Origin of the sequence: Helicobacter cinaedi PAGU611, from assembly GCF_000284635.1 — a bacterium.
GTDB lineage: Bacteria > Campylobacterota > Campylobacteria > Campylobacterales > Helicobacteraceae > Helicobacter_C > Helicobacter_C cinaedi.
Window position 1 is genome coordinate 922,743 of record NC_017761.1, and the last position, 57,671, is coordinate 980,413.

The following is a 57,671-nucleotide window of genomic DNA, read 5'->3' on the forward strand; positions in this document are numbered from 1 at the left end:
GGATAAAATTTATCCATTTGGTAATAAAGGCGAGGCGATAGTCTGCATAAATGGGGATTTTGAAAATGTGGCAATACAGGTTTTAGGCGTAGGTGCGACACATCAATTTTCTGCTCTTACTAGCAATGGCATCGTAGATTTGGAACATATTTCAAAAGGGCATTGCTTCCCACTCTACTACTATGAGCGAGTAGAATCCAGCACAGAAAATGGACAGATGACTATGGACTATGACAAGGCAGAATCTAGTGCATTTTGTCATTTTGAGCAAAGCGAAAAATCTCACGCCCAATCCAGCGACAAGACTCGCAATGACAATAAAACCGCCTACTATCGCAGAAAAGACGCCATAAGAGATGAAGCCCTAGCATTTTTCCAAAATGCCTATAACGACAGCAGTATTACCAAAGAAGCGATGTTTTATTATATTTATGCAATCTTAAATCACAAAGATTACATCGCTAAATACAAAGACAATCTCTCCAAAATGCTCCCTAGAATCCCGCTTATGCAGGATTTCTGGGGTTTTGTGGCAAGCGGCAGGGCATTAGCAGAGCTACATATCAACTATGAGAGCCATAATAAGCTAGATTCAGGGGCTTTTTCGTGTTTGGCAAAGGACTTGCACGAGTTTAAGACAAGTGCTAAAGGCTTGTTTGAAAAGGACTTTAGGCAAAAGGCTAGAGAAGATATAGAGCATTTAAATGAAGGGGACTTTAGGATAGAGACGATAAAGTTTCACGCCAAAGGCGTGAAAGATAGTATTTTGCTTAATGACACAATCGCCATAGTTGATATCCCGCACAAGGCTTATGCGTATAAAGTCAATGGCAAAAGTGCTATAGAGTGGATACTAGATAGGTATAAAATCAGCACTGATAAAGCAAGTGGCATAGTCAATGACCCAAATTTATATGAAAGCACAAGCGGAGCATTGAAGGGGCTAAAGGGCGGGCGATATGTGCTAGAGCTACTTCTAAGCGTAATCCAAATGAGTGTGCAGACAATAGAAGTTGTAGAATCTATGCCGGAGTATAAGCTACTCTTTCACAATGAATAATGAAAAATCTAAAGATATAAAAAAATTATGGTGATCACGACTGGACTTGAACCAGCGACCACTACCATGTCAAGGTAGTGCTCTACCAACTGAGCTACGCGATCTTAGAAAATGCTGTAAGCAAACGAAGTTAAAAGCACGGATTGTATCTCAAAATTATTTAAAATTTATTAAAGATTCTGCAAAGTGGCTTAAATTTGACTTATTTTAATGCTTTTTTCATCTATTTTAGCGTAAAATCCGCGTTTTTTTATCACAATAGAATCAAATGAAAATAATAAGATGAAAGGAATCTAATGTCTCTTCTCACAAATGCAGTGGTGTTATCTGTGCTTGTTATGGCGGTGTTGTGCGTTTTGCGATTAAATGTTTTGCTATCTATTATTATAGCCGCACTTGTGGCTGGGTGGCTATCTCCCTTGCCTTTAGAATCTTTATCTTCTGGGGCAGATTCACAAACTTCGCTTTGGCAATATTTCCTGCTTAAAACTACTGCAACGGGTGAGATTTTCACTAAAGGTATGGCAAGTAATCTCAATATCGCATTAAGCTATATCTTGCTAGGTGGCATTGCGGTGGCGATTTCTCGCACACATTTAATGACTTTTTTGTTATCTGCCATTGCAAATGTGATAAGTAATAGAAAATTTATTTTTATCCTTAGCATTGCCCTTATTGCGTGTTTTTCGCAGAATCTTGTGCCTATTCATATCGCTTTTATCCCCATTCTTATCCCTCCGCTTCTAAGCCTTATGAATCGCTTAAAAATTGATAGACGCGCTGTCGCTTGTGCGCTTACTTTTGGGTTACAAGCCCCTTATGTAACGCTTGGTGTGGGCTTTGGGCTGATTTTTCACACGACTATTAGTGAGCAGATGAAGGCAAATGGTATGCCTGTGAGTTTGAGTGAAATTAGCTCTGTGATGTGGATTGGTGGGGCGGCTATGCTGCTTGGGCTGCTTTTTGCGGTGTTTGTGCTGTATGCAAAGCCGCGTGAATACGCACAAAAAGAGGAATGCTCTATGGGCGATGCGAGTATGGGTTGGCGTGAATATGCGACACTTTTTGGCATTATCATGCTTTTTGTCGTGCAGCTTGTTACGCATTCTCTCGCTATTGGGGCGTTTGCTGGGCTTATGTGTATGATTGTGCTACGAGGGGTTAGATGGAGTGAGATAGATTCTGTTATGGAGGGTGGGCTAAAAATGATGGCGTTTATTGCCTTTGTTATGCTTGTGGCGGCTGGATATGGGGAGGTGCTGCGTGCAAGTGGAGAGGTGCAGAATCTCGTGCAAGTGGTGGCAAACTTCACACATCAAGTCGGCGATGGTGCTATGAATACTATCGCTTCAAATGGACTAGATTCTAATGCGACTATGGCTTCAAATCCTGCGACTTTAGATTCTAATGGAGCGTCTTTATGGGCGAAATTTATAGGGGCGAGTTTAATGCTGCTTGTGGGACTTTTAATCACCATAGGCATTGGTACGAGCTTTGGGACGATACCCATTATTGCGGCAATTTATGTGCCTTTTGGAATCTCGCTTGGCTTTAGTGTCCTTGCGATAATTTTGCTTATTGGCATAGCTGGGGCGTTGGGCGATGCAGGAAGTCCTGCGAGTGATAGCACTTTGGGTCCTACTTCTGGACTCAATATGGACGGACAGCATAATCACATTTATGATACTTGTATCCCTACATTTTTTGTGTATAATATCCCGCTTTTAGTCGCCGGCACTCTTGGAGCGATGATGTTTTAGGGATTAAATCCTAAACAAATTTAGAATAAAGGAGTAAAAAATGCAAATAAAAGAATCTGTCATTATAAATGGCATTACATATTTTGCCCCCCCCCCCCTATAAATCTACGCTAAAAAGCCAAACTTCTCAATTTACACAGCAAACTTTAGAATCTAATGCGAACTTTCACTTCCCAAGTGAAGGTATGGATATGCTATATCTAGCTGAAAATAAGCATTTTTGGCATATTGCAAGGCGAGAGTTTATCTATCAAGAGATAAGCCGTATTTTAGTCTCTTTATATCCGCAAGATAATGGCAAAAGCATAAAGATTCTAGATGTAGGGGCTGGGACAGGAAGTGTTACAAGGCATTTTTTATCGCAAGGTTTTAATAATATCGCATTAGGTGAAATCCACCCGCAAGGCTTAGAATACGCTAAAACCTATGGTATAAAAGACTTGTATTGTATGGATTTACTTGATGTGCCTTTTGCAAATGAGTTTGACTGCATTTTTGCCTTTGATGTGTTAGAACACATTGATGATGATTTAGTAGCGTTAAAAAATATGAAAAGTATGCTAAAAAATAATACAAAAAGCCTTTTAGCTTTAAGTGTCCCAGCACATAAATGGCTGTGGAATGCCCACGATGTGAGCGTGCATCATAAGCGGCGATATACTAAAAAAGGAGCTTGTCGATCTTATGCAGCAAAGTGGCTTTGACATTATATGTGCGAAGTATTTTTTCATTTCTATTACGCCATTGCTTTGGGTTAGGGCATTGCTGCATTCTGCACCATATCCAACGCAAGATTCTCATATTGCAAAAGCACACATAGCTACACAAAATAATACATTAGATTCTCATACAGAATCTGTGGCAGAATCTCACAAAGAAGAACTACGCGATACGCCACCGCCCGCACTTATCAATAAAGCATTGCTAGGAATCTGTCGGCTAGAAAATAAGATTCAGCACTATCTCCCACAGAATCTTAATGCCCCATTTGGTGGCTCACTGCTTGTAGTAGGCACAAGCAACAAGTAAGTAATTAGCTATTAATTCAAAAAACCCTGCTAGAATCCGCACTCGTTCGTAAAAATCTAAATTAAAGGGGGTAGTGTTTGAAAAAGTATGTTGTTGGTGTTGTGGGTGCGAGTGGAGCGGTTGGCGAGGAGATATTCCGCGTTTTAGAAGAGAGAAAATTTCCAGTGAGTAAAATCGTGCCTTTGGCAAGTGAAAGAAGTGTGGGTAAGGAAGTGGAGTTTATGTCACAAAGCCACAAGATTTTGCAAACTACACACGATGTTTTTGCTAAAGAGGGCGTGGAGATAGCCTTTTTTTCCGCTGGTGGTTCTGTGAGTGCAGAGTATGCACCAAGTGCGGCAAAAGCTGGTGCGGTGGTGATTGATAACACAAGTCATTTTCGTATGGATAGGGATATTCCCCTTGTTGTCCCTGAAGTCAATCCCCAAGACATAGCACAATGGAAGCAAAAAGGCATTATTGCCAATCCAAACTGCTCTACGATTCAAATGGTGCAGGTGCTATCCCCCTTGCATAAGGCATTTACTATCAAACGCGTTGATGTCAGCACCTATCAAGCGGCAAGTGGAGCTGGTAAGCGTGGAATGGAAGAGCTTGTAATGCAAATGCAGGCATTTTTTGCCTTTAAACTTGATGAAGTAGAATCTGCTGTATTCCCTCACCGCTTAGCGTTAAATGTGATTCCACATATTGATAATTTTATGCCAAATGACTATACAAAAGAAGAGATGAAAATGATCAATGAGACAAATAAAATTATGCACTCAAATTTTGCCATAAGTGCGACTTGTGTGCGTGTGCCTGTTTTACGTAGTCATAGTGAATCTATTAGTATTCATTTTGAAAATCCTGTGAGTGCTAAGGAGGCAAAGGAGATTCTATCTCGCGCATCTGGTGTTGTGCTATGTGATGAGCCAAAAGAGAAGCTATATCCTATGCCGATTCTTGCCACAGAGACAGATGAAACTTATGTGGGGCGTGTGCGTGAAGATAATTTTGATAAGCATATTTTACACTTGTGGTGCGTGGCAGATCAAATTCGCGTAGGGGCAGCGACAAATGCGGTAAGAATCGCACAAAAATGGATTGAAATGCAAGAAGCGTAGAGTTTTTAGCATTTTGGGGTAAATTTTAGAATCTATGAAATAGATTCTAAATGTCAAAAGAGAATCTAACTAAAGGAATGGAGAACAAAAAATGATTTTTATTGATGCGTGTTTTAGGAAAAAAACGCCCTATACGCCTATTTGGCTTATGAGACAGGCGGGGCGGTATCTTAGCGAGTATAGAGCTACTAGGGCTAAGGCTGGTGGGTTTTTGGACTTATGTAAGAATGTGAATCTTGCCACGGAGGTAACCTTGCAGCCTGTGGAGATTCTAGATGTTGATGCGGCGATACTTTTTAGTGATATTTTGGTTGTGCCGCTGGAAATGGGTTTGCCATTAGAGTTTTTGAGTGGTGAGGGTCCGCATTTTAACCGCACAATTACCACACTAGAAGATGTAAAGGCTTTGGGCTGTGCTAAAGACAAGCTTGGCTATGTGTATGATGCGGTAAGCTCTATCCGCTCTAAACTCCCTAAGGATAAGGCACTCATTGGTTTTTGTGGTTCGCCTTGGACATTGGCGACTTATATGATAGAGGGGCAGGGGAGCAAAACTTATGCTAAGAGCAAAGCAATGTTGTATAAGCAACCGCAGGTTTTGAAAGCCCTGCTGGAGCGTTTGAGTGATGAACTCAAGGCATATTTGGAGGGGCAGATTCAAGCCGGGGCTAATGCGGTGCAGATTTTTGACAGCTGGGCTGGTGCGTTGGAGCAGGAGGCATATTTGGAGTTTAGCTGGGGGTATATGAAAGATATTGCAAAGTATATTAAGGGCAAATATCCACATATTCCGGTTATGCTTTTCCCTAAGGGGATTGGTGCGTATTTGGATAAGATTGATGGAGAGTTTGATGTCTTTGGCGTGGATTGGGGGACGCCGATGAATATGGCAAAAGAAAAGCTAGGCAAAAAGTATGTTTTGCAGGGGAACTTAGAGCCATCGCGTTTGTATGATGTAGATTCTATGAGAAGGGGCGTGAAAGAGATTTTGGAGATTATGGGAAAAGATGGCGGACATATTTTTAATCTAGGACACGGAATGCTACCAGATTTACCACGGGAAAACGCCATAGAGCTAGTAAAAATGGTGCGTGAAGCTACAAGGCGGTAGTGAAGCTAGAATCTTTGCGGGGTTTAGTTTTGTGAAAAGATAAGTTGCGAAAGAGTAGTTTGTAGTGCTGTGAAAAGCAAGATTATATAAACAAGATTCTACAAAAACTAGAAACTTGTTTGGCTTTTTTTAAGATTCCTGCTGTGTTTGTGGTAGGGCAGTGGCTTTAAGCTTTTTGATTCTTGCTCCGTCCATTTCAAGCACTTCAAATTCAAAATGTTCATCGCAAATCTTATCTTTTATTATCGGTAGTCTTCCAAGTAGCCCAAAGACATAGCCACCGATTGTAATATGGTCATTTGTGTTGCTGAAAGTGATATGAAGCATTTCTTCAATACTTTCTAAGTCCAACTTGCCATCAAACTCATAAGTTTTTTCATCAATTTGCCGCATATCCTCTATTTTCAAATCGTGCTCATCAGAAATATCTCCGATAATCTCTTCAATAATATCTTCCATTGTCAAGAGCCCAGATGTCCCACCATACTCATCAACCACAAGAGCGGTGTGAATCTGCTGACGATTCATCGTGGTAAGAATCTCTGAAATATGAGCGGTTTCAGGCACGATAATCATATTTCTTACAAGCTTTGAGAGATTAGTCTCCCCATTTTTAATGGTATTTTCAAATAAATCGCGGATATGAATCATACCTAAAATATTATCTTTAGAATCCTGATAATAAGGGTAGCGTGTGTGATTAGTCTTTAATACAATAGCGATATTATTTTCATAGCTTTCTTGTGCATCAAGGCATATCATATCTTTGCGGGGCGTCATAATCTCTTTAGCCAAAGTGTCTGAAAAATCCACAGCATTTTTGATAATCTCACCCTCTATTGAATCTATATAGCCTTCTTTCAAACTTTCGCCCACAATGATTTTGAGCTCTTCATCAGAATGTGCCAACTCTCCTTCTCTAGCAGGTTGAATCCCCATAAGCTTAAGGAAAAACGCAGCCAAAATATCAAATAGTCTAATAAGTGGGGAAAAAACAATCCAAAATGTGTAAAGGGGCTTAGCGATGAGTAGCACGACAGATTCAGTCTTAGCAATAGCTATGGACTTAGGCACAAGCTCCCCTAGCACAACATGCAAAAGCGTAACAAATATGAATGCAATAACTGAAGCAATGGAATGCACTAAAATGGGCGAAGATTCTACAAAAAAGTAAAATGGGATTGAAATAAGCTTAACAAATGCATTTTCACTAATCCAACCCAAAGCAAGGGAGGCAAAGGTTATCCCAAGCTGTGTAGCACTAAGATAACTATCAAGCGAATTGGTAATTTTAAGAGCAAGAGAAGCATTTTTAACTTCATTTTTGGCTAATTCTTCAAGCTTAGATTTTCGTATTTTAACAATCGCAAACTCCGAAACCACAAAAAAGGCATTGAGAAAAACTAAAAACAATGCCAACAAAAGCATCAAAACCGACGAATACGGATCCAAAGATTCTCCTTAAATAAGAAAAGATAGACTTGAATTGTAGTCAATCTAATCTTTTAAAACTTTTAAAGTGCTAAATATCAAAACCAGCACTGATAATAATAAAATAAGTAAGCCCACCAAGCAATGCTGACACAGGAACAGTGATAAGCCAAGAAGCAATGATTTTATTTATTGCACTGCGTTTAACAAGCTCTTGTTTATAGGCTTTTTTGAGTGATTTTCGCTCTTTTCTATCAAGCTTTGGCGTATCTTTAAGTTTATTATTGTTTTTAAGAGATTCAAGCATAACCCCTTTTTTCTTTATACTTGCTTTATTGAATCTATCTAGAAATGCTTCAACTTCTTGCGCATCTTTGCCTTTATGTGCTTCAATGATTGTTTGTTGCATTTCATAATAGCGTTTTTTCAAATATTCCCTTAAGAATCCAACACCAAAAATAGCCCCTAAAGCAATATGTGTTGAGCTTACTGGCAAACCAAGCTGTGAGGCTAAAAGCACAGTGAGAGCTGCACTCATTGCAATGCAAAATGCCCTCATCTTATCAAGCTCTGTTATCTCGCTGCCAACGGTGCGAATAAGTCTAGGACCATACAAGGCAAGTCCCAGTGAAATGCCCAGTCCACCGATAACCATAATCCACAAAGGCACACCTGCCTTGCTAACAGACAAAGATTCTCCAAGGTTGTTTAATGTCTCATTAATCGCTGCGAGTGGTCCAATGGCGTTAGCCACATCATTTGCCCCATGAGCAAAGCTCAAAAGTGCTGCTGCAAAAACAAGGGGAATAGTAAAAAGGGAGTTTATATCCTCTTTTGTATTAAGCAGAGTCTCCGCTTTTTTGGCAATTATTGGACGCACAAGTAGATATACGACAATGGCAATAAACAGGCTAATCCCAATAGATACGCTAAAATCAAGCTTGGGTAAAACTTTTTTAAGTCCTTTTAAAATTAAATATAGACTAAAAGCCCAAGTCATCACAAAAATAAGGATTGGCACTATCTTTTTCGCCGCTTGCCGCTTATCTTCCTTGTAGGTAATACTTTTTTTGATAATAAGCAAAAAGATAACCGCAATAACTCCACCAAGCACAGGCGAGATGATCCAGCTTGAAGCAATACGCAAAAGTTCTGCCCAATTCACCACGCTAAAGCCACCGGCAACAATCCCTGCTCCCAAGATTCCACCTACAAGTGAATGTGTCGTAGAAACAGGTGCACCAATAGCCGTTGCCAAATGTAACCAAACCGCACCAGAAGCAAGGGCGGCAAGCATTAAAGCCACGAAAACACGAGGTTCTGCAAGATGGGTAGAATCTATAATGCCAGACTTGATTGTCTCTACCACTTCACCACCGGCGATTATTGCACCCATTGCTTCACAAATAGCTGCGATGAGAATCGCTCCAACAAGCGTAATAGCTTGAGAGCCAACAGCGGGTCCAACATTATTAGCTACATCATTTGCACCGATATTCATCGCCATATAGCCACCAATAATAGTTGCAAAAACAAGCAGTAGTGTGTTATGCCCAGTGTGAGCCATAATCGCTACTAGAGAAATGACAAGAAAAAAGATAAGCACAATAAAGAGCTTGACACCATCTTTTTGATTAAAGCTTTGTGCTTTTTCAATTTGTTTAATGTCCTTAAACTCCATAAATCCCCCTCCCTTTATTTGATTTGATTAGGTAGCCATAGTGAAATATCTGGAATATAGGTTATGAGTAATAGCCCAACAAGCATTACACCAAGCCAAGGCAACACAGAAATCATTACATCTTTAAGACTTAGCCCGGTAAGCGAACTCGCCACAAAGAGGTTAAGCCCCACAGGTGGAGTAAGCATACCTAGCTCCATATTTACCACCATCACAATACCAAAATGTATAGGATCAATGCCAAGGGCTAGGGCGATGGGTAAAAGCAAAGGTGTCATAATCATAATAACAGAGCTAGGCTCCATAAACTGCCCCATAATAAATAGCACGACATTCACAAGGATAAGGAACATCCACCAACTCATCTCTTGTGCTACAAGAAATTCTGCGATTAAATGTGGGATTCTCTCATTTGTTAAAAAATGTGCAAAAACAACAGCAAAACCAATAATGAAAAATATCATTGCCGTTGTAATCGCCGCGTCTAAAAATACAGCATATAAGTCTTTAAATTTAATATCTCTATACACAAAAACAGAAATGATAAAGGCATATACAGCACTAATACCCGCAGCTTCAGTGGCAGTAAAGATTCCACCATAGATTCCACCGATGATGACAAAAATAATCAGCAGTGCCCAAAATGCGTCTTTAAATTTTTTGAATCTTACTTTAAAAGTTTCAGGCTTTGTAGCTTTGAATCCTAGCCGCCTTGCCCCCACATAGGCATAAATCATCATCATAAGTCCAATCATCAAGCCCGGCACAACTCCTGCCATAAAAAGCTTTTCAATGGATACTTCAGCTGTTACTCCATAAACAATCATCACAACAGAAGGTGGGATAAGAATCCCAAGACTTCCTGCAGAGGTGATCGCCCCAACGGCGTAGCTTTTTGGGTATCCAGCATTTTTAATAGCTAAAAACATCACAGAGCCAACAGCCACCACCGTTGCAGGAGAGCTGCCGCTTACAGCAGCAAAAATAATACAAGCCAAAATCGCACTGGTAGGCAAACCACCGGGAAAATGTCCAACAAGCGATTTGGCAAACTCCACAATGCGCGTTGCCGAGCTACCCTTACTCATAAGAGATCCCGCTAAGATAAACATAGGAATTGCCATAAGTGCAGGTTTTAAGCCATTAAACATAATTTCAGCCGAGCCTATGACATTGTAGGGAGTAAAGAAGAAAAGTGCGCTTATGGCACTCACACCCAAAGCAATGGATATAGGCACACCTAAAAGAAGTAATCCAAACAAAACAAGTAATAAATATGCAACGCTCATTAATGCCTCATTATTAGTCTTTAATCTTTTATTACAGAATCGTGAATCATCTCAACTTCCACATTTTTCACAACCTTATTTGCTTCGGTCCAAGATACTTCATAGATTTTTTCAACAGAGCGGTATGTTGCACCAAAAAATGCCAAAGGCAAACAGAGCAGAAAAATCCATAAAGGCACATTGTGCAATGCTTCACTCATATAGCCAAGCAAGTAGTTATCATAACACACCATTGCTCCAGCATACGCCATAAAGGCGAGAAAAAATGAGTTAAGCGTATGTATGCCTATAACACAAGCTTTGGCGATTTTAGGCGGAAAACGCTCTAAAAGCATAGTTGCGCTGATATGCACACCCTTTCTAAAGCCATAAGCCGCACCAAAAAAAGCCGACCATAAAAAGCAATATCTAGCCATTTCTTCTGCCCAAGTGAGTGAAAGATGAAAATAATCTGGGAAAAGTCCGCTAAGGTAGCGACAAAATACATTTATAGCGGTGATAATAACCCCCGCAAGGAGTCCTACCACAGCTACATTTTTGTTGATAGAAGCGATAAAGATATCCAAAAGAGCAAAAACTCTATTGACTTTTGGGCTACGGTGAACCCAAATAAAAGGTTTAGCAATCCAAGAAAGCATTTAATCCCCTCGATTCTAGATTATTGCACTTGAATGATTTTTTCAATCAAATCCTGACTAACAATATCGTAGAATTTTGGGTAAATTGCCTGCATAGTTTCCTTCCACACTGAAACTTGCTCTGGAGCAAGTGTGATAACCTCTGTTTTTGATGTATCATCTTTTTTAAGTTTTTCAAGCAGAACTTTTTCTTCTTTTTCACTTTCTTTACGCTCAAACTCTGTGGCTTCGTGGAGAGCTTGTTTGAAAATCTCTTTTAAATCATCTGAAAGCTGTTTCCAAAAGCCATCACTTACCACAACAAGATAGCCTAAATATCCGTGATTTGAAAGTGTGATTGATCTTTGCACTTCATAGAATTTAGAGTTGTAGAGATTAGAGAGTGGATTTTCAGCCGCATCAACAACACCTGTAGAAAGGGCTGAATACACTTCTCCAAATGGCAATACTTGAGGGATCGCTCCAATGGCTTTTGTTTGCTCTTCAAGCACTTTTGAGCTCATAATTCTCATTTTTTGTCCTTTTGCATCTTCTGGGAGAACAATAGGCTTTTTATTTGTGCTGAATTGTTTGAATCCTGCGTCCCAATAATCAAGAGCAACAATACCTTTTTGAGATACGACATCTTTTAGAATCTGTCCCACTTCACTATCCATTACCTTGTGTAAATGCTCCGTATCGCGGAATAGAAACGGCACATCCCATACATTAAATTCTTTCGCAATAGGTGTGAATTTTGAAAAGCTCGGTGCCGCCATTTGCACATTATTGCGTGTTAGCTCTTGAAAAACTTTATCATCATCAACAAGCTGTGCACTTGGGAAAACTTCCACTTTGATTTTTCCATTACTTAACTCATCAACGCGTTTAGCAAAAAAATCAGCAGCCTGCCCTTTTGGCGTATTAGCACTAACAACATGAGCAAATTTCACTTTATACACTTCTTGTGTCTTATCTTCACCACAACCTAAAAATCCTAAGCTTACAGCACAAGCCAAAGCCATAATTGAGATTTTCTTTAACTTCATTTTCACTCCTTTTGTAAAATCCGTGTTCTATTCTATATAAGGATTGAATACAAAATGAAGTCCATTGCGGATATTTTATGGTAAAAAAAGCTTCTTTGTGTAGTTTATAAACATTTTTAGATTCTGTGTTGGGCTGTGAGTGGAAACAATATACATTTGAAAAAATACGCTAGAATACGGCGGTTTTTAAGTATATTAAAAATTTTATGGATATAAAAAAGGAGCAGATATGTTTCCCTTTAGTGATGAAGAGTTGCAAACTCCCGTTGAGCTAGTGATTGATAAGGTGCGTCCTACGCTTACGCTTGATGGTGGGGATATTACCTTGCTTGGTATTAGAGATGCGAAGGTGTATGTGCGTTTAGAAGGGGCTTGTAAGGGTTGTCCTAGCTCGGCAAACACGCTGAAATATGCTATTGAAAATCGTTTAAAAGAAGAGATTCACCCAGATATTGCCATCGTGCATATCCCACACGGAGAATCTTTTTAAGACTTTTTGAGTATGGATAGACTATGGAAGTTATAAAACTCACAGACACACGCACAAGGCAAGTTATCAATAGAAATAATAAAAAGGCATTTGAGCTTTTTACTGCTAAGCAATACAAAAAGGCATTTGAGCTTTTTACGCATAATCTCACACTTGAGCCAAACAATACCGAATCTACAATCGGTATTTTGCTTGCTGATATGGCAGAAGACTTCGAAGAGCAAGCGGTTGGCTTATATGAATATTATCAGATTCTGCTCTCCCAAGAAATCAGCAAGGCAAAGGCAAGAGAGCAGATTCTAAAAACGATTAAAAGTTTTGATAAAAGCACAAATAGTATTTTTTCTATGCTAAAGCACCTTGAAAGTCTCCGCGCAGATAGCTTGAATGGAATCTTATATGAAGATTTTAAGCAAATTGCCAAAGAAAAGAAAAATTTTAAAGAAGCCTTTGAAGATTTGATGTTTAGCTCAAAGATTATTTTTACAAGCAAGAATGAATTTTATGAATTTTTAAATGAACTCATAGACAATGACTATCAAGATATATCAATGGAGTATATTGACTCGCTTAAGAAAAATATCATTTATGATGGTGAGATTGAAAAAATTTTACAAAAGGTGGCAAATGATAATAAAAAAAAACATAAACTATAAGAGCAAGACTTTTAAGATTCTTACAGATGATACGCGTGTGGCTTTAGAAAATGGGGTGGTAAAAGAAGAAGCTTTGCTTGTGCGAAGTAAGCAAAATATGGCATTTATCCCAAGTGATTTTCCACAAGAAAATCTTATAGAATCTTGTGATTTAGGCAAGGTGCTTTTAGATTCTATTCCCGGGGAAAATCCACGCATTGTAGGCATTACCGGCACAAATGGCAAAACCACCACCGCAGCGATTATCTACTCTCTTTTGCTTGATTTGGGCTATAAGGTTGCCCTGCTTGGCACAAGGGGCTTTTTTATTAATGAAAGCACAATCAAGCCAAAAGGGCTTACAACACCTAGTGTGCTTGAGCTGTATGAGAATCTTAGTTTTGCTAAGGCTAAGGGCTGTGATTATTTCATAATGGAGGTAAGCTCACACGCCATTATCCAAGAGCGGATAGCGGGATTAAACTTTGAGCTAAAGATTCTAACAAACATTACAAGCGATCATTTGGATTATCATAAGAGTGTGGAAGAGTATCGGCGAGTGAAAAATAGCTTTTTTGAAGAAAGGGGGCTAAAGCTTATCAATGCTGATGAGAAATACGCACAATGCCAAGATCAATATGGGGACATAGGGGTGTTTTATTATGGTGTGGAGAAAAAGGGGCATTTGAGCGTTGGAGCTTACGCGTTAGAATCTGGCATTGATGCACATATTGCGTGGCGAGACAATAAAGAATGTAGCCAAGAATCCTGTGCGCTGCAAACCTATCTCTATGGCAAACATAATCTATACAATGCCCTTGCTGGTATTGCTGCGGTTAAGATTCTTACAAACAAGCCCCTTTGCGAGATAGCACAAGCAATGGAAAATTTTGGCGGAGTGAGTGGGCGTATGGAAGTGGTGCATCATAAACCGCTTGTGATTGTGGATTTTGCACATACGCACGATGGTATGAAGCAGATTTTTGAAAGTTTTAGACATCAAAAAATTGCTGTTGTGTTTGGGGCTGGGGGCGATAGGGATAGGAGTAAGCGTCCTAAAATGGGTGCTTGTGCGTTTGAATACGCTGATAAACTCTACATCACAAGTGATAATCCAAGAAGTGAAGATCCTAGTGAAATTTTACAGGACATAGCAAGTGGGCTGCCAAAAGAGTGTGGGCGAAAACTTGTCGTTATGGAAGTGGATAGAAAAAAGGCGATTATTCAGGCTTTAAATGAGTTGCAAGAAAATGAAGTGCTGTTGATTTTGGGCAAGGGCGATGAGGACTGTCAAATCATAGGCAACAATAAGATTTATTTTGATGATAGGGAAGTGGTAAGGGAGTATTATAAGAGCTAGGGCTTAGATTCTAGCCTTATTTTAAAAAGCTAGAATCTTGCAATAATAGAATCTAGCAAAACCACACCGACTTTGTAGCTATTCCTTGTATGTAAGAATATTGCCATTAAAGTCTTGTAGTCTCGCACTGATATTTTCAAGGTAGAAAACCGCAAAATCTGGGTGATTTGGGTTATTTTCAAAAGCGGTGGCTATACGCCCATACTTTGCCATAAAAGCTTCTTTGACATCAAGGTGATTTGCCACCCTTGCTTCCCCACGCACACGCAAAGCCAAAATATCTGCCGTGCTGATACAGATTTCAACACCACTAAATTGCATAATATGCTTAAGGAGATTCTTGTTGTGCGTTGTGCCAAAATACAACTTGCCATTATGCACGATATTTGAACGCATAGGACGCACTCGTGGATTCCCACAAGTGCCTTTTGTGCCAAGATAAAACACCCCTAAATCTAGAATCTTGCCAATCTCTGCTAATGTGAGATGTTCCACCATACCCTACTTAACACTTTCAAGCGCTTTTTGATAGTCCGGCTCATTTGTGATTTCTTCGCATACTTCTCCATAGACGACTTTGCCCTGTGGATCTACCACAATCACCGCACGAGTGAGTAACCCTGCAAGTGGGGAAGATTCTAAAATCAACCCATACGCCCTGCCAAAGTCTTTTGCCTTAAAATCGCTAAGCACTATTACATTCTCAATGCCTTCAGTGCTGCAAAATCGTCCTTGAGCAAAAGGTAAATCCAAAGATACCACATACACTTTTGCGTTTGTCAGTTTTGCTGCTTCTTCGTTGAATTTACGCGTTTGTGTCGCACATACGCCTGTATCAAGGCTTGGCACGATATTGATGATTTGGTAGCTTCCACTTGCACCACCTACTTCTACTTGTGATAAATCTTTAGCTACAAGAGCTACTTTTGGGGCGTTATCGCCAACTTTAATTGTATTGCTACTTAGTTTTGCTGGAGTGTCTTTAAATTTTACTTCCATCATTCTATCCTTTTACATTAGATTATGTATCTTTTGATACAATAGTGGGATTTTAGCCAAAGGGAGTTAATTGATTACAAATGATTACAAAGTGTTATTTGCTTGATACTTCTATTATCCTAGATGATACGCAAAATATCATCTTTTTGTGGCAAAACGCCCAAAATCAGCTGTTTATTTGTGATGTTGTTATTGAAGAGCTTGATAAGAAAAAAGATTTACAAAATGAGACGGGGTATTTTGCACGCGAGTTTTTCCGCTGTATTAATAGCGATAATTTAAGTAAGGGCGGCAGTAAGGGGGATAAAATCGCTACTATCGCAAAAGAAAATAATGACTTTATCCAAGAGATTCTATTTAAATTTGAAAATTACAGCATTCCTTTATTTCTTATCTACCGCCCACGCTACAAGCTCCCACCGCAAGAGCATAGCTATAATGATTCTAAACTGATTGAAATCGCAAAGGATTACAATCTTACCTTGCTTACTAATGACATTTCACTCAAAGTCCGCACTCAAGCCCAAGGGATTCCCGCACAATCGCTTTTTAGAGATAGAGTCGAAAATCCAAGCGATATTGATTTTTGGCATTCCTTTGAAGTGCATAAAGACAAGGCTTTGACGGATTTAGCTAAAGATGAGAATTTTTCTAAACTCAAGCAGTGGAGTTTAATCCAAATTGATGAAATGGATAATACTGATAGTGCGTTGTATAAAACAGGCAAAAAAATCTTTGGCTTAAAGGTTGGCAGGGAGTTTGTAGAGCTGAATCTTGATGAGATTCTAAAAGCTCATCAGCCCTATATCACGCCCATTAACTTAGAGCAAAAAATGCTCTATGCCCTGCTTACCCACCCACAGAATAATCTCACCATTGCCACAGGCTCAACAGGCAGTGGCAAAACGCTCATCGCCCTGCAGGCTGGAATTACACTTGTGAAAAATGGTGTGGTTGATGGCATTGTGTATATGCGTAATACGATTACGGCTAATGACAAAGAAGCCGAGCTAGGCTACCGTAAGGGCGATGAAAGCCAAAAGCTAGGCTATTTTATGTATCCGCTTTATAGTGCGATAAATTTTACTATTGATAAGCTCCAAGAGAGTTCTCTGGCTAAACGCATTGAATATCGCGGCGAAGTCAATGGCATACAAAAACAAGCTGCGACAGAATATTTTATCCAAAAGCATAATATTGAGATTGTGGATATTGCCCACGCAAGGGGCATTAGCATAGGGAATAAATTTGTGATTTTTGATGAAGTGCAAAATGCTTCAAATGCGACTATAAAGCTCATAGGCACACGCATAGGGCAGGGAAGTAAGATTGTGTTTTTGGGCGATTGGGCACAGATTGACCATCCGTATTTGAGTAAGTTTAGAAACGGGGCGTTGAGTCTTTTAGGCAAGGCGTTGAAAGATGACTTTATTGCTGGGATTCAGCTACAACAGACGATTCGCAGTGATGTGGCAAGCTGGTTTGGGGAAAATTTCTAAATGAAGTGTGGTGTAAGATTCAAACAAGCCCAATACGCATTTATCGCATTTGCCTTGTGTCTATCTTTTTATCCATTATATGCCGCTAGACCGATGATAACCGATGATGTGCGCGTGGTGGATAGGCATTCCTGTCAGCTTGAGACTTGGGGTGTGTATGATGGCGAAATAGGTGAGTATTGGGCGATACCGGGCTGTAACTTGCTTTTTGATATTGAGATGAGTATGGGCGGTATGTTTAGTAACACTCCATATAAGCAAGATGATACAAACGCTCTTTTTGGTGCAAGGCAGTTTATTATAGGGGCAAAAAAGATTTTTAATGATTTGGAAAAAGATGGATATAGTTATGGACTTGTTATAGGCAATGCCTATAACTTTAAGCGTTCTAAATATCGTAACGATCATTATCTCTATGTGCCTGTTAGTGCAGCATTTTTTGATAATACTTTACTTTTGCATTCAAACTTTGGCTATAAACTAGAGCGAGAATCACACGATAGTCATATTTATAATGTCGGCTTGGGCTTAGAGCAGCAGCTCACCCAAAGGGTGTGGATTTTGGGGGAGAGCTTTTATGAGCGGTTTGATAATGCAAAATTTCAGCTAGGGCTTAGAATCTGGCTTGTGCAGGATAAGATTCAGCTTGATGGCACTTATGGGAATGCCTTTAGGGGTAAGGAAGGCTGGGTATCTGTGGGGCTACGATTCCTTGGACCTGTAATGTTTTAGTTTTTAAGGAGTGAAATGCGAAAAATCATTGTGTATATATGGATAGGTGCAGTATTTTTATTTGTAGGTTGTGCGTCTTTAAACGCACAAAAGCCTCTTGCATATAGTGTGCAGGTGGGGAGTTTTAGCAATGTTGAAAATGCAGGAAGGCTGGTAGATTCGCTTAATAAAAAGGGGCTTGATGCGTTTTTGTTTAAAGAAAAAGGTATGTATAAGGTGCGATTTGGAAACTATGAAAGCCTTGAGATTGCTAAAAGTAAAGCTCAAAGGTATCAAAAACAAGGGCTAATTGGCGTTTTTTTTATCTTATCGCCGCAGAAATATGCTATTAATAAGCAGAATGTTCCTAAACAAAAAAAGTCCAAAGACATACGCGATGATTTGGTAGAATCTGCCCACGATTATCTTGGTGTGCCTTATAAATGGGGTGGCACTTCGGAATCTGGCTTTGATTGTAGTGGTTTGACGCGTGCAGTCTATCGTCTCAATGGAATCTCTTTGCCTCGCACTTCATTTGATCAATACGATGATGGCACTGCGATTAATAAGAGTAAGCTTCAAAAGGGTGATTTGGTGTTTTTTATCACAAACAAAGGTAGGAGAATTAATCACGTGGGAATCTATATCGGTAATAATGAGTTTATCCACGCACCAAGTAAGGGCAAGGTCGTCAGCAAGGCAAGACTAGATTCTAACTACTGGAGCAAGGCATACAAGGGATCTAGAAGCTATTTGGAAAACTAGATATTTTGTAGATTTGTTTTTTGTGTGGTTAGAATTGTTTTCAAAGTTTTTTTGAGTAAGCTAATGAAACTTGTTATTTTTTATTTACGGCTTCGTGGGAGAATTAAGCTTTCTTAATCTTTAGGAGGTGTGTTATGATGAATGATGATGAGATTATGAGTGCGGTAGTTGATTACTCTGTATCCACGGGAATGGATACATTAGATTTGATGAGTAATATTAATGATAGTTATAGTTCATTTGAGGATTTGAGCGTTGATCTTGATATGACAAAGGGGCAGATGGACTATGAGAATGATTTTTTTAACAATAATAATTAAAGGCTTTTAACTTTCTGTGTGCCTTATAAGCTTGAGCTTTAGTTTTGCTCGGCATAAGCCGAGCGGACTTTAATACTCGTTACAACCAAGAAGTGGTTGTGGTGAGCTTCTTAGATTCTTGCTCTTTTTTCTTCTTAATTTTGTTTTACCTATTTTTTGAAACTTGATTTCGTTGATATTAGAGGTTTGATTAGGAGAAATTCTCTACTTTTTTATACAAAGCAGAGAATGGAGTAAAAATTAGCCTTTGAGCCTTTTTTCTATTTCTACAACCTTTTGCCAAGTGGCGATAACTGAATCTGGATTGAGTGAAACAGAGCTTATACCCTCTTTAACAAGGAATTCTGTAACCTCTGGATAATCACTTGGAGCTTGTCCGCAGATTCCACAATATTTATTATGTCGCTTACAGGCTTCAATGGCTTTTTTAAACATCGCAAACATAGCTGGATTTCTTTCATCAAAAATATGACTTACAAGCTGTCCGTCCCTATCCACGCCAAGTGTAAGTTGCGTTAAGTCATTTGAACCAATAGAAAATCCATCAAACATACTTAAAAACTCATCTGCCAAAATCACATTCACAGGTAATTCGCACATTACATAAATCTCTAGCCCATTTTTACCGGATTCTAGCCCATTGCGACGCATAATCTCAAGCACTTTTTTACCCTCTTCTGGTGTGCGTAAAAATGGAATCATCACTTTCATATTGGTTAGCCCCATTTCATCACGCACCATAGCCAAAGCTTGACATTCCCATTCAAACGCCGCACGATACTGCTCGGAATAATACCGACTAGCACCGCGATAACCAAGCATTGGGTTTTCTTCGTGTGGCTCATAAGGTGTGCCACCAAGCATACCGCGATATTCATTTGATTTAAAATCACTCGTGCGGACAATCACAGGATTAGGATAAAAGGCGGAGCATATCATACCAATGCCTTCAGCGATTTTCTTTGTGAAAAAGTCCTTTGGATTCTCATATCCACTCATTATCTTTTCAATCTCTGCCTTTTCCTTTAAGCCCTTTGTATTGCCATTTTGTATATCAAGCAGGGCTAGGGGGTGAGCTTTAATTTGATTTAGTACAATAAGCTCCATACGCGCTAAGCCCACGCCGTGATTTGGAATCTGTGAAAATCCAAAGGCTTTTTCTGGGTTGCCTACATTCATATAAATCTTTGTCTTTGGGTCGCCAAGATTATTTAGCTCAATACTTTCAATCTCGTATTCGCAAATGCCATCATAGATGTAGCCCTCTTCGCCCTCGGCACAAGAGACCGTTATCTCCATACCGCTATATAGCCTATCTGTCGCCCCAATCGCCCCAACAATCGCAGGCACACCAATTTCCCGTGCCACAATCGCGGCGTGGCAAGTCCTACCTCCGCGATTTGTGATAACCGCTGCTGCCTTTTTCATCGCTGGTTCCCAATCGGGATCGGTATTATCCGTTACTAGAATCTCACCTTCTTTAAAACTATCCATATGCTCTATGTCGTTGATAATCCGCACCTTACCCGTGCCGATTTTCCCACCGATAGCTTTTCCTGTGAGAATCACTTCTTTTTTAGCACTAGGATTCACAAATTTAAATTTTTCTAGCTTTTGTCCATCGCTTTTTTTGCTCTTTTGACTTTGCACCGTTTCTGGTCGTGCTTGAACGATGAAAATCTCCCCGCTCTCGCCATCTTTAGCCCATTCCATATCCATAGGGCGATATTCTCCAGCCTCTTTTGTGTAATGCTCCTCAATTTTTATAGCATATCTCGCAAGGGTTAAAATATCTGAATCTGTGATAGAAAAGTTTTTCATTTCGCGTTGAGTGGTTTTAATATTTTTTGTAGGATGTTCGCTACCGCGTGGGGCATAGACCATTTTTTGATGTTTATGTCCTAGCTGTCGCTTGATAATAGGGCGTTTGCCCTCTTTGAGTGTGGGTTTAAAGACATAAAATTCATCAGGATTCACGGTTCCGCCTACGACATTTTCGCCTAATCCCCAAGATGAAGTGATAAACACCGCGTCCTTAAAGCCTGTCTCTGTATCAATGCTAAACATAACCCCAGCACTGCCTTTATCGGCACGCACCATTTTTTGCACACCCACAGACAAAGCCACTTTAAAATGATCAAACCCACGAGATGCACGATAGCTCACCGCTCTGTCAGTAAAAAGCGAAGCAAGGCAAGACTTGATATAGTGAATAAGCTCGGTTTTTCCTTTGACATTCAGGTAAGTATCCTGCTGTCCGGCAAAACTCGCATCAGGCAAATCTTCCGCAGTAGCCGAGCTTCTTACCGCTACATCGGCTTCTTTCATACCGTATTCAGCACTTAAAATCTCATAGGCTTTAAAAATCTCTTCACGCAAATCCGCAGGAAAAGGTGTGCCAAAAATCAACTCTCTTATCTTCTTAGAACGCGTCTTTAAAACATCAATTTCAGTTACATCAACGCCATCAAGCAAGTCAATGATCTTTTGGCGTATGCCACCAGAATCTAGCAAATACCAATACGCATCGCTTGTAATGGCAAAGCCATTTGGCACTTTTATGCCTTCACTCACAAGCTCTTGAAACATCTCACCAATACTTGCATTTTTACCGCCAACGATAGGCACATCTCTGTTGTTAAGTTCCTTAAAAAACTTAATATACTTCATTTCCAGCTTCTCCTACTTATTCTTATGCTTTGTGTTACAAGTCGCACATTGTATTGAATGAAAGTTTATCGCAAACTTAAAAAATCCAACTTTTAGCTTAATCTTGCGTTAAAAAGAAAAAAAAGTTAATTTATGCTAAAATCCCAGATTTTTGAAGTTTAGCTTCAAGTGCTGACTTCAAGCTTAGATTCTACATTTATGAGGTAAAAATGGTAAATATTACACATCTTTTAGGCGAGATTGACAATCTTAGTGAGAGTTTAAAAGCCCATAAGCTTTCATCGCAGGACTATGAGGAGATTCTTAAGATTTTAAAACGCCCTCCAAATCTTATAGAGTTAGGGATTTTTTCAGCGATGTGGAGTGAGCATTGTAGCTATAAATCAAGCAAAAAATATCTTAAAGGTTTCCCTATCAAAGCCCCTTGGGTCGTGCAAGGACCGGGTGAGAATGCAGGGGTAATTGATATTGGTAATAATCTTTGTGCAGTGTTTAAAATAGAATCTCACAATCACCCAAGCTTTATTGAACCTCACGCTGGGGCAGCAACGGGTGTTGGCGGCATTATGCGAGATATTTTCACAATGGGTGCGCGTCCGGTGGCAAGTCTCAACTCTATCCGTTTTGGCGATGTGGCAGATTCTAGCAGCCTTGGCAAAAAGCACCGCTATCTTTTGCGTGGCGTTGTAGAGGGCATAGGGAGCTATGGAAATTGTATGGGGGTGCCGACAATTGGCGGAGAGATGAGCTTTGAATCTTGCTATAACGGCAATATCTTGGTTAATGCCTTTTGCTTGGGGCTAGTGAAAAAGAACGAGATTTTTTATGGAAAGGCTCAAGGTATGGGGAATCCTGTGATTTATGTGGGGAGTAAAACAGGGCGAGATGGCTTGGGTGGAGCTGTTATGAGCAGTGATAGCTTTAGCTCAAATTCAAAGGCTATGCGTTCAGCAGTGCAAGTGGGTGATCCATTTGCTGAAAAGCTTTTACTAGAGGCGTGTTTGGAGCTTTTTAAGCAGGATTTAATCATTGGGATTCAGGATATGGGAGCAGCGGGGCTTACAAGCTCTAGCTTTGAGATGGCGGGGCGAAGCGGGAGTGGTATGATACTGCACCTAGATAAAGTGCCTATGCGTGAAGGCGGTATGAATCCGTATGAGCTAATGCTTAGTGAATCGCAAGAGCGAATGCTGATTTGTGCGAAAAAGGGCTGTGAAGATCAGGTGCTAGAGATTTTTAGCAAATGGGAAGTTGATGCGGCAATTATTGGGGAGGTTACAAAAAGTGGCAATATGGAGCTATTTTGGTATGGGGAGAAATGTGCGGAGATTCCTATCTTAGAGCTTAGTGAAAATGCCCCTATGCTGGATATGCCTACTCGTGCAATTCCACCACAAAGCCATAAAGCAGACCGCCTTGAGACAGATTTAAGCACACAAGAGATTTTTACGACATTACTAGGAAGCGTTGAAATTGCTAATAAAAAATGGGTGTATGAGCAGTATGATAGCAGTGTGCAGGGCAATACCATAACCCCTGCTGGAAGCGGCGATGCGAGTATGATACGCATAAAAGGCACAAATACGGCTCTTAGTATGAGCGTGGATTGCAATATGCGGTATTGTCAGCTTGATCCACAAAATGGAGCAAAAATCGCCGTGGCAACTTCTGGGCGAAACTCTGTTGTCAATGGTGCAAAGCCTTTAGCTATAAGTGATTGTCTCAACTTCGGTTCTCCGCAGAATCCTGAAGTGATGTGGGCATTTAGCGAAGTGTGCGAGGGCATTAAACAAGCGTGTGAGATTCTAAACACACCTGTGGTAAGTGGCAATGTCTCTTTACACAATCAAAGCGATGGTGTGGATATTTACCCCACACCCTCCATTGTTAGTGTAGCTTTGCTTGGCGATATACAAAAGGCTATCCCTTCACAATTCCAAACGCAAGGCAATAGCATTGTCCTGCTTGGCGAGATTAAGCCTGAATTTGGCGGGAGTTTAGCTCAAAAGATTCTAGAAAAACGCATTTATGGGCAGATACCTGCTATTGATTTGCAAAAGGAATTAAACTTGTGGAATCTGCTTTTAGAATCTGCAGAAAGCTCCCTTATTAGCTCGGCTAAGGACATAGGCGAGGGGGGCTTGGCAATCACTCTAGCTAAAATGGTGTTAGGTAATGGTGTCAATAAGCCCATAGGCTGTAATATCCATACAAATCTCCCCTCTCAGCTACTTTTCTCGCAATCGCAAAGCTGTGTCGTGGCGGAAATCACAGCGGAAAATTTACAAAGCTTTATGCAATTAGCTAAAAAGCATAAAGTCCCTGTGTGTGAAATCGGCTGTGTGGGTGGGGAGATATTCTGTGTTGATGAGATTAATATGAATCTTACTGAAATGGCGGAAGTGTATTTTGAAAGTTTTGAAAAGCTTATCAATCAAGATTTGTAAATCTAAGATTCTGTAATGCTACTTATAGCCTTGCAAAAAGCCTGTGCTTGTGTGTATATATGTCTATGTGTGTTGTGCTTAGACATATATGCGTTAGGCAATGCAGTGGTCAATCAGCCTCCAAACCCCTTTAGTCTACCCAAAGATGGCAGTTATTATTTAAAGCAATATGCCCCTATGCTACGCTCCTATGTGGAGCAGGTTAAAAAACAATCGCTAGAGCAAGATTATCCTTATTATGATAGGCGTCCTGTGATTGAATATAGCGTGTATCGCGGCTTTACAGATATTCAAAGGCTTCAATGGCGTGGTGGGATTGTGCTGATAGGGGCGTATATGGCGGAGTTTATTAAGTATAGCCATTTGGGCGGTGTGGGCATTGGCGCTAGGCTTACGCCAAATGATGAAAGCTTCTACCTTAGCTTTGATGGGCGGTATTTAAGCGATTTAGAATCTTTTGGGCTAGGGCAGGAAATATTTGCGTATTGTGTTTTGCCCCGCTTTGATAAGTGCATAATGCTGGGCATTGGGGAAGAGTGGTAAAGGTTAGGTGGAGTAATAAGCAAAGTGTTAAAATCCATTTGTCATATTGAAGGACTTAGTCCTAAAATATCTCTAACAAAATTTTCTTTCTTTTTTTATCTTTAAGGGGAGGGGCTTAAATTTGCAAGCGTGGGTTCGTAGCTTCGCTACTGCACGCGAAGTCGGTTCGCAGATATACCGCTTACTCCCCCTTAAAAATCGTTCGCAGTCGTGCCGCTCACCCCCTACAACGCTTTACAAGGTCTGCACTTCGTGCGATTTATTTTCAACACGCTTTAAGGTTGTGCCTTAAGCGTAAGTTAGACTGATCGTTTTGATATTATGAATTTTTGCGTTGGCAGATTGTATAACCCAAATGTAGTCTTTGTGATTGTGTTTTATCGCTTTTTGTCATTTACAATACTGTTGCAAAGCTTTTGCGTTGTGGGTAATAGAATCTAAGCGGTTTTGCAGAGTAGATTCTGTATAAGTGGAGTTTGTGCGTGTGGATTCTAAGGTGCTAGAATCTTGTGAGTTATTAGCCCATAGAGAGCTTATTACTGCGTTCATATCGGCATTTTTTAGCAGATGAATATTTTGAGTGCTAATGCCACCGATGGCACAGATGGGAATCTTGAGTGTTTGTTTAGCTTGGATTAGAAGTTCAAGCGGAACGGCAGCGGCATTTGGCTTTGTAGGAGAGGGAAAAAATGCACCAAAAGCTACATAATCCGCCCCTAAAGATTCTAAAACCTTTGCCCTTTGTAAATCCCCGTAGCTTGAAGCACCCAAAATCCCGCTAAATCGCTCTCTCACACGGGAAAATTCCCCATCATCTCTGCCGATATGTAGTGCTGGGGCATTAAGCCTAAGAGCAAGGTCTAGCCTGTCATTAAGGACAAAAAGGGCGTTATATCGCTCACACAGCTTTAAAAGCTCCTTTGCAATGGGGCAAAGCCACTCATCGCTATGGCTTTTGTCGCGGAGCTGGAAGATTCTTACTCCAGCTTTGAGAGCAGATTCTACACATTGAGATAAAATCTCATAGGGAGTTAGAATCTCATCACTTATAGCATAAATGCCTTGTAGCCTTGTATTTACACTCATCTTAATCCTGCTTATCTCACATTAATTCTATTGTGGCAATGCGAGATTCTATCTCTAGGCTTTTATGCAAGGTTTGGATTATCTTTTGAAAATGTGTGAAGTCTATCTCTTCGCCTTTGTGGGATTTAAGATGTTTGTCTAAGACTTGATAACCGCCGATTTTATACTCCCACACGCTAGATTCTACTTTGTCAAAATATAAGCTTTTGTTGATAAAAAGCCTTTTAGATTCTGAGTTGTAGCTGGGCTTTTCTATAATGAGATTTTTATCATTTTTGTCATTATAGAGTGGCTCGCCGATAGATTCTAACTCATTCATTCTATATCCTTTGTGTCAAATAAAGTGGGAAAACATAGCTCCCACTGCCTACTAAATGCAAATCAATAATAGAATCTGTGATGAAAATATTATCAATTTGAGATAATTTACTCCCCCTATCGCATACTAAACCGATATTTTTCATAAAGATTCCTTGTGAAGATAGAGTGGGAATAGATAATTGCCCTCTGTCCCCCTGTTTGAAATGTAACACATTTCCATTATTGTATGTGCCACAAATGAGTGATGAAAGCTTTGTGAACCTCTTGTCTGTCTGCAAGTTACTAGCCCTATATTGCAAGTCATTCTCATCATTTTCTGCTCTCTCTCTCTCTCTCTCTCTCTCTCTCTCTCTCATTAAATGCGTATCAAGTAGCTCTAAGCCTAAATCGCTTAAAGCTAAAAACTTCTCTTTAGATTCTGCAAATGGAATCTTTGGGAAATCAATTTTCAAAAAGTCTAAATACTTCTCTCTATAATCCTTATGAAATAGCACTGCATAAATATAGCCTAGAATCTGCTCGGGGCTAAAATGCTCTTTATACTTAGAATCTATAAATGCTCTAAATTCTTGCGTGAAGTTTTCTACCCACATATCATTAGAATCTTGTAGAAAATGTTGAAACACATCATAGACAGGATACGCCATAAAAGCACGAGATTTGTTGATATAATAAGTCCAACGTATATCAAAAGGACGATAATGGCAGAGTTTTATAAACTCATCTAAATTATCTTTATTTTCTCTAATTGCTTCTATGGCAGATTCTAGTTTCCAGTCTCTAGAATCTTCCCCTATATCATAGATTTTATATAGCTCATCTTTTGGTTTAGTGATAAAATCGTGTAGCATTGATTTTAAACTTTCTTTAGAATTGTGAAACACTATCTTATCTCTTTTGGAGCAAATCCCCACACCAGAAACCTTAAAAATATCCTTTACACTCCAGCCTTTATCATATTCTATTCTTAATGACTCATTTTGTGGGATAAAGAGATAAAAGGGGTTTTGTGGGGTTAGAATCTGCCATTGTATAGAATCTAAAGTATTGCTATATAAAAATTCATATTTATCCTTGCGTTTGCCATAGAGATCATAGTGGTAGATTGTCGCTAGATTGCTAGAATCTTTTGTGGTTTTTATAAAAATATTGATAGAAACGCCTTGCATAATGTCAAACACATTGTCATCTTTATCGCCGCTTGGTGTGGTCTCTTTCTTACGCGTATTGCCGTGCAGGTCTAAAATATAGATTTTATCAAATGTCCTTAGCAAGTGATAACGCATACCGCGAAATGTTGGGTTGTCTAAAAAGGCATTGTTAGAGATAAAGGCAAAGATTCCACCCCCTTGCTTTTCAATTTTAGATTCAGCAAAGCGGATAAATTTGACATAGTCATCTAGCAGCCATTTTGGGTTTTTCTCATTTTGGAGTTTGTGTCTATCAAGTATGCTTTTAAAGGTTTTTACATTGTCTTTGCTTTTGTTTGAAAAGTAGCGTGATAGGCTCTCTATCTCGGCTTTTGTAAGCTCGGCTAGTTTTGGCTCTAGCCCATAGGTGATACGCACTTCATCTTCATATAAGCCCTTGTTTGCACTAGCTCCGCTATATGGGGGATTGCCCGTGATGATTAAAATATCTTTGCCTTTAATCTCTTGGGCTTTTTCAAACTCCTTTGTAAGCTCTGCCATACCTACAAAGAGATTGCTGTGCTTATTGATTTCATCTTCTTTGCTGCTCACATAGAGTGTGTTTGTCAGCGTGATATTTAGGCTTTCATTGTCATTTAGCTGGGCTTCAAACTCTTCTTTAAAAGCTTGAGAGATTTTAAGATGTGTTATGGTGTAGGGTGCGATTAAAAACTCAAATCCATAGAATCTTTGTATCAAGGCTTTTGGGTTGTATTTCACGCTGTTTTTATTGCTAGATTCTAGGGCTTTTCTAAAAGCTTCTAGTAAAAATGTCCATGTGCCTGTGGCAAAGTCTAAAAGCGTGATATTATCATCAGTGATGGCGGATTGTAGCCCTTGCTTATTAAAGTCTTTTTGCAGGGTTAAATCAATAGAATCTATGATGAATTTCACCACTGGAGCAGGGGTGTAATACACGCCTCGCACTTCTCTTAAGCTCTCATCATATTCTTTGAGAAAGTCTTCATATAAATGTAAATATGGGTCTTTGTAGATATGCTCTCCTAGCAAGTCTTTTTGCGAGAGTTTGTTGAGATCGTGGATAATGGCGGCGATGTCTATGTGATTGATAATAGCGATGATTTCTTCTAAAAGCCATTTGATAGAATCTAGCTCTTTTAGCTCTCGTAGGAATTTGCTCATCGCTTGGATAAGTGAGAAAGATTTGGGGATAAAGTTGTAGGCATTATCTAGGGTGATGTTTTCACTTGTGTTGTTGTTTAGCCTTGCTAAAAACAGGCTATAAGTCAGCGTCTGTGCGAAGCTATCGGCAAAAGTGATGAAGTCTAAATCTTTATATAACGATTCTTTAAAGGCGTTAAAAAGCCCTTGTATGTGAGCGTTGCTCTGCTTTTCTATCATTTCATCTTTTAGGATTCTAGTCCTTTGAGCTAGGGCGTTTGCAAACTCTTTAGCTGTATTTATGGGGCTTGGACTTTGAGAGAAAAAGAGTGTGAAAAGCTCGGTTAGCTCTTTTGCTTTAGAATCTAGGCTAAAAAGCTTGGGGTTTTTCACTAGGGCTTGGAGCTGTGAAAGCTCACAGATTCTGCACTCTTGCTTTATGCTTATTTTGCCCTTTTCATCTTGGCGTAAAAGGCAAAATCTAAGATAATCTGTCAAAATGATATTTGAGCTTAGGCGGAAGTATTTTTGAATCTGCTTGTCTTGTGTGATTTCATCTAAAGGGGCATTTATGCGCTTGTTTTCAATATAGCCAAGTGTAAGAGAATCTTTTGTGATTAAAAAGTCTGGTGCACCCCTGCCTTCTTTATCATTATTTGGCTCGTGCTTGATATGGATAGTTTTAGACTCTCCTTTTAATGCGTTTAGTAAATTTTCTAATGGCGTGCGGTAGGTGTGCTCTTTATCCTGTGTAGAAATATCCTGCAAGGCTTCAAGGTAATTTTGTAAAAACTGCATTTTCACTCCTTAATGTAAAGCTCCCAAATGGGTGGCTCAAAAATATCTGGGGCGTTTTTCAGCACTTCAAAGGGCGTAAAACGCTCCTTATACCCCATACAATAATGATTTTTAATCCAATATCCAGGGTAAAAATATTTCAGTCCAAACTCCCGCCCTATGCTGATTTGCTTTAAAATATTAAGTGTGCCTAGGCTGTAATGTGAAAAATTATGATCATAGTAAAAATACACTGCTGTAATGCTTTGCCCCAACGCATCAACAAGCCCAACGCCAATAAGCTGAGAATCTATAAAGTATAAAAACTCATAGCCAAAATCTTGATGTCCATCTACAAACATATCCATATAAGATTCTGGCGTTGTGGGCGTGTAATCCCAACCTTTTTTATCTCGCATAGTTTGATGATAGCGGTTGTAAAGCTCTATGTGGGCTTGTGAGATAGTGGGCTTTTGTATCTGTATATCTATGTTTTGAGCTTTTTTTAGCACTCGCTTATGATTCTTGCTAAATTTAAAATCATCAATCAAAGTGCGGATTGAGATACAATCATTGCAGCCCTGACACATTGGCACAAAAAAGTAATTCCCAAAGCGTCTAAAGCCCCGCTCCAAAAGCCCGTGGTAGAAGCTAGGTTTTACATTTTGAATATGAAAATATCTAAAAATGCTTTTTTTAGAATCTATGTAGCTACAAGTTTTTTCTTCGGAGTAAAATTCTACTAATCTCATTCATATACCTTTAACGCACCCACCTCATTTTTTAAACCGCTCTTATTTAATATGCTCGTAATTTTTCTTATGCGTGGTTACTTTCATAAGGTAGCGTCTGCCCTCACTAGAAGGGAGCTTTGATTGAATCGTGTCATAGACTTTTTTTGGAGACATAGCATTTATGCGATTGAAAGCTTCATTCTTATCATTTGCAAATGTTCTTAGCACACTTCCAGCCCCAGCGTTATAAGCAGTAATCACGCAGTATTCTTGGCTTTGCTTATCTTTTATTGACGCTAAATAGCGGTTAAAAAGAATGCTAAGATAGGCTACGCCATATTCAATATTTGTTTCAGGGTTAAAAAGCATTTCTTTTGTTGGCATACCTTTTTTGCCATTTATGAGTTCATACGCATCAGCCCCCGCTGTGCTTGGCACAACCTGCATAAGCCCATAGGCAGGCACACTACTTACCGCATAGGGATTGAAGTTAGATTCTGTTTGGATAATGCCTAACACAAGGGCGGGAGAGATATTGTATTTATGAGCATATTTCAATACAAGATCTTCGTATTTATGCTCGCTCTTACTTTGATAATCTCCCACCATTTGCAAATCCACATAGCTCACAAGCTTACCCTTGCTATCCTTGCGGGTTTTTAGCTCATTTTCCACAAGATATTTAGCATATCGCTCTGCACGCCATTGTGTCAAAATATCTTGCCCATCGTGGTCTTTAATCAGCCCTGCTAGAAAAGGTTTGCCATCAAATTTAAAATCATCAGCAGAATACAAATCCACTTTGCTTGGATCTTGGGGCAAAAGAAGTGTATTTGTAATGGCTTGTTCTAGGGACTTTGTGGGGTTTGAAGTATCAATGGTTTCAATGCGTATTGCACCGCTATGGAAGTTGATAGTTGCTTTGGATTTATAGTTATTTGAGTATTTGACATAAGATTCTGCACTTGGCAAACTCACATCTTCCTTGCTCCATTGCTTGGCAACATTGCCGCTTAGGTCATTTGCGACTTTTGCGTATTGTCGCTTGGCTTCCTTAATATCTCGCATAAGGGCTTTGCTGTCTGTGGCGTAGATTCTAAACTGATTTCCTGCGATTTGTCGCATTGCGTAGTTTGGATCATCGGCTATGGCGATTTTTACGGCATTTTCTGGCGTGAGTGCAGAGCAGCCAAAAAAGCCTAAAGTTAGAGCAAGGGTTATGCTAAGTTGTGCGTATTGTTTCATATTGTCATATCTCAATTTGGATTTAGTGTGTCAAAATCAAAACGCCCATTGTAGCGTAAAAAGTTAAGCTTTGCCCTACAAGCTTTATCTCAATAAATAGAAATATGCTATACTCGCAAGATTTTAAATCTTAGAGAAAAAGGCGTGAAAGGAAAAAGCGTGGAAATTGTATTTGGTCCTATAAACTCTCGGCGTTTTGGGCGATCACTTGGCGTGGATTTATCCCCGAGTAAGAAGCAATGTAATTTTGACTGCGTGTATTGTGAGTTGCAATGGGCAAAGACTATGGAGCGTATGGAAGAGATTGTGAGCGTGGATTCTATCTTACAAGCCATTCAATCTGCCCTAAAAACGCAGAAATGCGATGTTTTGACATTAACGGCAAATGGTGAGCCAACGCTGTATCCGCATTTGTATGAATTAATTAGCAAACTTAAAGAGATAGTGCCAGATTCTATAAAGTTGCTTATCCTTACAAATGGCTCACTTTTATGGAAGAAAGAAGTGCAAGATTCACTTATGCTTGTGGATATTGTGAAGTTTTCCTGCGATAGTTTGGAATCTAGGGCTTTTAAGAGAGTGGATCGCCCACATAGGAGTTTGAATCTTAGCCAAATTAAGCAGGGCATAAGCGAGTTCTGCCAAAGGTTTAATGGGGAGATTGTGAGCGAAGTGCTGTTTGTGAAAGGCATAAATGACACAATGGAACAGGCTAAGGAAATTGCTGAATTTTTATCAACGCTTAAAGGTTTAAAACGCGTGGATATAGGGAGTATTGATCGCCCGCCGGCTTATAAAGTGGAGGCAGTGAGTGATGAAAAGCTAGAAGAACTCGCTTCGTGTTTTTATGCTTATCCACATCTTACTATTTCACTTCCAAAACGCACACAGACTAAAGAGAGTGGGAATCTAGCCTTGCAAACTTATGACACAGATGGGCTAATAGGGCTTATCAAAAGGCGTCCATTAAGCACATTAGACGCACAAAAAATGCTAGATTCAAAAACTTTAGCACTCTTATATCAACTTTGCCAAAAAAATATTGTAAAGCAATGCAGTGTGGGAGAAAATATATTTTATAAAATTGTGGAATAAAAGTTAAAAGATTTTGATTATAATGCCTTGCTTTTTGTTATGGATTCTGTAATCTTTATGGAATTTGCTTGGCAAGGGCAAACAACACAATAAAACTAAGGAGAGACTATGTTTGAATTACGCAAATTGCCTTATGGCACAAACGAATTTGGTAGCTTTTTAAGCGAACAGACTTTTGAATATCACTATGGCAAACATCATCAAACTTATGTGAATAATCTCAACAACCTTATCAAAGGCACAGAGTTTGAAAATGCGGAGCTTGGCGATATTATCTTAAAATCAAGTGGCGGTGTGTTTAATAATGCGGCTCAAGTGTATAATCACGACTTTTATTGGGACTGCATAAGCCCTAAGGCAAGTGAGCTAAGTGCGGCGCTAAGTGCGGCGATTAATGCGGAGTTTGACTCACTTGATGGATTGAAAGAAAAATTCCTTGCTTCAAGCACAACACTTTTTGGCTCTGGCTGGAATTGGCTTGTGTATAACACACAAAATAAAAAGCTTGAAATCGTGCAAACAAGCAACGCTGCAACTCCTGCGACAGATTTTAAAGTGCCACTTTTGGTTGTTGATGTGTGGGAACACGCTTATTACATTGACCATAGAAATGCGCGACCTGCGTATTTGGAAGCGTTTTGGAAGCATATTAATTGGGCTTTTGTCTCTGTGTCTTACAAATGGGCGTTGGAAAGAGGTATTGAATCTTTTAAATTTTACGCAAATGAGCTTCACCCTGTTAAATAAGGACAGGAATGACACTCACGCTTGTGAGTGTCGCTATGATATTTTCTCATTTTATAAAACTCATCATAAAACTAGGGGCATAAGATGACACAATATCATATTCAGCAATTTATCATTCAAGCTTTGCAAGAGGATTTAGGTAGGGGCGATCTCTACGCCTTAATCGCACAAGATAGGGAAGCAAAGGCTTATGTTTTAGCTAAAGAAGAGGGTGTGTTTTCCGGCTTTGTGTATTTGGAGGCATTGGCAAAGCATTTTGATATAAAGATTTTAGAATCTCATAAAGATGGGGAGTGTTTCAAAAAAGGCACAAAGCTTTGTGTATTAAGTGGAAGTCATATTGCACTTTTGCAAATGGAGCGGGTGCTACTGAATATCCTAGCTCATAGCAGTGGAATCGCCACGCTCACCTATGCTTATAGCTCAAAAATTAGCAATCTACCCATAAAGTTGCTAGATACACGCAAGACTCGCCCATTATTGCGGGAGTTGGAAAAATATTCTGTTGTGAATGGCGGAGGGAGTAACCATCGCTTTGGGCTAGATTCTATGCTGATGCTAAAGGATACGCATTTAGCTCATATTACTGATTTACGGGGGATAATTAGCACTACTAGAGATAGAGTGCCATTTATGTGTCCCATTGAAGTGGAATGCGAAAGCTTAGAATCTGCGATTAACGCAATGGGGGCTGGAGCTGATGTTGTGATGTGTGATAATATGTCAATAGATGAGATTGAAAAAGTTGTGGCGTATCGCAACGAGTATGCCAAGCATACTAAGCTTGAAGCAAGTGGGAATATAAACCTTGAAAATATCGTAGAATACGCACAAAGTGGCGTTGATGCTATCAGTGTAGGCTCACTTATCCATCAAGCAAAATGGCTTGATTTGAGCCTTAAAATCCACCCTTGTTAGATTCTAGGCACAAAATGGCTTGTAAAGTGGCGTTTGACAAAGAAGCATTTTTTATCCGCTTATTAGAGCAAAGTGGCGTTACAAAGGGCATTGGTGATGATTGTGTGATTTTGGGCAATGTGAAAAATGCCTACCCACGCACACACAAAGCACAGATTCAGGCAGGGATTCAAAAAACGCAATTTTGTAAATCACAAACTCCACAGCCGCAGATTCAACATAAATCGCACAATGCTTTAAAATCCCCGCATATTCTACTAAAGGGCAAAGCTCCTTTGGTCATTGGTATGGATAGCTTTTGTGAGGGAGTGCATTTTTTGCAGGAGTGGTTTTCCCCCTATACTCTTGCGTATAAGGCATTTTTGGTTAATTACTCTGACATTGTGGCGATGAATGCCACTGCTGCTTATGCTATGTTAAGTATTGCCTTGCCACGAAAATGGGGAAAAAGCGAGATAAGAGAATGCGTGCAGGGGATAAGTGATTTTTGCAAAAAGTTCAATATTTTTCTTATCGGTGGTGATACGATTAGCTCTCAAACTTTAGCGTTTCATATTACATTGTTTGGTTTTGCCAACAAACACACGCTCTTTCGCGATAGAATCCCGCTAGATTCTGTGTTATACGCCACTTGCGATAGGTATCCTAGCAAAACTATCACTCAAGGACTAAAAGTGCTAAAAAATCTTTTAATAAACGATAAGCAAAGGCTCACAAAGATAAATCTCAAAGCAAAAGGACGATTTTTAAAGCCGGAGATTAGAGCGGAGTTTGTGCAAAGCTGTGAAAGATTCTTAAAAGGAGGCTTAGACATATCTGATGGAATCTTGCAAGAGATAAAGCGGCTTTGTGTGCTTAATCAATGCGGATTTAAAAGTGCTGTGCCGCTTTTTGCTCCTAAATCAAGGGTGTTACTGCAAAGTGGGGAGGCGTATGAAATGCTTTTAGCCATAAACCCCAAGGATAGCTTAAGATTCAAGCGACAGGCAGCACGACATAGGATTAAGCTTCTTAAGCTAGGAAGTTTAAGAAAAAAACGCACGATTTTACCTAAAAACACACTTTGGCATTGAATTTGATATGACGACAAAGGAGAATAAATGACTATTATTTTAGCCACAGGTAATCATAATAAAATCCGTGAGTTTAGGGCGATTTTGCAAGAGCAGATTGAGGGCTTGTCTCAAACTCCGCAAGATTCTATAAATGTCTATGCGTATAGCGATTTTATTATGCCCTTTGAGATTGAAGAAAATGGCACGAGTTTCAAAGAGAACGCCACGATTAAGCTAAAGGCGGTTTATAATGCGTTTTGTAATAAAATGCGAGATGATAAAACTAAAGATTCTATGCGACATCTACTCCAAACGCCCCTTGTTTTTATCGCTGAAGATAGTGGGCTATGTGTGCCTATGCTGGATAATGAGCCGGGTATTTATAGTGCGAGATATTATGAGTTTTTACAAGCACAAGGGCAGATTCAAAAGAGTGCGGTGAAGTTGAGTAATAGTGCTGATGAAGTCAATCTTGTGTGTTTATGTGAAAGGCTTTCAGCGTTAGCGAATAAGAAGCAGATAAAAATCCCTGCGTTTTTTACCGCTTATATTGCTTTGCTTATCGTGCCAATATCCGCCACGCTAGATTCTAAGCTAGATTCTATGTTGCTACCATTTGAGCGTTTGGTAGTGGAGTATAGTGAAGGAGTTTTGCACGGAGAAGTGATTGATAAGCCAAGGGGCAAAGAGGGCTTTGGCTATGATCCTATTTTTATTCCCGCTCAATCTAATCCGCAAAAGCAAACATTAGCAGAGTTTTCACCAAGTGCTAAAAATGCCATATCTCATCGCAAGAAAGCCTTTTCTCAATGTATTAAAAAGCTTCTTTCTCTGTAAAATTTGTGTATTTTTAAGGTAAAAACAAATCTTTTGCAGATACAATCCCAAGCTTTAAAATCTCAAAATAAAAAAGGACTTCGTATGCTAAAAACAACGACTTGGCAGCTTGCACAACAAACCCATACACAGGTGAATCTCAAGTGAGCAAAACTGCTATTGGTGCGCTTGGCACAGCGGCAGTTGGTGCAGGTATTGGTGCATTAGTGAATAAAAAAATAGGGCTAAAGGTGCAGCTATTGGTGCTGGTGTAGGTGCATTGGCTGGTGGTGCTGTAGGTGGATATATGGATTATCAGGATAAACAACTTCGCAAAGAGCTTCAAGGCACAGGCGTGAGTGTTTCAAGGGAAGGCGATGGGATTATCCTTAATATGCCCGGTGATATTACCTTTAAAAGTGGAAGTGATGATTTGAGTTCTGATTTTTATAGGGTGCTAAACTCTGTGGCAAAAGTGCTAAATAAAAAAGTGCTAAATAAATATGATAAAACAATCGTAACCGTTGTTGGATTCACAGACAATACAGGTTCCGATAAAACAAACCTTGCCCTTTCTAAAAAACGCGCAGAAAGTGTTGCGGCTTATCTTCAAAATCAAAAGGTTAAGACTGAACGCTTTGTGGTTGATGGGCTAGGTGAGAGTGAGCCAATCGCTTCAAATAAAACAGCTGAAGGCAGAGCGAAAAATCGCCGCGTTGAAATCTCTCTTACTGCGATTCAAAATAAAAGTATTCCTAGCTTTCTAAGCTAGGATTCTGCAATGATGAAGCGTATTCTTTCTCTCTCTTTTTTTATCTTAAGTCTTATTTGTATTGTGTCTGTTGGATATTCTCCGCAATATTGTATTTTACTCTATCCTGCGTTTTGTATGCTTTTTATCGCACTTTTTATACAAACCTATGAAGTGCTAAAGGTAAAAAAACAAGCCACGATTAAGGCATATTACAAGCAAGATTCTTGGCTTTCAAGGTATTTTGGACGCTTTTTGTTTATAAAGATTATAAGTGGAATCTTTGCGTGTATGGGAAGTGTGTCATTATTTTTTATGCTACTTTTTCCTAGTGGCAGTGATATTTTTATCTTTTGTGTGTTAGTGCCTTGCTCCATATATACCTTTAAGGTAGCAAAAGTCATTTGCAGGGCGAATATTAGCCTAGATTTTGCCTCTATTTTAGCGAAAAAATATACTGCGTTATTTTGTGCTGTGTGTGCTTGTGTGGGGGAATTTATACTAGAAGGCTTTGCTTTGCAACAGATACATATCACTAGCTTTCAAGGGCATTATGAAATGCTTTTAGAATCTTTTCATATCGCACAAATGCCTTGTCAATGGTGGCAGGAGCTTTTTGGTTTTATTGTGCTAAAAAAGGCTATTGTGGATATGCTCTATTTCAGCAATGATTCTTTACGCATTATTTTGAATGTGCTTTTTGCCTTTGGCTATTTTAGCTCTTTTGCGAGTTTTTCTTTACTTGTTTTGAGTGGTTATTCCACCAAATTAGAATCTAAAAACAACCCAGAATCTCACCAAGATTCTAAGATTCAGCCCCTTTACAAAAGCAGGGCTTTTAAGCAGTTTTTTGCCGTTATATTTTTCTTAATTTTTGTTTGCCTTGCTTTTTATGTGAGTTCTTTGCTCCAGCCCCTTGCTAAGTCAAGTAAGTTTGCAGCGGAGATTCTAGCACCGGAGATTCTAGCCACACAATTTTTAGCTCAAAATCAGCAGTATATTGAAGTGAGTATTCAAGGGGTGCAGAGCTTTGTCAATACCAAAGATATAGCGGATTTACAGCACAAGATTAAATCTACGCTTAAAGATTTTGAAACAAATCTTAATCACTCTACACAAGCAAGTTTGGAAGAATATCTTGCTAAAAAGGAGATTATTATTGATGAGTATTCTAAGTGGTATTTTAGCGTCTATGGGGAATATACGCGACTTTTTTATGCGGCTATTGGCAGGGGGGAGGACATCGCACAAGAACAGTTTGTTTTTCTGCTTAAAGCCTATACGCCAAATGATTTACAAGAGCGTTTAAATCGTGTGTATGATGCAGAGTTTGATAAGCTTAAAAAGCGTTTAGAGCAGGACTTTAGCTTTTTTACAATAAACAAAAAGCCTAACAATGCCTTTATCTCGCATTCCTTATCTTTTGATGATTTTACGCAAAATCTTAATGTGCTAAATCCTAGGGCAACTGATGGTGTAGCCGCACTTTTGGGGGCAAGTGTGGTTGGAGCGATGATTATAAAAACTTCTAGCAAAGCTATGGCAAAAACGGGAGCAAAACTTGTGGGAAAAAGTGTAGCTAAAAAGGGACTAAGTGGTGCGGCTGGGGCAGGGGGGTCGCTTGTGTGCGGACCTTTTGCCCCATTATGTGCGATTGGATTTTTTGTCGCCGCTGATGTAGGTATTAATAGTGTTGATGAAGCACTCAATCAAGAAGCATTTAAAAATCAAATGCGTGAAGGCTTTACGCAGTGGGAAATTCAGCTAAAAAACAGCCTTGTTAGCTATAATTCCCAACTTTCAAAGCAAATTTATGAGAATCTTAGGCTAGATTCACAATCACATCAACAAAAGGAGCAGTAATTGTCAAATCTTAAACAAGAAAAATCTATGAGTAGTGTGGTGTTTGCAGGAAGTTCACTACTTTTTGCGTGTATTGTGGTTTTGGCAAATTACACCGTGCAGTATCCTATACTCAATACTCCGCTCACTTATGGAGCATTGACTTATCCCATTAGCTTTTTGCTTATGGATATTTTGAGCGAAAAATATAATAAGGCAGAAGTGCTAAAAACACTTTGGGCAGGGCTACTTCTCGCCTTTATCCCATCACTTTTAGCAAGTGAGCCACGCATTGCTATTGCAAGTGTGTGTGCATTTTTTGTCTCACAGAATCTTGATGTGCATATTTTCTTTTATCTTAAAAATCGCTTTCCTAAGCTGTGGTGGCTACGCAATAACGCAAGCACGATGGCTTCACAGTTCATAGATACGATGATATTTTTTCATATCGCTTTTTTGTTTGTGTATCCGTGGGAGCAAGTTATTGCTATGTTGTTGGCTGATTTTTCTATTAAGGTGTTTTTGGCATTGTGCGATACGCCATTGTTTTATGTCTTTGCCATTAAAAATAAGCCTAAAATCACAAAAATGAGGTGAGTATGAATCTGTCTAATACATTCTCTCGGCTTTTTGGTCGTTTTGCGAATTATGAGTTTTTCTCTCCTTTTCAAAAGTTCATTAACACCACTTATGTAAAGATTTTTAAGATTGATTTAAGTGAGTTTGCCCCTGCTTCAAGCTACCCCTCACTTAATGCCCTTTTTACCCGCTCTTTAGTCGCTAAACGCCCTGTGAATGCTAATCCTATTGTGCTTATCTCCCCTTGCGATTCTCTTATCACACAGCTAGGCAAAAGCAGTGATAAAAATGCTTTGCAGATTAAGGGAATGGAATATTCCATTGAAGAGCTTTTGGGTCAAAAGCTTGATAGAGAGCTATATTATATTAATTTTTATCTTTCCCCAAAAGATTATCATCGCTATCACGCACCTTGTGATTTGGAGATTTATGAAGTGCGGTATTTTGGTGGGGAGCTACTGCCTGTGAATCTCCCATCACTTCGCAAGAATCAAAGCCTTTTTGTGAGGAATGAACGCGTTGTGGTTGTGGCAAAAACGCCAAATAATAAATGGGTGTATTTTGTCGCGGTGGGGGCGTTAAATGTCGGCAGTATGGTAATGCACTTTGAGCCAAAAATCAAAACTAACGCCGGACTCCATAATACAAATTATGTGTATCTCACGCCCATTTCTATGAAAAAGGGGCAGGAGTTAGGAATGTTTCAAATGGGTTCTACAATCGTGCTATTTATGGAGCAGATGATTGCAGATGTGAATATGAATGATCAAGTCAAATTCGCTCAAGACATAGGCACTTACGCATAAAGGTAAGCATTAAAGGATAGGTAAAAACAATGCAGGAATTACAAAATAAAATTAAAGATTTATTACAAAAACTTGATGGACTTTTAGTAGCACATTATTATCAAAAAGATGAAGTGGTAGCCTTAGCGGATTTGTGCGGCGATAGTTTGGAGCTTTCACGCAAGGCTTCAATGAGTGAAAAAAACCTTATCGTGTTTTGTGGCGTGGCGTTTATGGGGCAGAGTGTGAAAGTCTTAGCACCGCATAAACGCGTGATTATGCCCCGTTTAGCCTGTTGCTCTATGGCAAGAATGATTGATAGTGAATATTTTGATGAAAGTATCGCACTTTTAGAATCTTATGGTTTGAGCAGAGATCAGATTTTCCCCATTACTTACATTAACTCAAATGCCGATGTCAAGGCGAAAGTCGCTCAAATGGGTGGGCTTGTCTGCACAAGTGCTAATGCCTCAAAAATCTTTGACTTTGCTAAGGCACAAAATAAGAAAATCTTTTTTCTCCCAGATAGGTGTTTGGGGGAGAATCTAGCCAAGGCGGATAATAAAAAATCAAGCTTACTGCGGGTAGATTCTAAACAAAAAGTGCTAGATTCTGATGTGATTTGCTATGATGGATTCTGCTCCGTGCATCAGCTTTTCACACCTGAAGATGTTGCGTTTTATCGCAATAAGTTTGAGGATATTAAGATTGTCGTGCATCCAGAATGCGATCCTAGCGTGGTGGATTTGGCGGATTTTGTCGGCTCTACAAGCCAAATCATCAAATATGTGCAAGACTTGCCTTTAGAGCAAAAGGTTGCTGTTGGCACGGAATTTAATCTCGTCAATCGTTTGCGTCCTAAGTTTGAAAGCAAACAAACTACCTTTGTGCTAAGCTCTAGTAAGCCTCAATGCCCCACGATGAACGAGACAACACTGCAAGATGTGTATGATGTGCTTTTAGCCTATGAAGATAATAAGCCTATAAATGAAGTATTTTTAGATTCTGAAGTTCAAAAGTGGGCGAAAATTGCCCTTGATAGAATGTTAGAGCTATCTTAAAATGGGGCTTATCTTAAGGCTGTTTAGAGTAGGGCTAAATTTTAATGCTAGATTTTTAAGACTAAAAAGTCGCAGATTCCACAAAATCGCCTTTTAGGCTTTTTGGGGCGATTTGGGCTTCAAGCAATGGGGTAAATTCATCTCTCAAATAATGCTCTACGCCCACGCGTCCTATCATCGCAGCATTATCAGAGCAAAACTCCAAATCCGCTAAGTATAGCTCCTTATCAAACTCATTACAAAGCTCACTCATTCTTTCACGCAGATATGTATTCGCACTCGCCCCACCGACAATGGCGAAGTATTTGCCTTCAAAATGTTGAAAAAATAGCCGAGTTTTTCTCACAATATGCTCACACGCTGCGTTTTGAAACCCTTTAGAAATACTTGCGATGTCCTGCAAACTAAGCGGTTGCTCCATCTCCTGTATGGCTAGTCTCACCGCATTTTTTAGCCCTGAAAAGCTAAATTCCAACTTTTTATTATGTAAAAGTGGGATAGGAAACTCATAGGGTTTATATTGATTGATTTCACAATTCTTAGCGTAACGCTCCACTTGCGGACCGCCCGGATAGCCTAGATTCAAATGCTTTGCAACCTTATCAAAGCTTTCCCCAAAGCTATCATCAAGGCTTTGAGCGATAATGCTGATATGATGAAAATCATTAACTTGCAGAATCTGCGTATGTCCGCCCGAGACGAGCAAAACACCTAGAGAATCTTGCTTGTTTTGCCGAGATTCTAAAAGGGATTCTGTATGAGATTTTAAATGAGATTCTAAAAGCGGGGGCGGGGCGTTTTTCCTAGAATCTTTAGCAGAATCTGTCGCAAAATCTTTGCTAATACAAAGTGAGTAAATATGCCCCTTAAGATGATTGACACAAATGAGTGGAATCTGCAGTCCAAGACATAAAGTCTTTGCCATCATCAAGCCTTCAATAAGCGTTACACTAAGCCCCGGACGCGTGGTAACAGCCACGGCTTTGATGAGTGATAAATCATTATTTAAAAACATTTTTAGCTTTTTTAGAATCTCTGGAAGCCTTTTAGCGTGGAGTCTTGAAGCGATTTCTGGCACTATACCACCATAAGTGCTATGCTCAGAATCTTGAGAGATTTTAATATGATAAATAAGCTTTTTATCAATAATACGCGTTAAAGCCAAAGAGCTATCATCACAACTAGATTCTATACTTAAAATCATCACACCCCTTTAAAAACCCTAAAATAAAATGTTAGAATTATTCCACAAAATGATAAAGGAAGTTTATGGCGATGAAAAAGGGTGTGAGATTAAAGGCGGAGTGGGAGAAGCAACTTGCTATTTTTATGGCATTCCCACATCAAAATAGCGATTGGGCGGAGCATATACACAAAGCAAGGGCGTGTTTTTTAGACATCATAGAGCATATTGTGTGCTTTGAATCTGTGATTTTATGTGTTGATACGCAAGATGATGAAGGCTTTGAGATTGTCAAAAAGTATTTTAGCAAGGCTTTAGATTCTGCGGATTCTAGGGATTCTACGAATGCTGACTTTATGAAAACGCAAGATGATGAGTATATTAAGAATCTTTTTAATCAATCTGTGCCTCATACCCTGATACAAAATCCTAAGTCAAAATATCTTGCCAACTTTGGGGGCAATAGTGCTTTTAGTCTGCATATTGCGCGAGTGCCTACAAACGACACTTGGGCTAGGGATTTTGGTGCGATAAGCGTAGAATTAGAATCTCCGCAGAATCTAGCACAGAATCCATCTCAAAATATGGCTCAAAACAAAGCGGGGCAGGGGGATAGGCAGATTCAACTGCTTGATTTTACATTTAATGGTTGGGGGCTTAAATACCCCGCATTTTATGATAATGCCATCACAAGGGCTGTGTTTAGACCAGAGCTTACAAGGCAAATGGATATGGTGCTTGAAGGTGGGAGTATTGATAGTAATGGGGCAGGGGTGCTTTTGACAAATACGCAATGTTTGTTAGAATCTAATCGCAATCCGCATCTTTCCCAAGTGGAGATAGAATCTAAGCTGAAAGCATATTTTGGGCTAGATTCTATGCTATGGCTCACACAAGGCTACCTTGCCGGAGATGACACTGATAGTCATATTGATACACTAGCGAGATTTATTTCAAAAGATACGATTGCGTATATAAAATGCGAAGATGAAAAGGATGAGCATTTTCAAGCTTTAGCACTTATGGAGAGTGAGCTTCAAGCCTTGAATCAGCCAAATGGAGAGCCCTACAAGCTTGTAGCCCTGCCTTTTACAAGGGCGATTTTTGATGAAAATGGGGAACGACTACCAGCAAGCTATGCGAATTTTTTGTTTGTGAATAATGTCCTGCTTGTGCCAACTTATGATGATATAAATGATGAAAAGGCGTTAAAAATTCTAGCTCAAGCTTTGCCTAGCCATAGGGTAGTGGGGATAGACTGCCGCTCACTTATTCTATGGCACGGAAGTTTGCATTGTGTAACTATGCAGATGTATGGGGCAGGGCTTTAAGCGTAAAGCTTAAGGCGTAAAATTAAGCGGAAGTATGGAGAAACTCGCTTAAGGTAGGCATTTGTAGTTCGTCATACAGCTCTTTTGCTTTTGTTTCGCCACAAAGTTCTTTTGTCAGCTCAAGGGCAAATACAACCGCTGTGGCAGGACCTGTGGAAGTAATAATGTTACCATTTTTAACAACAGCACTTGATTTTTTATTTTTCTTTTCCATATTGATTTGAGATTCACAGCCCGGATAACAGGTAAAATCCCCCTTTAGCACCCCTGCCTTATCAAGCACGATAGGGGAGGCACAAATAGCAGCAATAAGCTTTTGTGAGTTTTCAAACTGCTTGAGCCAAAGTGTTACGAGCTCGTTGTTGGCAAGATTCTGCATACCATTATAACCCCCGACTAAGATAATCGCATCAAAATCTTCACTATCAAACTCTGGCAAGGCATTATCAGCTTCAATAACGATATTGTGTGCTCCAAGCACTCGTTTATGAGAATCTAAACTTGCCAACACAACACGCACTCCAGCACGGCGTAAAATATCCACCACGCTCACAAGCTCTATTTCCTCAAAACCCCTAGCAATCGGCACCATTACATTTTTCATCACAATTCTCCTTATTCTCCTTGAATCCTTGAATTTTGCAAACACATTCTAGCATTGAAAGGGTAATATTGTGAGACAAGGGACGCACTATGGCAATATATAAAAAAGTTTGAAAAGTATAGTTTTCATAACTAAATTATGTTATAATCCCAAAATGTCTTTCAATATCTTTATCTTTTAAAGAAAACTTTAAAAATTCAAAGATTTCAAGGATTTAATAAACCAAAATGAAATATCCCTTAAATTATAATGAAATATCCCTTAAATTATAAAGACGAGTTTTCGCAGACATTGCTATTTTGGATTATGCGTTTTATCCGCTACAAGCTTACGACATTATCTAATCATCAAGTGTTAAATAAAGAGATGATTTTACAGGCGATTAACGCTCTAAGTAATGATGAGATTAGCTCCATACATCAGCTAGAATCTCTGTGTAAAAGTGTAAGAAAAGCCGGTATGATAGGGATAAACACCTACTCTACCCCACTGCTTAAGCTCTACACTTTCCTAACGCAAGGGCATTTTCACACTATGGAATCTATTGATGAAGAGGTGCTAAGCGATTTTTTGAGCGTTGAGACAAGCACACTTTCAAATGCGAGTAAGAAAAACTACCGCATCGCACTCATCGGGCTTTTTGGCTATATTGATAAGCAAAATGAGTTTGAGGGGAAGTCCTATGTCTATGACATTACGCTAAAAATCACCGCCCTGCAGGGCAAAAGTGGGCAAAAGCTCCCTGCGTATTTAAACCAAGATGAGCTAGAGCGATTTTTACAAGCCATTGATGAAGCAGAGCTTGGAGAAAAGGTTGCTGCGAGAAATAAGCTTATTATCAAACTTATCGTCTATACAGGTATTCGTGTGAGTGAGGCTTTGAATCTGCGTAGGAAAGATATATATCCGCACCTTGATTGCTATATTATTCAAATTCGGGGTAAGGGCAATAAACCGCGTGTGGCAATGATACGCCAAAGCCACATACAAAATCTGCTTGATGTGTGGCTCACACAGCGTCTATCTTTTGCTCCTTTGCACGATTTGCTTTTTTGTAATACAAAGGGCAAGGCTCTTACACAAAGCTATATCTATCAAAATGTAGAAAAGATTCTAGCCCAATCGGGAATCCGCAAGGAGAAAAATGGCGCACATATGTTGCGACACTCCTTTGCCACCCTACTCTATCAGCAAAAGCACGATCTTGTTATGGTGCAAGAAGCCCTAGGACACGCTGATTTGAATACAAGTCGCATTTATACACATTTTGATAGTAAGCGTTTGCGTGAAGTGGTAGGCGTTATGGATACTTTGAGTGATACGAGCGAGATGAGTAACACAGGAGGCTTGAGTGGGAAATCTTTGAGTGAAAAGGCGTTGGGTAAAGACGGCTTGGGCGAAAACATTACAAATCAAAAGGAGAGAGAATGAAAAATCAAGCAATAAGGCAGATTCTATATATTGGGCTTATCGGTGCATTTGCACTGAGTCTATGGCTGTATAATAATGAGCTGTATGGCGATGTGTTTCGCTTTATGCTTATTCCGCTTGGGGCTATGTGGCTCATTCAAAAGCGATTTATTCCGCTTAGAGCGTTGCTTGTGAGTTGTGTTATCATCTTTGGTATTGCCTTTGGGCTAAAACTTAGCTTTAACTATGCGGCACATACTTTTATGGATTCTGCGTGGGTAATGAAGGTTGTTGAGATTGCAAGGCGTCCCATTAATGGCGAATTTAAGGGATTTCCTAGCGGACATACTGCTTCTGCTTTCATCGCTGCGGCGTTGGCTTGGCAATATTTGGGTGTGCAATGGGGTGTATATCTTATTGTTTTGGCAGGATTTGTTGGGTATTCAAGGATTTTAAATTTATGGCACACGCCCCTGCAAGTTTGTGCTGGAGCGATCTTAGGCTTTTTTGGGACACTGCTTGTGCTAAAAGCTGTGAATAAATACCTTGACAAGCACTCAAGAAAAGGGATATAATCCGCCCCTTTAGGTTCTGCTTAGAATCTTAAATGGGGCTGATTGGCTTTCGACAGGAGCAAAGAGGCTTAGGTGCATGTGAGCTGGTAAGCTCTAAAACTACCACAATTCATAAACGCAAACAATACAAATTACGCTCCAGTTTACGCAAAAGTAGCGTAAGTTAATCGCTTTTGGAGCCGGTTTAAGACATTCTATTCTAGCTAGAATCTTAAGCTGTCATTCCCTGCTAGATGCTCTCCTTTCCACACCTTGAGTAAGGAGAAAAGATTTAGGTTGCTTGTGGATTCTGCCTTGGGGTGTTGGGTAGCCACAAAAAGATGTCAATGCCTACTAAACATGTAGATTCTTAAGATTATCTTACTTTTGGACTGGGGTTCAACTCCCCACAGCTCCACCATTTCCCACAATAAAAAATCAATGTGAGTTTTTAAGTATGTCAGTGAATCTGGGCGGATTTGCGGATTCTGTATGCTTTTGAGCGACACGCACTTGAGCAGGTTTTGGCACTTTTGCTACCGATAAATGGCTTATGGCAGACTTGACAATCTTTCTTTGCTTTATCAAGGCTTTTAAGCAGTGAAACCACTTCGCTATGGGTGAGTGAGTGTTTGCAATAAGGACATTCCATGATTTCTCCTTTTGAGCGAATTCTAGCAAAATAGTGCTACAAAATTGCAGAATTATATCACATTTTACAAAGTGTATTGCAACATTTTATAAAATGTGATACACTCCCAGCTTTCAATCTCAAAATTAAGGATTTTTATGACACATTTTTCACTTTTTACCCCATTTACATCAAAACACAAACCGCACAAGATTCTATCTCGTGTAGGAATCCCCACGGGAATCTATATAGGACTTATTTCTTTGTGTGCGAGTTATGTCCTTGCTGATGAACGCTACTCTGCTGAAAGTCGCTCTACCAAACTCTCTCCCCTTGTCTCTATCGCTCACCCCACAAATAATGCTAACATTAGCGTGGTTGATGATAGCTTTGTCCGCAATACACAGGCGAGTGATTTGCGTGAGGTGTTTGCTAAAGATGCGGAGATTCAAGTCGGCGGTAGCTCAAAAATCGCCCAAAAACTCTACATTAGGAGTTTTGAAGATAGAATGTTTCGCATAAAGCTAGATGGCATCACACAAGGGGGGAATCTCTTCCACCATCAAGGCAATTTGCTCTTTAGCCCCTATCTACTAAAAAGTATAGAGATAGAAAAGGGCTTAGCAAGTGCAGAATATGGTGCAAATGCCCTTGCTGGTGGAATCACCATTACCACAAAAAATGCCTTTGACTTACTCGGGGCAAATCGCAATTATGGGGCGTATTTTTCAATTGGCGGACAAAGTAATCGCGGCGTAGATTCAAGTGTGGCAACCTATGGCAAAATAACAAATAATCTAGGGTTGCTTGTAGGCTATGACTTTAATGACACGCCCTATTATCGTGCAGGTAATGGCTCCAAAGTCCCCTCTTCGCCATTTCGAGCCCATAATGCACTTTTTAAACTCACCTTTTTGCCAAATGAAAGCCACAGCCTTAATCTTAACTATCACTTCAATAAAGTAGATTCTACCGCACCTTTTGCGGCAAATGTCATCACGGGGCAGAATCCTGCGTTGTTTGATAACGCCTTGCTTTCGCATAGTGCAAGTCTTCAGTATGCCTATGCTTTGGGGGATAGTTTCAAACTAGAATGGAATAACTACTACTCGCACAAATCCCTTAAACTTTCATCAAAGGCTGCCGCCACAGCACAAAGTGAAGAAGAGAGTGAAATGGATTTAAGCTTACAGAATCTTGGGAGCGATTTAGTGCTAAGACATAGCTTTGGGGAACATAGCTTTAAATATGGGCTAAACTATCAGCTTATCGCCTCTCAAGCACATAATTTAGAAGGACACGCTTTGGAACACGGCAATCGTGGGAAAGAAATGGGGGCGGTATATGGGGGATTTATAGGCTTTAATTTTAATATGCTAGATTCTCTAAGTTTTGATCTTGGCTCTCGCTATGATGTGTATAATTACCAAGATAAAATCTCACAAACCCACAATACTCAAGGCTTTAGCCCTTATATCTCGCTTTTTTATGCCGCTACAAATGATTTAAGCTTTAAGCTCACACATAATTACAACACACGCGGTGCGATGCCCCTTGATGTCTCACTCCTTGCTAATCCCCACTCCCTTGTCCGCCCAAGGCTCAAAGCAGAGGGTATGTATAATACGGAGTTAAATATGGACTATGACAATAGTGTGTTGAGTTTGCACGCAAGTGTGTATTATCAATATTTGAAAAACTTTATAAATAGCTATACAAATAGCGGAGCGGAACACGACCACGGAGCAGGTGGTGGAGGCACACACGCACACGAAGATATGTATAGAGCAAATACTGATGGGCATATTGAGATTCTAGGCTATGAGGCGAGTGCTGGGCTTGATTTTTCATTTATAGATTTTCATATCGGCTTAGCTCAAAGTATGCCAAAGTATAATAATAAGCTCATTACCGATACTTTTGAGTTTGCCGCTGTGAGTGGGAGAAGCTACTATGCAAGTGTGGGATTAAGACCTTTTAGCTCATTGCCGCAGTTTCAGATTCTGTATTTAACACGATTTGTTGAGGGGCTTAAATATCAAGGCTACAATCTCTACTATAACGACATTGATTCTGTGGATAAAAAAGGCTATAACACACATAATATTTATGTAAGCTATGATGCGAGCAAGTATTTGAGTGTGCGTTTGGCGTTTTTAAATATTACCAACCAAACCTACACAAACCCTATGAGTCCAGCTAAAGAGCTATTTGCTAAAGGCGGTGGAACCCCCCTTTATGAACCCGGCTTTAATACAAAACTACAAGTCGCACTCTCCTTTTAGGAAAAATAGAATCTAAAAATACATTCTTTTGGTATAATCGCCTACTTTAGATTACAAATAAGGAGTTTAATAATGAATCTCTCAAAAGTATCAGTAGGCGAAAACCCCGATAAAGTCAATGTCATCATTGAAATCCCCTATGGTTCAAATATCAAATACGAAGTGGATAAGGATAGCGGCTTAGTTGTCGTGGATAGAGTGATGTATAGTGCGATGTTTTATCCGGCGAATTATGGCTTTGTCCCAAATACTCTAGCAGATGATGGCGATCCTGTTGATGTGCTTGTGCTAAATCCTTATCCGCTTCAAGCTGGAAGTATGATTGCTTCAAGGCTTATAGGTGTGCTTGTTATGGAAGATGAAAGCGGAATGGACGAAAAGCTCATTGCTGTGCCTGTTTCAAAGATTGACCCAAGCTTTGATAAGATTCGGTGTTTAGATGATTTGCCCCAAATCACACTTGATAGAATCAAAAACTTTTTTGAAACTTATAAGACTTTAGAGCCAAACAAATGGGTAAAAGTCAAAGAATACCAAGATAAAGCTACCGCTCAAGCGATACTAGACAAGTCAATCAAAGCCTACAAGGGCTAAATCCATACGCCAAAATTAAAAGGATTTTGTATGTTTCAAAAGATTCTTATAGCCAATCGTGGCGAAATAGCCGTGCGTATTATCCGTGCGTGCAGGGATTTACACATTAAAAGTGTGGCGATATATGCAAGGGCGGATAGAGACTGCCTCCACGTGAAAATGGCAGATGAATCTTATGAAATAAGCGATGATCCTTTGCGTGGATACTTAGATGCGGACTTGATTGTTGAAGTGGCACTAAAAGCCGAGGTTGATGCCATTCACCCCGGCTATGGTTTTTTAAGTGAAAACGCACATTTTGCTAAAAAGGTGCAAGAAGCGGGGATTACTTGGATAGGTCCAGATTCTAAAACGATTGCTAAAATGGGCGATAAGAATGCGGCGCGTGAAATTATGCAAAAAAATGGAATCCCTATCGTGCCGGGAACGGAGCCGCTCAATAATTACTCAACCCAAGAGATTGCCAAAATCGCACAAAAAATCGGTTATCCTGTGATTTTAAAAGCCAGTAGCGGTGGCGGTGGGCGTGGCATACGCGTTGTTGAAAAGCAAGAGGATTTGATAGAATCTTTTAATGCGTGTAAGCGTGAGGCAATGGCATTTTTCAAAAATGATGATGTATTTATGGAAAAATATATTGTCAATCCCCGCCATATTGAATTTCAGATTCTAGCGGATAATTATGGGAATGTCATTCATCTCTTAGAACGGGATTGCTCTATCCAACGCCGACATCAAAAGCTTATAGAAATCGCACCTAGCCCGCTCATTAGCGATGACTTACGCAGGAGAATGGGAGCTACTGCCAAAGCCGCAGCCAAAGCCGCACAATACACAAATGCCGGAACGGTTGAGTTTTTGCTTGATGAAAACAACACCTTTTACTTTATGGAGATGAATACACGCATACAAGTAGAGCACGGCGTTACAGAAGAGATTACAGGCTATGACTTGATAGGACGGCAGATTCGCATAGCACAAGGCGAGATTTTGGACTTAACCCAGCACGACATACGTGCCCAAGGCTTTGCGATAGAGGCTAGAATCAACGCCGAAGATGTGGCAAATGACTTTGTGCCAAATCCGGGCAAGATTACCACCTACTACCCTGCCCTAGGACCTTTTGTGCGTGTGGATAGCTGTATTTACAAAGACTATGTGATTCCACCTTTTTATGATTCTATGATAGCAAAGCTTATTGTGAAGGCTTCAAGCTATAACCTAGCGGTGAATAAGCTCTCTAGGGCGTTAAGTGAATTTACCATTAAGGGTGTGAAAACAACCATTCCATTTTTGATGAATATTTGTAATGACAAGGACTTTAGGCGGGGGCATTTTGATACTTCCTATATTGAAAGCAAAATTGCAGAGCTTATGCCAAAGCCTGAATCTAAGCCAGAAGATGATGTGGTAAGCGTCATCGCAGCAGCGTTAAGCGCGAGATATGGGGCTTAAAAGAATATGAAAAATGTCTATCAAAACACTTCACTTTTAGATAAAAGGGCTTGTGAGAAGTTTTCTCTCACACCTGAACTTCTTATGGAAAATGCCGCTAGTGCCTTAGAATCACTCATTGCTAAAATCACACATAAAGGCAGTGTGATTACGATCCTTTGCGGTGGGGGTGATAATGGCGGCGATGGCTATGCATTAGCTAGGCGTCTAAGCGGGGAATACAGCATTAGAATCTATCAAGTCAAAGAGCCAAAATCACCGCTATGTGTGAAAAACTATGAGCGCGCAAAGTTGTGTGAAGTAAAATTTATTAAAAAGATTCTGCCTTGCGATGTAGTGGTGGATTGTATCGTAGGCAGTGGGCTTAAGGGGGAACTGACACGCGAGATTATAGAGATTTTACAAGTGGCTCAAAAAAATGCTTGTTTATGCGTAGCCTGTGATGTGCCAAGTGGTTTAAGTGAATCTAGCACCCTTGCTTCCCATAACATAGCCTTTAAGGCACATCACACACTTTGTATGGGAGCGATAAACCTTGCTTGTCTTAGTGATGTAGCAAAAGATTTTGTGGGGCAGATTCACATTGGGAATCTTGGCATAAGTCAAAATCTCTATCAAATCAGCTCAAATATCAAAATGCTAGAATCAAGCGATTTAAAACTCCCACATAGAAAGATTCAAAATACACATAAAGGCGATTTTGGACATTTGGGCGTTTTTGCTGGAGAAAAGCTTGGTGCTTGTATATTAAGCGCACAAGCTGCCCTGCATTTTGGGGTTGGGCTAGTGAGTGTAGTAGAAAAGCAGAATCCACACACCGATTCTATACCCTTTACTTTAATGCAAAGCCCCGATGTGCCACAAAATGCTACGGTATTAGCCTTGGGTATGGGGCTTGGCGTGGAAAACTCTAAACTCGTTTTAGAATCCCTTATAGATTCTACTTCTAATGCCTTTACTTTGCCCTGCGTGCTTGATGCTGATGTGTTTCATACACCAAAGATTAAAGATTTTTTAGACACAACGCTAAGTCAGCAGACCTTAGACTTTTCACGCGAGATTGTTCTAACGCCCCACCCAAAGGAGTTTAACGCCCTTTTACAACATTGTGGCTTGGGGGAATATAACCCTAGCAAACGCATTCAAGCTATGCTAGATTTTACGCAGAAATACCCACACACAACGCTTTTGCTCAAAGGGGCAAATGTCTTTATTGCTAAGAGTGAAAAAATTTATATCAATCCGCTTGGTTCTAATGCCCTTGCTAAAGGTGGGAGTGGCGATGTGCTAAGTGGGCTTATTGCCGCCCTTTTAGCTCAAGGGTATAATGGGCTAAATTCAGCCCTGCAAGGCACTTTAGCTCATAGCATTGCCGCACAAAAATGCTTAAAGCATATCGCAGACTTTGGACTTACCCCAAATCATCTATTACAAGCCATTAGCACACTGCGTTAAAATACATTATAAAGGATTATTATGACTGATACATTGCAAATAGGAAAACACACTTTTACTTCGCGTCTTATCGTGGGGAGTGGGAAATACAAGGATTTTGCCACGACAAAAGAAGCGACTTTAGCAAGTGGAGCAGAAATCATTACCGTGGCGGTAAGGCGTGTGAATATTATGGATAATAAGAGTGAGAATCTGCTAGAGACTTTTAAAGACACAAAGATTGAGTTTCTGCCAAACTCCGCAGGGTGTGTGAATGCTAAAGAAGCTGTTACACTTTTTCGCCTTGTAAGAGAAGCCACAGGTATTGATTTTATCAAGCTTGAGATTATTGGCGATACGCAAAAAACGCTCTATCCCGATGTGCTTGAAACACTAAATGCCACGGAGATTCTAGCAAAAGAGGGCTTTTGTGTGCTGACTTACACAAATGATGATCCCATTATGGCAAAAAGACTTGAAGATGCTGGGGCAAGTGCGGTAATGCCTCTTGCTGCTCCTATTGGCAGTGGGCTTGGGATTCAAAATCGCTATAATATTGCTTTTATCAAAGAAGCCATCAAAGTGCCATTGATTGTTGATGCGGGTGTGGGCTGTGGCAGTGATGCGAGTATTGCTATGGAGCTTGGAGCTGATGGCGTTTTGACAAATACAGCTATCGCACAAGCACAGAATCCCACGCTTATGGCAGAAGCGATGAAATACGCCGTGCAGGCTGGGCGTTTGAGCTACCTAGCTGGGAGAATCCCACGCAAAGCCTATGCGAGTGCGAGTTCGCCCATTGATGGAATGGCAAATCTAGGCTAGATTCTAAAAAATATGTGGTGATAGAATCTAGGCTTGAAAAATAAAATATGAAAGATAAGCTTTTTACCCAAAATACACACAAGCAGTTTGAGTTTGACGCACAAGTAGCAAGTGTATTTGACGATATGCTTGAGCGTTCAATCCCGCATTACAGGGAAGTGCTGGATTTGATTGTGGATTTTTGTATGCTGAATCTAAGTGATGGGATACAAAATGTAAATACGCAATCTCCGCTTATTTATGATTTAGGTAGTTCCACAGGCAGCACACTTCTAGCCTTGTATCACGCAATATATAAAGAAAATAACAATATGAACGCAAAGTTTGTGGGCATTGATAATTCACAAGCGATGATAGAAAAGGCAAGGCTTAAAGCACAAGCGTATGGGGCTAAGATTAGCTTTGAATATGCGGATTTGTTAGAATATGACTTTTTGCCCTCACGCATTATTCTTGCCAATTATATTTTGCAGTTTATCCGCCCTATGCAGCGGCAAAACCTGCTCCAAAAGATATATGATTCTTTAGAATCTGGCGGGATTCTTATCGTGAGTGAAAAAATGACAAGTCATCATAGAATCCTTGATAGGCAAATGATAGAGCGGTATTTGCGGTATAAAATGGAGCAGGGCTACACGCAATATGAGATAAACAAAAAGCGTGAGGCATTAGAAAATGTGCTTATCCCATTTAGCCTTGAAGAGAATATGGCACTGCTAAAAAATGTCGGTTTTAGCGGAGCTGAAGTACTGTTTAAATGGGTGAATTTTGGAAGTATTATCGCGGTGAAATAGACTTATAAAAATTATTTAATTTCATCACTATTCTCTCTTACACTCCCCCCCCCCCTTGTTTTGTTTTTTTTTTTTGTATCCTAGCACCTTTTAAACTTTACGCCACTTTTTTAAAATAGGTTCAAGGATATTTATGTTTTTTTCCTATCCGCTAGATTCTACACTTCTTTTGCGTAAGAAAAAATCGCTTAAGAGACAATTGCTAGATACTTTACAAACGAATACAGAATCCACTTTACACAAAAATATTGCTATTTTGGGTGGATCTAGCACGCAAGAAGTATGTGATATGCTTGAGCTATTTTTGCTTGATTGCGGGATTGTGCCGCATTTTTATCAAAGTGAATATAATAAATTTTATGAAGATTCTATTTTTGAAAATAAAGCTTTGAAGGATTTTAAGCCAGATATTATCTACATTCACACGAGCTTTGTTAATGTGCGTTTTGATGAGAGTGAATGGGCGGCTTTTACTCAAGTGTGGCAAAGTCTAAGCGATACATATCAATGTGCGATTATTCAAAATAATTTTGAATTGCCTCCGTATAGAATCTATGGCAATCTTGATTCTATCCTGCCGAGTGCGAAAACGCAGTATATCCACACGCTGAATGCGAAAATCCACACAAAAATATATGAAACCCCAAATCTCTATATACACGATATTTGCTATCTTTCAGCTAGTCTTGGACTAGAAAAATGGTATGACTTCTCGCTCTATGCAAGGACAAAATATGCCCTAAGTCTTGAGTGCATACCACATCTGGCGCAGAATCTAAGCCATATCATCAAAGCGATTTTTGGTATCAATAAAAAGGCTTTGGCGCTTGATTTAGACAATACGCTGTGGGGAGGTGTGATAGGCGATGATGGCTTAAGTGGGATACATATAGGAACAGAAACACCATTGGCAGAGAGCTATACGCTCTTTCAAAAATACATTAAAGACTTAAAAGATCGTGGTATTATGCTGAGTGTCTGCTCTAAAAATGAATATGAAAATGCTAAAAATGGCTTCACACACCCTAGCTCCATTTTGCGATTTGACGATTTTATGAGTTTTCAGGCAAATTGGAATCTAAAAAGTGAGAATATAAAAGTCATAGCTAAAGAGCTAAATATTGGGCTAAACACACTTGTATTTATTGATGATAATCCAACTGAAAGACATCTTGTTTCACAATCTCTGCCAAGTGTAGCCGTCCCAGAATCTCACAACCAACAAATTGACAGAGATTCTCAAGCTGTCTCTCAAATGCTTGGCGTAGATGTGCTAGATTTTATCCCCCATATTGATAAAAATGGCTATTTTGAAAGCATCTCTGTATCACAAGAGGATTTAGAGCGTAATAGCTACTATACGCAAAACAAGGCAAGAGATGAGGCTTTAAGTGCATTTACAAACTATAACGAGTTTCTTCAAAGCCTTGCTATGAAAGCCCAAATTATTCCATTTTCCCCTCTATTTATGGAGCGTATAGCACAGCTTACAAATAAAACAAATCAGTTTAATCTCACCACTAAACGCTATACACAAGCCACTTTAGAATCCATAGCAAAAGATTCTAGCTTTATCACATTGCAGGGGCGGCTAAAAGATAGGTTTGGCGATAATGGGCTTATTGCCCTACTCATCGCAAGAATAGAGGATAAAACGGCACATATTGATTTATGGCTTATGAGCTGCCGTGTCCTAAAGCGGACAATGGAGTATGCTATGCTTGATACCCTTATCAAACACGCAAAAACTAAGGGCGTGAAAACACTTATAGGTTACTACTACAAAACGCAGAAAAACGCTATGGTAGCAGATTTATATAGCGATTTTGGCTTTAGCTTGAAAGCACAAGATGGCGATGATAGCATTTGGCAGCTTGATATAGACAAGTATAAGCCCAAAGCTTATTTTATAGGAGTAAATGATGACTAAAGAAGCAATTCATAGTAAGGTGCAAGATATTTTTAGAGATATTTTTGATGATGAGACACTCAATATTGCAGAGCAAACTCATAGTGAAGATATTGAAGAATGGGATTCTTTAAGTCATATTAATTTAGTTGCTGCGATTGAAAAAGAGTTTTGCGTTAAATTTGCATTGGGCGAACTGCAAGAGCTTAAAAATGTCGGTGATATGCTGAATCTTATTATCAAAAAGCGTGTGTAAAATGAATGCTTACACATTTGATGAGATTAGCATAGGGCATACAGAAACTTTTGAGTTTAGTGTGAGTGAAGAAAAAATGGATACATTTTTAAAGCTTACCAATGATACAAATCCTTTGCATATAGATTCTACTTACGCAAAGCAAAATGGCTTCAATTATCGCGTAGTGTATGGAATGCTAAGTGCGAGCTTTCTATCAACCTTTGCAGGTGTATATCTCCCCGGTAAGTTTTGCTTACTGCACGAAGTGGCTATTGGATTCTTAAAGCCTGTGTATGTCGGCGATATGCTAAAGATTACAGGAAAAGTGATAGAAAAGCAAGAAGCATACAAGCAAATCACTATTAAAGTGGCTATTGAAAATACGGGGGGAGGGGTAAAACCATTTAAAATTGCCAAAGGACATATCAAAGCGGGTGTTTTACACTAGAGATTTTACACAAGGGGACAATATTGAAAGATTCCATTCTTATTACCGGAGCAAGTTCTGATTTGGGTGTATCGCTTATTCAAAGGCTAGATTCTAAAGCTACCATTTTTGCACTTTATCATAGCAATAATGTTTTCAAACAACAATGTTTTAGTGATAGGCACATTATTCCACTGCAATGTGATTTGAGCGATATACATCAAATACAAGCGATGATAACACATATTCAAACCATAGCTATACCTAACAAGATCGTTCATTTAGCTTCCCCTAGAATCTGCAATACACATTTTGGCAAACTTGCTTGGGAGGATTATAAAACACATTTAAGTATCTCTTTGGAATCCATATTTCACATTCTTCAAGCCTTTATACCGCAGCTTGTAAGGCAAAAAGATAAGCGGGATAAAAAGGTAGTCTTTATGCTTTCAAGCTGCACTATGGGCGTGCCACCTGCGACGCTAAGTCATTATGTAACAGCAAAATATGCACTTTTAGGCTTACTTAAATCGCTCACAAGTGAGTATAGAAGCAAAAATATTCAATTTAATGCCATCTCTCCATCAATGATTGAAACAAAATTTCTATCAAATATAAATGAAAAAATAATAGAGCTAAACGCCTATAATCACCCGCTTAAACGCAACGCTACAATAGATGATGTCCTACCTACACTGCTCTTTTTGCTAAGCAGAGAATCTAACTACATTAATGGCGAAAATCTCATCATATCTGGCGGAGAGGTGTTTTAATGCTATTTTCATCATATATCTTTATTTTTGCCTTTTTACCTGTGGTGTTTTGTGTGTATTTTATGCTTAATCACAAAGGCTTTTATAGGACTTCTATTGTGTGGCTTACATTTGCTAGTTTATTCTTTTATTCATATTGGAATATTATGTATCTGCCGCTTTTGCTACTCTCCATTGGCTTTAATTATACGATTTCTGGCTTTATGCTAAAAGCTCAAGAGAAAGCAAAGCTTGGCAGTATGCAATTTTTGAGTAATAAAAAATTGCTTTACATCGCAATTATTTTTAATATCTCATTACTTTGCTTTTTTAAATATATGGACTTTTTTATAGAGAATGTGAATCTGGTTTTTGGCAGTGACATTGGGCTACTTCATATTGTGTTGCCTTTGGGGATTAGCTTTTTTACTATTACGCAAATTGCGTTTTTGGTGGATTGCTATGAAGGTTTGGTGAAAGAGAGAAATCCTATCAATTACGCACTTTTTGTTACATTTTTCCCTCATCTTATTGCCGGTCCTATTTTGC

The 57,671-nt window shown here is 39.5% G+C and carries 56 protein-coding genes, 1 tRNA gene and 1 other RNA gene (2 of these 58 cut by a window edge); 41 read left to right on the plus strand and 17 right to left on the minus strand.

The genetic code is table 11. The features are described 5' to 3' along the window. Positions 1-1,060 carry the 3' end of a type ISP restriction/modification enzyme gene (locus HCN_RS04620; protein ID WP_014666704.1) on the plus strand. Its footprint begins 1,583 nt before the window's first position, so the window shows 1,060 of its 2,643 coding nt (coding positions 1,584-2,643); its start codon lies off the left edge, out of view; the stop codon is at positions 1,058-1,060. A 28-nt stretch (positions 1,061-1,088) separates the two neighbouring features. On the opposite strand, the gene HCN_RS04625 is transcribed toward HCN_RS04620, so the two are convergent. Beyond that, positions 1,089-1,164 (minus strand) — tRNA-Val (locus tag HCN_RS04625). A 192-nt stretch (positions 1,165-1,356) separates the two neighbouring features. On the opposite strand from HCN_RS04625, the gene HCN_RS04630 reads away from it, so the two are divergent. The 5 genes from HCN_RS04630 to hemE all read left to right on the plus strand — a co-directional run bounded on the left by HCN_RS04630 (position 1,357) and on the right by hemE (position 6,066). Continuing rightward, positions 1,357-2,820 (plus strand): Na+/H+ antiporter family protein, encoded by a 1,464-nt coding sequence (locus HCN_RS04630; RefSeq protein WP_014666705.1) that lies wholly within the window; start codon positions 1,357-1,359, stop codon positions 2,818-2,820. 68 nt (positions 2,821-2,888) lie between these two features. Then, positions 2,889-3,524 (plus strand): class I SAM-dependent methyltransferase, encoded by a 636-nt coding sequence (locus tag HCN_RS10695; RefSeq protein WP_014666706.1) that lies wholly within the window; start codon positions 2,889-2,891, stop codon positions 3,522-3,524. Beyond that, positions 3,505-3,849: a hypothetical protein gene (locus tag HCN_RS11915; RefSeq protein ID WP_014666707.1), complete on the plus strand. Its 345-nt coding sequence runs from the start codon at positions 3,505-3,507 to the stop codon at positions 3,847-3,849. Before HCN_RS10695 ends, HCN_RS11915 begins: the two co-directional genes overlap by 20 nt. 77 nt (positions 3,850-3,926) lie before the next feature. Beyond that, positions 3,927-4,955 (plus strand): aspartate-semialdehyde dehydrogenase, encoded by a 1,029-nt coding sequence (locus tag HCN_RS04645; protein WP_002956723.1) that lies wholly within the window; start codon positions 3,927-3,929, stop codon positions 4,953-4,955. Between the two features lie 91 nt (positions 4,956-5,046). Beyond that, positions 5,047-6,066: a uroporphyrinogen decarboxylase gene (hemE, locus tag HCN_RS04650; RefSeq protein ID WP_002956722.1), complete on the plus strand. Its 1,020-nt coding sequence runs from the start codon at positions 5,047-5,049 to the stop codon at positions 6,064-6,066. A gap of 129 nt (positions 6,067-6,195) precedes the next feature. Here hemE and HCN_RS04655 read toward each other — a convergent pair whose 3' ends face one another. From HCN_RS04655 to HCN_RS04675, 5 genes are all read right to left on the minus strand, one after another. After that, positions 6,196-7,518, minus strand: coding sequence for a hemolysin family protein (locus HCN_RS04655; protein WP_002956721.1), 1,323 nt, complete (start codon positions 7,516-7,518; stop codon positions 6,196-6,198). Positions 7,519-7,588: 70 nt separating this feature from the next. Continuing rightward, complete coding sequence (locus HCN_RS04660) at positions 7,589-9,178, minus strand: inorganic phosphate transporter (RefSeq protein ID WP_014666708.1); 1,590 nt, start codon at positions 9,176-9,178, stop codon at positions 7,589-7,591. Between the two features lie 14 nt (positions 9,179-9,192). Next, a complete protein-coding gene (locus tag HCN_RS04665; RefSeq protein WP_014666709.1) occupies positions 9,193-10,467 on the minus strand; it encodes a TRAP transporter large permease in 1,275 nt (424 codons plus the stop codon). Positions 10,468-10,487: 20 nt separating this feature from the next. Further along, on the minus strand, positions 10,488-11,105 hold the full coding sequence (locus HCN_RS04670) for a TRAP transporter small permease (protein WP_014667551.1): 618 nt from the start codon (positions 11,103-11,105) through the stop codon (positions 10,488-10,490). A gap of 20 nt (positions 11,106-11,125) precedes the next feature. Continuing rightward, the gene (locus HCN_RS04675) at positions 11,126-12,133 is read right to left on the minus strand and encodes a DctP family TRAP transporter solute-binding subunit (protein ID WP_014666710.1); all 1,008 of its coding nucleotides are present in this window, start codon (positions 12,131-12,133) and stop codon (positions 11,126-11,128) included. Positions 12,134-12,362: 229 nt separating this feature from the next. On the opposite strand from HCN_RS04675, the gene HCN_RS04680 reads away from it, so the two are divergent. From HCN_RS04680 to HCN_RS04690, 3 genes are read left to right on the plus strand one after another with little or no spacing between them, the layout of a single operon-like run. Further along, a complete protein-coding gene (locus HCN_RS04680; protein ID WP_002956716.1) occupies positions 12,363-12,623 on the plus strand; it encodes a NifU family protein in 261 nt (86 codons plus the stop codon). 23 nt (positions 12,624-12,646) lie between these two features. Next, the gene (locus HCN_RS04685; protein WP_002956715.1) at positions 12,647-13,279 is read left to right on the plus strand and encodes a hypothetical protein; all 633 of its coding nucleotides are present in this window, start codon (positions 12,647-12,649) and stop codon (positions 13,277-13,279) included. After that, positions 13,251-14,618, plus strand: coding sequence for a UDP-N-acetylmuramoyl-L-alanyl-D-glutamate--2,6-diaminopimelate ligase (locus HCN_RS04690; RefSeq protein ID WP_014667552.1), 1,368 nt, complete (start codon positions 13,251-13,253; stop codon positions 14,616-14,618). Before HCN_RS04685 ends, HCN_RS04690 begins: the two co-directional genes overlap by 29 nt. A gap of 78 nt (positions 14,619-14,696) precedes the next feature. Here the strand turns inward: HCN_RS04690 and HCN_RS04695 are convergent, their stop codons facing one another. Beyond that, positions 14,697-15,116 carry a hypothetical protein gene (locus HCN_RS04695; RefSeq protein WP_014666711.1) on the minus strand — a complete coding sequence of 140 codons (420 nt, stop codon included), beginning with the start codon at positions 15,114-15,116 and terminating at the stop codon, positions 14,697-14,699. Between the two features lie 3 nt (positions 15,117-15,119). Next, positions 15,120-15,620, minus strand: a complete 501-nt coding sequence (gene tpx / locus HCN_RS04700; RefSeq protein WP_372449641.1) for a thiol peroxidase — start codon at positions 15,618-15,620, stop codon at positions 15,120-15,122. 77 nt (positions 15,621-15,697) lie between these two features. Between tpx and HCN_RS04705 the strand changes: the two genes are divergently transcribed. From HCN_RS04705 to HCN_RS04720, 4 genes are all read left to right on the plus strand, one after another. Beyond that, positions 15,698-17,116, plus strand: a complete 1,419-nt coding sequence (locus tag HCN_RS04705) for a PhoH family protein (protein ID WP_014666713.1) — start codon at positions 15,698-15,700, stop codon at positions 17,114-17,116. After that, the gene (locus HCN_RS04710; protein WP_041309510.1) at positions 17,117-17,848 is read left to right on the plus strand and encodes a hypothetical protein; all 732 of its coding nucleotides are present in this window, start codon (positions 17,117-17,119) and stop codon (positions 17,846-17,848) included. A 15-nt stretch (positions 17,849-17,863) separates the two neighbouring features. Then, entirely contained in the window at positions 17,864-18,592 is a 729-nt protein-coding gene (locus HCN_RS04715) for an NlpC/P60 family protein (RefSeq protein ID WP_014666715.1), read from the plus strand. 134 nt (positions 18,593-18,726) lie between these two features. Continuing rightward, complete coding sequence (locus HCN_RS04720) at positions 18,727-18,912, plus strand: hypothetical protein (protein WP_014666716.1); 186 nt, start codon at positions 18,727-18,729, stop codon at positions 18,910-18,912. 240 nt (positions 18,913-19,152) lie between these two features. Here the strand turns inward: HCN_RS04720 and ppsA are convergent, their stop codons facing one another. Beyond that, positions 19,153-21,582, minus strand: coding sequence for a pyruvate, water dikinase (gene ppsA, locus HCN_RS04725; protein ID WP_002956707.1), 2,430 nt, complete (start codon positions 21,580-21,582; stop codon positions 19,153-19,155). A 209-nt stretch (positions 21,583-21,791) separates the two neighbouring features. Here ppsA and purL point away from each other — a divergent pair, with 209 nt between their 5' ends. Together purL and HCN_RS04735 are read left to right on the plus strand one after the other, a co-directional pair. Then, positions 21,792-24,029: a phosphoribosylformylglycinamidine synthase subunit PurL gene (gene purL / locus HCN_RS04730; RefSeq protein WP_002956706.1), complete on the plus strand. Its 2,238-nt coding sequence runs from the start codon at positions 21,792-21,794 to the stop codon at positions 24,027-24,029. Between the two features lie 15 nt (positions 24,030-24,044). Beyond that, positions 24,045-24,572: a hypothetical protein gene (locus HCN_RS04735; RefSeq protein ID WP_002956705.1), complete on the plus strand. Its 528-nt coding sequence runs from the start codon at positions 24,045-24,047 to the stop codon at positions 24,570-24,572. Between the two features lie 390 nt (positions 24,573-24,962). On the opposite strand, the gene thiE is transcribed toward HCN_RS04735, so the two are convergent. From thiE to HCN_RS04760, 5 genes are read right to left on the minus strand one after another with little or no spacing between them, the layout of a single operon-like run. Next, positions 24,963-25,658 (minus strand): thiamine phosphate synthase, encoded by a 696-nt coding sequence (thiE, locus tag HCN_RS04740; RefSeq protein WP_014666717.1) that lies wholly within the window; start codon positions 25,656-25,658, stop codon positions 24,963-24,965. A 16-nt stretch (positions 25,659-25,674) separates the two neighbouring features. Next, a complete protein-coding gene (locus tag HCN_RS04745; protein WP_014667553.1) occupies positions 25,675-25,977 on the minus strand; it encodes a type ISP restriction/modification enzyme in 303 nt (100 codons plus the stop codon). 1 nt (position 25,978) lies between these two features. Further along, positions 25,979-29,089, minus strand: a complete 3,111-nt coding sequence (locus tag HCN_RS04750; RefSeq protein ID WP_014667554.1) for a type ISP restriction/modification enzyme — start codon at positions 29,087-29,089, stop codon at positions 25,979-25,981. Positions 29,090-29,091: 2 nt separating this feature from the next. Continuing rightward, the gene (locus HCN_RS04755; RefSeq protein ID WP_014666718.1) at positions 29,092-29,820 is read right to left on the minus strand and encodes an arginyltransferase; all 729 of its coding nucleotides are present in this window, start codon (positions 29,818-29,820) and stop codon (positions 29,092-29,094) included. A 42-nt stretch (positions 29,821-29,862) separates the two neighbouring features. Next, a complete protein-coding gene (locus tag HCN_RS04760; protein ID WP_014667555.1) occupies positions 29,863-31,047 on the minus strand; it encodes a murein transglycosylase domain-containing protein in 1,185 nt (394 codons plus the stop codon). A gap of 159 nt (positions 31,048-31,206) precedes the next feature. Between HCN_RS04760 and HCN_RS04765 the strand changes: the two genes are divergently transcribed. The 11 genes from HCN_RS04765 to nadA all read left to right on the plus strand — a co-directional run bounded on the left by HCN_RS04765 (position 31,207) and on the right by nadA (position 40,696). After that, positions 31,207-32,142 (plus strand): radical SAM protein, encoded by a 936-nt coding sequence (locus HCN_RS04765; RefSeq protein ID WP_014666719.1) that lies wholly within the window; start codon positions 31,207-31,209, stop codon positions 32,140-32,142. A gap of 108 nt (positions 32,143-32,250) precedes the next feature. Next, the gene (locus tag HCN_RS04770) at positions 32,251-32,889 is read left to right on the plus strand and encodes a superoxide dismutase (protein WP_014666720.1); all 639 of its coding nucleotides are present in this window, start codon (positions 32,251-32,253) and stop codon (positions 32,887-32,889) included. A gap of 84 nt (positions 32,890-32,973) precedes the next feature. Next, positions 32,974-33,807 (plus strand): carboxylating nicotinate-nucleotide diphosphorylase, encoded by an 834-nt coding sequence (gene nadC / locus HCN_RS04775; RefSeq protein ID WP_002956696.1) that lies wholly within the window; start codon positions 32,974-32,976, stop codon positions 33,805-33,807. Positions 33,808-33,821: 14 nt separating this feature from the next. Then, a complete protein-coding gene (locus HCN_RS04780) occupies positions 33,822-34,880 on the plus strand; it encodes a thiamine-phosphate kinase (RefSeq protein WP_014666721.1) in 1,059 nt (352 codons plus the stop codon). A gap of 27 nt (positions 34,881-34,907) precedes the next feature. Continuing rightward, positions 34,908-35,699, plus strand: coding sequence for a non-canonical purine NTP pyrophosphatase (locus HCN_RS04785; protein WP_014667557.1), 792 nt, complete (start codon positions 34,908-34,910; stop codon positions 35,697-35,699). Positions 35,700-35,800: 101 nt separating this feature from the next. Next, on the plus strand, positions 35,801-35,953 hold the full coding sequence (locus HCN_RS11425; protein WP_158309889.1) for a hypothetical protein: 153 nt from the start codon (positions 35,801-35,803) through the stop codon (positions 35,951-35,953). 32 nt (positions 35,954-35,985) lie between these two features. After that, positions 35,986-36,450 carry an OmpA family protein gene (locus tag HCN_RS04790; RefSeq protein WP_014666722.1) on the plus strand — a complete coding sequence of 155 codons (465 nt, stop codon included), beginning with the start codon at positions 35,986-35,988 and terminating at the stop codon, positions 36,448-36,450. A gap of 9 nt (positions 36,451-36,459) precedes the next feature. Beyond that, a complete protein-coding gene (locus HCN_RS04795; protein ID WP_014666723.1) occupies positions 36,460-38,292 on the plus strand; it encodes a hypothetical protein in 1,833 nt (610 codons plus the stop codon). A gap of 27 nt (positions 38,293-38,319) precedes the next feature. Next, positions 38,320-38,868: a queuosine precursor transporter gene (locus HCN_RS04800; RefSeq protein WP_002956691.1), complete on the plus strand. Its 549-nt coding sequence runs from the start codon at positions 38,320-38,322 to the stop codon at positions 38,866-38,868. 2 nt (positions 38,869-38,870) lie between these two features. After that, on the plus strand, positions 38,871-39,656 hold the full coding sequence (locus tag HCN_RS04805) for a phosphatidylserine decarboxylase (RefSeq protein WP_002956690.1): 786 nt from the start codon (positions 38,871-38,873) through the stop codon (positions 39,654-39,656). A gap of 29 nt (positions 39,657-39,685) precedes the next feature. Then, a complete protein-coding gene (gene nadA / locus HCN_RS04810; RefSeq protein ID WP_002956689.1) occupies positions 39,686-40,696 on the plus strand; it encodes a quinolinate synthase NadA in 1,011 nt (336 codons plus the stop codon). Between the two features lie 61 nt (positions 40,697-40,757). On the opposite strand, the gene tsaD is transcribed toward nadA, so the two are convergent. Further along, positions 40,758-41,900, minus strand: a complete 1,143-nt coding sequence (tsaD, locus tag HCN_RS04815; protein WP_002956688.1) for a tRNA (adenosine(37)-N6)-threonylcarbamoyltransferase complex transferase subunit TsaD — start codon at positions 41,898-41,900, stop codon at positions 40,758-40,760. Between the two features lie 65 nt (positions 41,901-41,965). Between tsaD and HCN_RS04820 the strand changes: the two genes are divergently transcribed. Then, complete coding sequence (locus HCN_RS04820) at positions 41,966-43,210, plus strand: agmatine deiminase family protein (protein WP_014666725.1); 1,245 nt, start codon at positions 41,966-41,968, stop codon at positions 43,208-43,210. A 22-nt stretch (positions 43,211-43,232) separates the two neighbouring features. On the opposite strand, the gene HCN_RS04825 is transcribed toward HCN_RS04820, so the two are convergent. Beyond that, a complete protein-coding gene (locus HCN_RS04825; RefSeq protein WP_014667558.1) occupies positions 43,233-43,814 on the minus strand; it encodes a DJ-1 family glyoxalase III in 582 nt (193 codons plus the stop codon). 249 nt (positions 43,815-44,063) lie between these two features. Here HCN_RS04825 and HCN_RS04830 point away from each other — a divergent pair, with 249 nt between their 5' ends. The 3 genes from HCN_RS04830 to ssrA all read left to right on the plus strand — a co-directional run bounded on the left by HCN_RS04830 (position 44,064) and on the right by ssrA (position 46,199). Continuing rightward, positions 44,064-45,245, plus strand: a complete 1,182-nt coding sequence (locus tag HCN_RS04830) for a tyrosine-type recombinase/integrase (protein ID WP_014666726.1) — start codon at positions 44,064-44,066, stop codon at positions 45,243-45,245. Further along, positions 45,242-45,799: a phosphatase PAP2 family protein gene (locus HCN_RS04835; protein ID WP_002956672.1), complete on the plus strand. Its 558-nt coding sequence runs from the start codon at positions 45,242-45,244 to the stop codon at positions 45,797-45,799. The genes HCN_RS04830 and HCN_RS04835 overlap by 4 nt, the downstream gene beginning before the upstream one ends. Positions 45,800-45,833: 34 nt before the next feature. Next, positions 45,834-46,199, plus strand: a transfer-messenger RNA (tmRNA) gene (gene ssrA, locus HCN_RS10830). Positions 46,200-46,238: 39 nt separating this feature from the next. On the opposite strand, the gene HCN_RS04840 is transcribed toward ssrA, so the two are convergent. Continuing rightward, complete coding sequence (locus tag HCN_RS04840) at positions 46,239-46,430, minus strand: hypothetical protein (protein ID WP_014666727.1); 192 nt, start codon at positions 46,428-46,430, stop codon at positions 46,239-46,241. A 137-nt stretch (positions 46,431-46,567) separates the two neighbouring features. Here HCN_RS04840 and HCN_RS04845 point away from each other — a divergent pair, with 137 nt between their 5' ends. The 11 genes from HCN_RS04845 to HCN_RS04895 form a co-directional block, all read left to right on the plus strand. Continuing rightward, entirely contained in the window at positions 46,568-48,694 is a 2,127-nt protein-coding gene (locus tag HCN_RS04845) for a TonB-dependent receptor plug domain-containing protein (protein WP_014667559.1), read from the plus strand. Positions 48,695-48,766: 72 nt separating this feature from the next. Then, positions 48,767-49,288, plus strand: a complete 522-nt coding sequence (gene ppa / locus HCN_RS04850) for an inorganic diphosphatase (protein ID WP_014666728.1) — start codon at positions 48,767-48,769, stop codon at positions 49,286-49,288. A 30-nt stretch (positions 49,289-49,318) separates the two neighbouring features. Continuing rightward, positions 49,319-50,743, plus strand: a complete 1,425-nt coding sequence (locus HCN_RS04855; RefSeq protein ID WP_014667560.1) for an acetyl-CoA carboxylase subunit A — start codon at positions 49,319-49,321, stop codon at positions 50,741-50,743. Positions 50,744-50,749: 6 nt separating this feature from the next. After that, on the plus strand, positions 50,750-52,198 hold the full coding sequence (locus HCN_RS04860) for an NAD(P)H-hydrate dehydratase (RefSeq protein ID WP_014666729.1): 1,449 nt from the start codon (positions 50,750-50,752) through the stop codon (positions 52,196-52,198). Positions 52,199-52,219: 21 nt separating this feature from the next. After that, complete coding sequence (locus HCN_RS04865; RefSeq protein ID WP_002956666.1) at positions 52,220-53,002, plus strand: thiazole synthase; 783 nt, start codon at positions 52,220-52,222, stop codon at positions 53,000-53,002. A gap of 47 nt (positions 53,003-53,049) precedes the next feature. Continuing rightward, positions 53,050-53,796, plus strand: a complete 747-nt coding sequence (gene cmoA / locus HCN_RS04870) for a carboxy-S-adenosyl-L-methionine synthase CmoA (RefSeq protein ID WP_002956665.1) — start codon at positions 53,050-53,052, stop codon at positions 53,794-53,796. 133 nt (positions 53,797-53,929) lie between these two features. Further along, entirely contained in the window at positions 53,930-55,726 is a 1,797-nt protein-coding gene (locus HCN_RS04875) for an HAD-IIIC family phosphatase (protein WP_014667561.1), read from the plus strand. Next, complete coding sequence (locus HCN_RS04880; RefSeq protein ID WP_014666730.1) at positions 55,719-55,961, plus strand: acyl carrier protein; 243 nt, start codon at positions 55,719-55,721, stop codon at positions 55,959-55,961. Before HCN_RS04875 ends, HCN_RS04880 begins: the two co-directional genes overlap by 8 nt. A gap of 1 nt (position 55,962) precedes the next feature. Beyond that, positions 55,963-56,391, plus strand: coding sequence for a MaoC/PaaZ C-terminal domain-containing protein (locus tag HCN_RS04885; protein WP_014666731.1), 429 nt, complete (start codon positions 55,963-55,965; stop codon positions 56,389-56,391). Between the two features lie 23 nt (positions 56,392-56,414). Continuing rightward, positions 56,415-57,143, plus strand: coding sequence for an SDR family NAD(P)-dependent oxidoreductase (locus HCN_RS04890; protein WP_014666732.1), 729 nt, complete (start codon positions 56,415-56,417; stop codon positions 57,141-57,143). Next, on the plus strand, positions 57,143-57,671 hold the 5' portion of the coding sequence (locus tag HCN_RS04895) for an MBOAT family O-acyltransferase (RefSeq protein ID WP_014666733.1). It continues 977 nt past the right edge of the window; only the first 529 of its 1,506 coding nucleotides appear in the window; its start codon is at positions 57,143-57,145; the stop codon falls past the right edge of the window. The genes HCN_RS04890 and HCN_RS04895 overlap by 1 nt, the downstream gene beginning before the upstream one ends.

What these genes read in the sequence shown, in the direction of transcription:
- HCN_RS11915 (WP_014666707.1), top strand. Translation starts at nt 3,505, where the DNA reads ATGCAGCAAAGTGGCTTTGACATTATATGTGCGAAGTATTTTTTCATT.
- HCN_RS04695 (WP_014666711.1), bottom strand. Translation starts at nt 15,116, where the DNA reads ATGGTGGAACATCTCACATTAGCAGAGATTGGCAAGATTCTAGATTTA.
- HCN_RS04835 (WP_002956672.1), top strand. Translation starts at nt 45,242, where the DNA reads ATGAAAAATCAAGCAATAAGGCAGATTCTATATATTGGGCTTATCGGT.
- ppa (WP_014666728.1), top strand. Translation starts at nt 48,767, where the DNA reads ATGAATCTCTCAAAAGTATCAGTAGGCGAAAACCCCGATAAAGTCAAT.
- HCN_RS04800 (WP_002956691.1), top strand. Translation starts at nt 38,320, where the DNA reads ATGAGTAGTGTGGTGTTTGCAGGAAGTTCACTACTTTTTGCGTGTATT.
- HCN_RS04715 (WP_014666715.1), top strand. Translation starts at nt 17,864, where the DNA reads ATGCGAAAAATCATTGTGTATATATGGATAGGTGCAGTATTTTTATTT.
- HCN_RS04855 (WP_014667560.1), top strand. Translation starts at nt 49,319, where the DNA reads ATGTTTCAAAAGATTCTTATAGCCAATCGTGGCGAAATAGCCGTGCGT.
- HCN_RS04795 (WP_014666723.1), top strand. Translation starts at nt 36,460, where the DNA reads ATGATGAAGCGTATTCTTTCTCTCTCTTTTTTTATCTTAAGTCTTATT.
- HCN_RS04745 (WP_014667553.1), bottom strand. Translation starts at nt 25,977, where the DNA reads ATGAATGAGTTAGAATCTATCGGCGAGCCACTCTATAATGACAAAAAT.
- HCN_RS04840 (WP_014666727.1), bottom strand. Translation starts at nt 46,430, where the DNA reads ATGGAATGTCCTTATTGCAAACACTCACTCACCCATAGCGAAGTGGTT.
- HCN_RS04875 (WP_014667561.1), top strand. Translation starts at nt 53,930, where the DNA reads ATGTTTTTTTCCTATCCGCTAGATTCTACACTTCTTTTGCGTAAGAAA.
- tpx (WP_372449641.1), bottom strand. Translation starts at nt 15,620, where the DNA reads ATGATGGAAGTAAAATTTAAAGACACTCCAGCAAAACTAAGTAGCAAT.
- HCN_RS04880 (WP_014666730.1), top strand. Translation starts at nt 55,719, where the DNA reads ATGACTAAAGAAGCAATTCATAGTAAGGTGCAAGATATTTTTAGAGAT.
- HCN_RS04630 (WP_014666705.1), top strand. Translation starts at nt 1,357, where the DNA reads ATGTCTCTTCTCACAAATGCAGTGGTGTTATCTGTGCTTGTTATGGCG.
- HCN_RS04885 (WP_014666731.1), top strand. Translation starts at nt 55,963, where the DNA reads ATGAATGCTTACACATTTGATGAGATTAGCATAGGGCATACAGAAACT.
- HCN_RS04685 (WP_002956715.1), top strand. Translation starts at nt 12,647, where the DNA reads ATGGAAGTTATAAAACTCACAGACACACGCACAAGGCAAGTTATCAAT.
- HCN_RS04790 (WP_014666722.1), top strand. Translation starts at nt 35,986, where the DNA reads ATGGATTATCAGGATAAACAACTTCGCAAAGAGCTTCAAGGCACAGGC.
- HCN_RS04670 (WP_014667551.1), bottom strand. Translation starts at nt 11,105, where the DNA reads ATGCTTTCTTGGATTGCTAAACCTTTTATTTGGGTTCACCGTAGCCCA.
- hemE (WP_002956722.1), top strand. Translation starts at nt 5,047, where the DNA reads ATGATTTTTATTGATGCGTGTTTTAGGAAAAAAACGCCCTATACGCCT.
- HCN_RS04805 (WP_002956690.1), top strand. Translation starts at nt 38,871, where the DNA reads ATGAATCTGTCTAATACATTCTCTCGGCTTTTTGGTCGTTTTGCGAAT.
- HCN_RS04705 (WP_014666713.1), top strand. Translation starts at nt 15,698, where the DNA reads ATGATTACAAAGTGTTATTTGCTTGATACTTCTATTATCCTAGATGAT.
- tsaD (WP_002956688.1), bottom strand. Translation starts at nt 41,900, where the DNA reads ATGATTTTAAGTATAGAATCTAGTTGTGATGATAGCTCTTTGGCTTTA.
- HCN_RS04825 (WP_014667558.1), bottom strand. Translation starts at nt 43,814, where the DNA reads ATGAAAAATGTAATGGTGCCGATTGCTAGGGGTTTTGAGGAAATAGAG.
- HCN_RS04665 (WP_014666709.1), bottom strand. Translation starts at nt 10,467, where the DNA reads ATGAGCGTTGCATATTTATTACTTGTTTTGTTTGGATTACTTCTTTTA.
- HCN_RS04845 (WP_014667559.1), top strand. Translation starts at nt 46,568, where the DNA reads ATGACACATTTTTCACTTTTTACCCCATTTACATCAAAACACAAACCG.
- HCN_RS04770 (WP_014666720.1), top strand. Translation starts at nt 32,251, where the DNA reads ATGTTTGAATTACGCAAATTGCCTTATGGCACAAACGAATTTGGTAGC.
- purL (WP_002956706.1), top strand. Translation starts at nt 21,792, where the DNA reads ATGGTAAATATTACACATCTTTTAGGCGAGATTGACAATCTTAGTGAG.
- HCN_RS04750 (WP_014667554.1), bottom strand. Translation starts at nt 29,089, where the DNA reads ATGCAGTTTTTACAAAATTACCTTGAAGCCTTGCAGGATATTTCTACA.
- nadA (WP_002956689.1), top strand. Translation starts at nt 39,686, where the DNA reads ATGCAGGAATTACAAAATAAAATTAAAGATTTATTACAAAAACTTGAT.
- HCN_RS04710 (WP_041309510.1), top strand. Translation starts at nt 17,117, where the DNA reads ATGAAGTGTGGTGTAAGATTCAAACAAGCCCAATACGCATTTATCGCA.
- HCN_RS04865 (WP_002956666.1), top strand. Translation starts at nt 52,220, where the DNA reads ATGACTGATACATTGCAAATAGGAAAACACACTTTTACTTCGCGTCTT.
- nadC (WP_002956696.1), top strand. Translation starts at nt 32,974, where the DNA reads ATGACACAATATCATATTCAGCAATTTATCATTCAAGCTTTGCAAGAG.
- HCN_RS04785 (WP_014667557.1), top strand. Translation starts at nt 34,908, where the DNA reads ATGACTATTATTTTAGCCACAGGTAATCATAATAAAATCCGTGAGTTT.
- HCN_RS04820 (WP_014666725.1), top strand. Translation starts at nt 41,966, where the DNA reads ATGGCGATGAAAAAGGGTGTGAGATTAAAGGCGGAGTGGGAGAAGCAA.
- HCN_RS04755 (WP_014666718.1), bottom strand. Translation starts at nt 29,820, where the DNA reads ATGAGATTAGTAGAATTTTACTCCGAAGAAAAAACTTGTAGCTACATA.
- HCN_RS04760 (WP_014667555.1), bottom strand. Translation starts at nt 31,047, where the DNA reads ATGAAACAATACGCACAACTTAGCATAACCCTTGCTCTAACTTTAGGC.
- thiE (WP_014666717.1), bottom strand. Translation starts at nt 25,658, where the DNA reads ATGAGTGTAAATACAAGGCTACAAGGCATTTATGCTATAAGTGATGAG.
- HCN_RS04660 (WP_014666708.1), bottom strand. Translation starts at nt 9,178, where the DNA reads ATGGAGTTTAAGGACATTAAACAAATTGAAAAAGCACAAAGCTTTAAT.
- HCN_RS04860 (WP_014666729.1), top strand. Translation starts at nt 50,750, where the DNA reads ATGAAAAATGTCTATCAAAACACTTCACTTTTAGATAAAAGGGCTTGT.
- HCN_RS10695 (WP_014666706.1), top strand. Translation starts at nt 2,889, where the DNA reads ATGGCATTACATATTTTGCCCCCCCCCCCCTATAAATCTACGCTAAAA.
- HCN_RS04680 (WP_002956716.1), top strand. Translation starts at nt 12,363, where the DNA reads ATGTTTCCCTTTAGTGATGAAGAGTTGCAAACTCCCGTTGAGCTAGTG.
- HCN_RS04780 (WP_014666721.1), top strand. Translation starts at nt 33,822, where the DNA reads ATGGCTTGTAAAGTGGCGTTTGACAAAGAAGCATTTTTTATCCGCTTA.
- HCN_RS04720 (WP_014666716.1), top strand. Translation starts at nt 18,727, where the DNA reads ATGATGAATGATGATGAGATTATGAGTGCGGTAGTTGATTACTCTGTA.
- HCN_RS04675 (WP_014666710.1), bottom strand. Translation starts at nt 12,133, where the DNA reads ATGAAGTTAAAGAAAATCTCAATTATGGCTTTGGCTTGTGCTGTAAGC.
- HCN_RS04735 (WP_002956705.1), top strand. Translation starts at nt 24,045, where the DNA reads ATGCTACTTATAGCCTTGCAAAAAGCCTGTGCTTGTGTGTATATATGT.
- ppsA (WP_002956707.1), bottom strand. Translation starts at nt 21,582, where the DNA reads ATGAAGTATATTAAGTTTTTTAAGGAACTTAACAACAGAGATGTGCCT.
- cmoA (WP_002956665.1), top strand. Translation starts at nt 53,050, where the DNA reads ATGAAAGATAAGCTTTTTACCCAAAATACACACAAGCAGTTTGAGTTT.
- HCN_RS04690 (WP_014667552.1), top strand. Translation starts at nt 13,251, where the DNA reads ATGATAATAAAAAAAAACATAAACTATAAGAGCAAGACTTTTAAGATT.
- HCN_RS04830 (WP_014666726.1), top strand. Translation starts at nt 44,064, where the DNA reads ATGAAATATCCCTTAAATTATAAAGACGAGTTTTCGCAGACATTGCTA.